We start from the raw sequence: 41,641 nt of genomic DNA, 5'->3' as shown, positions 1-41,641 counted from the left end.
GTCCCCTCCCCGAACCCGCGCGGCGACCGTCCGTCGCCGCTGCCCATCCGCCAGTCCCCGCGAGGGGGCGCATCCCGCTGCCCGCCAGGCGCCTGGCGGGCTTTGACTGGGCAGTCGACGTGCCGCTTGCCCGATCGCGGGCCTTGTTTCAACGCTTCAGCTGGTGCGGCTAGGCGCCTGGCTCGCGGTCATTGCCTGCTTGAGCGATTTTTGCAAAAATGCGCGGCAGATGTTTTATGCAATGCATATTATTTGAAATGTCAGATATATCCCTGGGGCGGAAGTCTTGAGCAAATTCAAAGGTGGCGAGTGGCTTCTGTTTGGTGCTATCTGGCTGGTTTGCGCGCTGCTGGTGCTGAGCCAGTGGGCGATGGGTGAGTACCGCAGGCTGCAGGATGGATTCGAGCTGGCTGCGCATCAGGCATACGCGGGCGTGGCGCGCAGGTTGGATCAGAACGAGTCGGTGCTGTCGGCGATAGATGCCCTGCTGTTGTCGCGCGAGCCGCTCGATGCCAAGGCTTTGAGCGCGTTTTCGCGAGAAATGTTGCCGCGCTATCAACAGCTTTATGCGATTGAATTCTTCCGCAATGTCACGGCTGAGAATCGCGGTCCGTTTTTGCGTGAAATGGAAACCCGCTTCGGCGAGACCTTTTATATCCGCGATTTCGACGTGATGGGCAAGCGCAGCTGGCAGCCGGCGCCGGTGCGCAAGCAGTCGCTGGTGGTGTCGATGATAGAACCGGATCTGCCGGCGGTTAGCCCGGTGTTTGGTTACGATGTGCTGGGCGACCCGCATTTCGCCCCGGAGTTGCGCAGGGCGCTGTCCAGCGGGCAAAAGGTGTCTTCTCGTCCCTTTGATTTATACGATGGCGGCGGCCGAGCCTACATGCTGATGCAGCCTTTGTTCCGTCCATCGGCCGAGCCGAGGAGGGCATCCGGCGCGCGCGAGCTGGCCGGCATGGTGGCGCTGGTGGTGTTCTACGACAGATTGTTGCAGTTGCCGGTGGATCAGGGGCTGCCGGGCAGCCTGGATCTGTCGCTATTGCCCAAGGGCGATGGCGTAGAACCTTTGTATCAACGTCTGCACCGCTTTGCCGAGCATGATTGGTGGCCGGTGGTGACGCGGCTGGAGGCGCGGCTTCCTCTGAGCAGCGAGGCGCAGCCTTTCGTGCTTGGCGTGGCCCAGGATGTGCGTTTGAACGACCTCGCCTTGCTGCCGTTATTGCTGCGCGAGCTGTTCATCACCTTGCTGCTGGCGGCGGTCGGCTTGATCTATTCGCAGCGGATGGCCTTGCGGCGGGAGCGCAATCAGGCCGACGAGGAGCTGTTCCTGCAGAGCGAGCGCGCGTCGGTGACGCTGAGCGCGATCCATGACGGCGTGGTGATTCTGCGGCAAGACAGAAGCATCGAGATGGCGAACCCGATGGCGCTGCGGCTGGTCGACATGCCGGCCGAGGAAGTGCTGGGCCAGCCGTGCCACGAGGTGTTCCGGTTGTTGGGCGAGTTGGCGTCGGAGTTCGCCGAAGATCCGATCAGCGAGTGCTTCCGCACAGGCCGCCCGGTGGAACTGGCGGAGCGGATGCAGCTGACCACTGCGCGCGGCAAGGTGCATTTCGTCGAGGGCGGGGTGGCGCCGCTGCTGTCGCGCGAGGGCGTGTTGATCGGCGTGGTATGCGCGCTGCGAGATATGGGGCCGTTGCGCCAGCGCACGGCGGAGGCGCTGGAGGCCAGCGAAACCCGGGTGAAGGAGCACCTGGAAAAGCTGTCGCATGTGGCCAGGCTGCATACCATGGGCGAGATGGCGTCGGGCATCGCGCATGAGCTGAACCAGCCGCTGACCGCCATTTCCAATTACTGCCAGGCGGCGATGCAGCTGCTGGATGGGGTGGAGGACGCGCCGCCGCAGGTGAATTCGGCGCTCAAGCTGGCGGTGGCGCAGGCGGGAAGGGCCGGGGAGATCATCAAGCGGCTGCGGGCGCTGGTCAGCAAGCGGGCGATAGAGACGCGGCTGATAGATGTCAACCAGGTGGTAGGCAACTGCATGTTTCTGGTGGAGTACGATCTGCGCGAGCGCGGCGTGGAGGTGGTGCAGCTGCTGTCAGGCTATTCCATTCCGGTGATGGCAGACAGCATCCAGCTGGAACAGGTGGTGCTGAACCTGCTGTCCAATGCGATGGATGCCCTGCGCGACGAGCCGGCGATGAAGCGCCATGTGATCGTGCATACCCGCCGCGAGGGGCGCAAAGGCATACTGGAGGTGCGCGATACCGGCCGCGGTATCACACCGGACCTGCTGGAGGTGCTGTTCCACCCGTTCTTTTCCACCAAGCCGCATGGCATGGGCTTGGGGCTGTCGATCTGCCAGACCATTGTGGAGCAATACGGCGGGCTGATTTCGGCGGAAAACATACCGGCCAGCGGCGCTTGCTTCCGCATCGAGCTGCCGCTGGCGCTGCAGGCGGAGCGCCAGCTGACCTAGCCGCGCTCGGTCTGGGCGGGCTGGCGCTGCAGCGCGCTGGTCTGGGTGCGCTGGGCGCGCTCTTCGCGCGGGGTGATGTTGAAGTGGTTGCGGTAGGTGCTGGAGAAGTGGGGACCGCTGGAGAAGCCGCACGCCAGGCCGATCTGCACGATGGACTTGCTGGTTTGCTGCAGCAGCTGGCGCGCGCGGCCCAGGCGCAGCTCCAGATAGTACTTGGACGGCACCGTGCCCAGGTACTGCTTGAACAGCCTTTCCAGCTGGCGTCGGGAGACGCCGACGTAGTAGGCGATGTCGTCGGTGGACAGCGGCTCTTCGATATTGGCCTCCATCAGGCTGACCGCCTCGGTCAGCTTGGGCTGGCTGCCGCCGATGCGGGTGGCCAGCGGGATGCGCTGGCGCTCGTTGCCCGGGCGGATGCGCTCCATGCTGAACAGCTCGGACAGCTGGGCGATGAATTCATGGCCCTGCTGTTTGCCCACCAAGTCCAGCATGAAATCGAAGGTGGCGGCGCCGCCGGCGCAGCTCAGATAGCGGCCTTCGCTTTCATACAGATTGGACGTGACGATCACATCCGGATACTCCTCGGTCAGCCGCGAGATTTCGCGCCAGTGTATGGTGGCGCGCTGTCCGGCCAGCAGGCCGGCGCGGGCCAGCCAGTAGCTGCCGCAGCCTATGCCGCCCAGCGTGAGCTTGTCGGTGTTGCAGGCGGCGATGCCCTTGCTCAACTCTTCCAGCGCGAATTCGTTGCCGATTTCATCGGCCAGGATCAGCAGATAGTCCAGCTTGGGCGCGTAGGACAGCGGCAGGTCCACGCCCAGCTTGACGCCGTTGGACAGCTGCACCTGGCCGCCGTCCAGCGACAGCAGCAGAGTTTCGTACAGGCGCTTTTCCGCCAGCAAGTTAGCGTGGGCGAGCACCTCGGACGCGGCGGCGAAGTCGGCCATCGAGGCGTGGGGCAGAAGCAGGAAGCCAAAGCGCAGGGCTTTGCCGGTTTGGGGCGGATGACCCATGGTGTGATTGTCTGTACTCGGTTGGCAAAAAGACCGCCATGCCGGGAGGCCTGGCATGGCGGCGTATCTTGCCGTGCATTGTACGATTTATTTCAGCCGGCAGGCAGAAGAATTGCTGCCGCTTGCTATCGTTTGCAGGCTTATGACTTGCGGGGCGCGAGAAAGGCCAGGTAGCGGCGCTCGGCCCGCTTCATCAGCCAGACCAGGATGAAAGTCAGGCCCAGGTAGATGACGGCGGCGGTGAGGAAGGGCTCGAACGGCATATAGCTTTCGCTATAGATGCGGCGCGCCACGCCGGTGAGGTCGGCCAGGGTCACCAGGCCGGCGATGGCGGTGCTCTGCAGCATCATGATCACTTCGTTGCTGTAGGCGGGCAGCGCGCGGCGCAGCGCCGAAGGCAGCACGATGCGGCGCAGCATCAGCCACTGGCTCATGCCCATCGCGCGGGCGGCTTCGATCTCGCCCCAGTGGGTGTTGCGCAGCTGGCCGGCGATGATCTCGGTGGTGTAGGCGGCGGTATTCAGCGTGAAAGCCAGGATGGCGCAGGCGTAAGCGTTTTGCAGATACTGCCAGGCCCAGCTGTCGCGGATCCAGTCGAACTGCGCGAGGCCATAGTAAATGATGAACAGCTGCACCAAGAGCGGGGTGCCGCGGAACACATAGCCGAACAGCCATACCGCGCCGGACAGAGGACGGTTTTGCGAAACCCGCGCCAGCGCCAGCGGGATGGCCAGCGCCAGGCCCAGCAGCAGCGAGACGCCCAGCAGCTGCAAGGTGAGGATCAGGCCGTCGGTGCTGGCCAGCATCGGCCCGCCGTCATGGGCGCCGAAAAATTCCGGCAGCCGCTCGATAATCAGTTTGGGATCGATCACAGTCCGCTCTCCTTGGCGCCCAGCGAATAGCGCTTCTCCATCCAGTGGAGCAGCAGATTGGACGCGCCGGTGACGATGAGGAACAGCATGCCGACGACGACGTAGACATCGAACGGCTGCTGGGTGGCCGATTTGGCGGCGTCGGCGCGGTACATCACGTCATTGAGGCCGATGACGGAAACCAGCGCGGTGGATTTCACCAGCACCAGCCAGTTGTTGGAAAAGCTGGGCAGCGCGTAGCGCACCATCTGCGGCAGCTGGATGCGGAAAAACACCCGCAGCGGCGACATGCCGTAGGCGAGGCCGGCTTCCATTTGGCCTTTGTGCACCGCCATCATCGCGCCGCGGAAGGTTTCGCTCATGTAGGCGCCGAAGATGAAGCCCAGGGTCAGCACGCCGGCGGCGAAGGGATCGATGTTCGGGCTTTGCCAGCCGAAGTAGCCGCAGACGTCGTTGAGCAGCATCTGCGCGCCGAAAAACAGCAGAAACATCCACACCAGGTCGGGAATGCCGCGCACCACGGTGGAGTAGAGCTCGGCAAGCAGCGTCAGTACGCGCGATTGGCTGGACTTGAACAGCGCGCCGACCAGGCCGAGCGCGACCGACACGATCAGCGCGGTGCCCGCCAGTTTCAGGGTCAGCACGCCGCCTTCGAGGATGCTGGGAAGATAGCCTTGAAGCATGAAGCAATCTCGGAAAAGGGGATTGCCGGAACAGGCGCGCCGGGCGCGCCCGTCCGAGGGAGGATGCCGGGGTCAGCCGCCGTAGATGTCGAAGCTGAAGTACTTGTCCTGGGCCTTCTTGTAGCTGCCGTCCTTGCGGATTTGCTCGATGGCTTTGTTCAGGCGCTCAACCAGAGCCTTGTTGCCCTTCTTGACGGCGATTCCGCAGCCGGGGCCGAAGTACTTGACGTCGGAGTAGTTGGGACCGGCGAAGCCGTAGCCCTTGCCTTGCGGCGTCTTGAGGAATTCCTGCTCGCCGACGGCGCTGTCGACGAAGACGGCGTCCACGCGGCCGGACTTCAGGTCGAGGAAGGATTCAGGCGACTTGGCGTAGGCGACTACGCTGGCGCCGCTCTTGCCCCAGAAGTCCTTGGCGAACTTTTCCTGGGTGGAGGCGCGCAGCACGCCGATCTTCTTGCCCTTCAGGCTGGCCGGGTCCACCTTGGCGCCGTTCTTGGCCACCATGCGGCTGGCGATGTTGTAGTACTTGTGGGTGAAGTCCACCGCCTTCTCGCGCTCGGGGGTGATCTGCATCGACGAGATGATGGCGTCGAACTTGTTGGCGTTCAGCGCCGGGATCAGGCCGTCCCAGTCCTGCGGCACGATCTGGCAGGTGGCCTTCATCGCCGCGCACAGCGCGTAGGCCATGTCGATGTCGAAGCCCTGCGGCTTGCCGTCGGCGCCTTGCTTGGAGAACGGCGGGTAGTTGAGGTCGATGCCGAAGCGCAGAGTTTCCGCCTGGGCGGACAGGGAGGCGAACAAGGCAAGGCTGGCGCTTGCGATCAGGGCTTTTTTCATGATGTTGCTTCTGCTTCTCTATTTGGGCGCGTGGCGCGCAGCGCGCGGGCAACCCGCTTGTAAACCCCGCACCGGAGGCAGCGTTATTGTTCCGATCCGGGCCGTCTTTTGTTTATTGGCGGCCATGGGGCGCCGCCGACTGGAACAACAAGTGGCGGAATTGGTCAATCCCCATAAGCAAGTGCGCACATTCTACCTTACTTTGGTGCAAAAATGGAAATATCATAAAAATCAAATACTTATGCACTAATTGTTGAGTTGTCTACAATGCGCTCTGCAATAGTCTTTGTGTAACAGCCCGTCGCTTTGCTGTAAGGTATCGCGAGGATTCCGCCGGGGTGGATGCCTATGGCGTATTGCCTTCGGAATAGGGCTTACCATTTTTATGTAAGACCATGTCGCATTAAGGAAATCCCGGGCGGGTAGTGCTATCTACAATGCCCCGACAACCTCCCTGCTCACAACAAGAGAAGCTAAATGTCGCTTACCAACAAGACCGAACTGGCAAGCCTGATCGCAGATATTCAGGCCGTAGCCGAGAGCAAGCTTTCTACCAAGGAGACCCAACAACTCGCCGCCTTCTTCCCGATCTACTTCGAAGAGACCGAACACGCCGACCTGCGGCAGTTCTCCTCGCTCGATCTGTTCGGCGCAGCGATGGCGCATTACGAGTTCGCCGGCAAACGCTCTGCCGGACAGGTCAAGTGCCGCATCTACAACCCCGATTTCGAACGCGACGGCTGGCAAAGCACCCACACGGTGATCGAAGTGGTGAACGACGACATGCCGTTCCTGATCGATTCGATCTCCATGCTGCTGTCGCGCTACAACCTCAACCTGCACCTGTTGGTGCACCCGGTGCTGGCGGTGGGCCGCGACAAGAGCGGCGCGCTGCAAGAAATCAAGCGCACCGAAGACCGCAGCTTGCCGCTGGAATCGCTGATCCATGTGCAGATCGACCGCATCAGCGACGCGGCGCTGCTGCAACAGCTGGAAGCCGACCTCAAGCGAGTGATGGCCGACATCCGCCTGGTGGTCAGCGATGAGCCGAAAATGCGCGAAGTGCTGGCCGGCATTGGCAAGGACCTCGCCAAGCTGAAGGGCGAGCGCGCTGTCGAAGCCAAGGAGGCCGTGGCCTTCCTGGAGTGGATGGCCGGCCGCAACTTCCTGTTCATGGGCTATTGCGACTACGACCTGGTCAAGCGCGACGGCAAGGACAGCCTGAAGATCGTCAAGAAATCCGGCCTGGGCATCCTGCAGGACCAGGGCGACAAAGAGTATTCCGCCAGCTTCGAACAGCTGCCGCAGGAGCTGCGCGAGCTCGCGCACCTGCCGCAACTGATCATCCTGAACAAATCGCAGACCCGCTCCATCATCCACCGCCCGGCCTATGTCGACTTCGTCGGCATCAAGCGCTTCAACGACAAGGGCGAAGTGATAGGCGAGCGCCGTTTCCTCGGCCTGTATACCGCCAGCGCCTACCAGATGTCGCCGAAGGACGTGCCCATCCTGCGCCAGAAAGTTGGCGCGGTGATCAAGGGCTGCGACTTCGTCGACGACAGCTACAAGGCCAAGACCTTGGGCTTCGTGCTGGAAAGCTACCCGCGCGACGAGCTGTTCGAGATTCCGGCCGAAGTGCTGGGACCGATCGCCGAAGGCATCGTCAGCCTGCAGGAGCGCCCGCGCGTGCGCCTGTTCGTGCGCGCCGACCGCTACCACCGTTATGTCAGCAGCCTGGTCTACGTGCCGCGCGACAGCTTCAGCACCGAAGTGCGGCTGAAGATCGAAAAAGTGCTGATGAACGCCTTCAACGGCAGCAGCGCCGAATTCAGCGTGCAGATCGGCGACGGCACCCTGGCCCGCGTCCACTACATCATCCGCACCGCGGCCGCCAAGCTGCCGGAATTCCACACCGCCGACATCGAGGCCGAAATCGCGCGCCTGGTGCGCGGTTGGAGCGAAGAGCTGCACCAGCAACTGGTGGAAGCTCATGGCGAAGAGCGCGGCAACGGCCTGTTCAACCGCTATAAAGACGGCTTCCCGCTGGCTTACCGCGAAGAATTCGCGGTGCGCAACGCGGTGCTGGACGTGCAGCATCTGGAGGCCATCGACGCCAGCCAGCCGTTGGCGATGAAGCTGTACCGCCCCTTCCACCGCGGCGGCGCGGCGTTCAACCTGAAGCTGTTCCGCGAGAGCGAGCCGATGGGCCTGTCCGCCAGCCTGCCCATCCTGGAAAACATGGGCGTCAAGGTGCGCGACGAGCACCCGTACTGCGTGAAGCGCGGCGACGGCTCCCAGGTATGGATCAGCGACTTCGGCCTGGATGTCGGCAGCTTCGGCGAGCAGATGGCCCAGGACCAGGTGCAGCATGACTTCCAGGAGTTGCTGGCCCAAGTCTTCGCCAGGCGTTGCGAAAACGACGGCTTCAACCGTCTGGCGCTGGTGGCGGCGCTGGATTGGCGCGAGATTTCGCTGGTGCGCGCGCTGGCCAAATACCTGCGCCAGGGCGGCCTGACCTTCAGCCAGGCCTATATCGAGCAGTGCGTGGCCAACTATCCGGCCATCACCCGCAGCCTGGTTGAGCTGTTCTATGCCCGCCTGGATCCGGCCGGCTTCGACGACGACAAGGCCGAACTGTTGCTGGCCGCCGTGCGCGGCATGCTGGACGGCGTGGCCAACCTGGACGAAGACCGCATCCTGAACGGCTTCCTGGCTGTGATTCTGGCCACCCGCCGCACCAATTTCTGGCAGAAGGGCGCCGACGGCGAGTTCAAATCCTACATTTCGTTCAAGCTGGAATCGAACCAGATTCCGTTCCTGCCGCAGCCGCGTCCGCTGTTTGAAATCTGGGTGTACAGCCCGCGCGTCGAAGGCGTGCACCTGCGCGGCTCCAAGGTGGCGCGCGGCGGCCTGCGCTGGTCCGACCGGATGGAAGACTTCCGCACCGAAGTGCTGGGTCTCGTCAAGGCGCAGATGGTGAAGAACTCGGTGATCGTGCCGATGGGCTCCAAGGGCGGCTTCGTCGGCAAGCAACTGCCGGCGCCGTCCGACCGCGAGGCCTTCCTGGCCGAGGGCATCGCCTGCTACAAGATCTTCATCTCGGCGCTGCTGGACGTCACCGACAACCTGGTGACCGGCCAGATCATTCCGCCTAAGGACGTGCGCCGCCTGGATCCGGACGATCCGTATCTGGTGGTGGCCGCCGACAAGGGCACCGCGACCTTCTCCGACATCGCCAACGGCATCTCGGAAGCCTACGGCTTCTGGCTGGGCGACGCTTTCGCCTCCGGCGGCTCCGCCGGCTACGACCACAAGGGCATGGGCATCACCGCCCGCGGCGCGTGGGAATCGGTGAAGCGCCACTTCCGCCACCTGGGCGTCAACACCCAGGAGCAGGATTTCACCGTGATCGGCATCGGCGACATGGCCGGCGACGTGTTCGGCAACGGCATGCTGCTGTCCGAGCACATCTGCCTGAAGGCGGCGTTCAACCACCTGCACATCTTCCTGGACCCGACGCCGAACGCGAAGAAGAGCTTCGCCGAGCGCGCGCGCCTGTTCAATCTGCCGCGCTCCAGCTGGTCCGACTACAACCGCGAGCTGATCTCCAAAGGCGGCGGCATTTTCGAGCGCTCGGCCAAGTCCATCCCGCTGTCGCCGGAAGTGAAGGCGTGGCTGGAAACCGACAAGGACCAGATGGCGCCGAACGAGCTGATCCATGAGATCCTCAAGGCCAAGATCGACCTGCTGTACAACGGCGGCATCGGCACCTACGTCAAGGCATCGACGCAGAGCCACGCTGACGCCCGCGACCGCGCTTGCGATCCGGTGCGCGTCAACGGCAACCAGCTGCAGGCCCGCGTGGTCGCCGAAGGCGGCAACCTGACGTGCACCCAGCTGGGCCGCGTCGAATTCGCGCTGGCCGGCGGCCGCATCGCCACCGACGCCATCGACAACTCCGCCGGCGTCGACTGCTCCGACCACGAGGTCAACATCAAGATCTTGCTGGGCGCGGTGATGCAGGCAGGCGACATGACGCTGAAGCAGCGCAACGAGCTGCTGGCCGAGATGACCGAGGAGGTGGGCCACCTGGTGCTGCGCAACAACGTGCTGCAGACCCAGATCCTGGCCATCAAGCGCCAGGAGTCGGCGGCGATGCTGACCACCCATGCGCGTATGATCGCGCACATGGAAAAGACCGGCGAGTTGAACCGCGAGATCGAGTACCTGCCGTCCGAAACCCAGATCAACGAGCGCCGCCTGGCCCGCCAGGGCCTGACCGTGCCGGAGATCGCCGTGCTGCTGGCTTACAGCAAGATCTCGCTGGACCAGGCCATCCTGGCCACCGATCTGCCGGATGACCGCGACTTCCTGCCGGTGCTGGTCAACTACTTCCCGAAACCGCTGCAACAGCGCTTCGGCAAGCAGATGGAACAGCATCAGCTGCGCCGCGAGATCATCTCCAACCAGCTGGCCAACCAGATCATCAACCGCATGGGCACCACCTTCGTGTTCCGCATGCAGGAAGAGTCGCCGTTCTCCGCGGCAGACATCTCCCGCGCATGGTGGATCGCCAGCCGCGTGTTCGACGCGGAAAGCCTGTGGGGCCAGATCGAGGCGCTGGACAACAAGGTGCCGGCCGATCAGCAGATGCAGCTGATGGTGCTGGTGCGCACGCTGGTGGAGCGCGTCACCCGCTGGGTGCTGCGCAACAAGCGTCCGTTCGGCTCGGTCAACGCCGTGATCGAACAGTACGCTGCCAAGGTGCAGGGCCTGCTGGCCCAGCTGCCCAAGCTGGTGCCGTCGGAACGCTACCCGGCGGTGGCGGCGCTGGAACAGCGCATCGCCCACGCCAATCTGCCGCAGGCGCTGACCCAGGTGCTGGCGCGCCTGGAGTTCGCCGTGCCGCTGATGGACATCATCGAAATCAGCGAGGGCAGCAAGCTGACCCTGGAACAGGTGGCCGCCAACTACTTCCAGCTGGGCAGCACGCTGCAGCTGGACTGGCTGCGCGACGCCATCACCAGCCTGCCGCGCGACAACCGCTGGCAGTCGCTGGCGCGCTCGGCGCTGCGCGACGACCTGTACCGCGTGCACCGCAACCTGGCGCGCCAGGCTCTGCTGGATGGCGCGGCGACGGAAACCTTCGCGGTGCAGTGGCTGGAGAAGCAGCACGCGGCGGTGGAAGTGTGCGGCCAGATGTTCGCCGAACTGCAATCGTTCAGCGCGCTGGACCTGGCGATGCTGTCCGCCGGCATGCGCGAGCTGAACAACCATCTGCTGGCCTGATCGGCCAAACGGATTTCCGGCCGCGAGGCCGGAGGCGCCAAACGCCGCGAGCTTGCTCGCGGCGTTTTTCATTTCGGAATTTTGTTGTGAAAAGGATATTTTTCAGAATTTAATTTCTGAATTTCATGAAAAACGTTTATTAAATTTCATTCGACTTGTGTATGTTGGCAGGCCCCGCATGCGGTCCGTGGCAGCGGCCCGCGGCGGGACGCCAACATAACAATGGAGCAAGTCAATGAAACTGATTCCGCTGAGCCTGTGCCTGAGCGTCAGCCTGGCGCTGGCCGCCTGCATGTCGGACTCTTCTTCCGTGGGAGGACGAGGCGAAAACAATAATCAGCAGCGCCAGCCCGCGGTGGCGGTCAAGCTGATCGCCTTCAACGATTTCCACGGCAATCTGGAAACGCCCGGCGCCTTGTCGGTGCCGGACCCGGCCAATCCCGGCAAAACCATCAAGGTGAGCGCCGGCGGCGCCGACTACCTGGCGGCCTGGGTGAAGTCACTGCGCGACAAGTCGCCCAATACCGTGGTGGTATCGGCCGGCGACCTGATAGGGGCGAGCCCGCTGGTGTCCGGCCTGTTCCACGACGAGCCGACGATAGAGGCGATGAACCTGCTGGGACTGGACATCAACGCGGTGGGCAACCACGAATTCGACGACGGCCAGGAGGAGCTGCTGCGGATGCAAAACGGCGGCTGCAAGCCCGGCTCCAGCACCACCTGCCGGAACGGCGGCAAGTTCGCCGGCGCCAAGTTCAAGTTTTTGGCCGCCAATGTGCGCAAATCCGATGGCGGCACGCTGTTTCCGGCCTATGAGATCAAGCGCTACGGCAATATCCCGGTGGCCTTTATCGGCATGACGCTGAAGGGGACGCCGGAAATCGTGTCGCCCACCGGCATCCAGGGCCTGAGCTTCCAGGACGAGGCCGACACCGTCAACGCGCTGGTGCCCAAGCTGAAGGCGCAGGGCGTGTCCGCTGTGGTGGTGGTGGTGCATGAAGGCGGCTATCAAAGCGGCAGCTTCAACGACTGCAACGGCATCTCCGGCCCCATCGTCGACATCGTCAAGAAGCTGGACAAGGCGGTGGGCTTGGTCGTGACCGGCCATACACACCAGGCCTACAACTGCGTGATAGACGGCCGGCGGGTTACCAGCGCCAAGAACTATGGCCAACTGTTCACCGAGATAGACTTCAAGCTGGACCCGGCGACCAAGGGCTTTGTCCCCGGCTCGATCCAGGCGGCCAACCGGGTGGTGAGCCAGGACATCGCGCCGCGCGCGGACGTCGCCAGCCTGATCCAGACCTATCAGGCCTTGGTGGCGCCTATCGCCAACAAGGTGGTGGGACAGGCGTCCGGCCCGCTGACCCGCGCCTCCAACGCCGCCGGGGAAACCACGCTGGGCGATGTGGTGGCCGACGCGCAATTGGCGGCCGGCCAGGCGCAGGGCGCGCTGGCGGCCTTTATGAACCCGGGCGGCGTGCGGGCGGACATTCTGCCGGGGGGCGACGGCAGCGTCAGCTACAAGCAGCTCTACACGGTTCAGCCCTTCGGCAACACCATGATGACGATGGACCTGACCGGCCAGCAGATCGACCAATTGCTGGAGCAGCAGTGGAGCAACCCGGCCCAGCCCAAGATGCTGCAGGTGTCGGCCGGCTTCAGCTACGCCTGGAGCCAGTCCGCGCCGGCCGGCAGCAAGGTCGACATCGCCAGCATCCGCATCAACGGGCTGGCGGTGGATCCGCGGCAGGTCTACCGGGTGCAGGTGAATAATTTCATCGCCGGCGGCGGCGATGGCTTCACCGTGCTGACCCAGGGGGCGAACCGGGTGGGCGGCGGCGTGGATGTCGATGTGCTGGTGGATTACTTCCAGGCGCGGGCGCGGGTGGATGCGCCGCCGCTGAACCGCATCGTCCAGCTGCCCTGACGGTTGACGGGGCCGGGCGCCGCGGCGTCCGGCCTTCAGAACACGTCGATTTCGCCGCCGGCCTGCGGCGCGGCCAGCGAGCCGTCCGCCACCAGCTTCTCGTAGCTGCGGATCTGATCGCGGCCGTGGCTCTTGGCGTAGTACAGCGCGCGGTCGGCTTGCTCCACCAACTGGCCCGGCAACTGGGCAGGGTTGACGCGGGTGTAGCCTATGCTGATGGTGAGATTTTTGACCTGGGGAAACACATGCAGGGCCACCCGCTGGCGAAAGCGCTCCAGCGCCGCTTCCGCCTGCTCGAGATCCGGCGCCTGCAGCAGCAGCGCGAATTCCTCGCCGCCATAGCGGAACAGGCCGTCGTCCTCGCCGAAGCTTTGCTGCATCAGCTGCGCGAGCAGCAATAGCACCTCATCGCCGACCATGTGGCCGTAAAGGTCGTTGACCCGCTTGAACAGATCGACGTCCAGCAGGGCCAGCACGCAAGGGTCAGGCGGGGCTTGCGGGTGTTGCAGCGCGGCGATCAGGCCGTAGATGCGCTGGTCGAACTTGCGGCGGTTGTGCAGCGCGGTCAGCATGTCGCGGTCGGCCTCGAACAGCACGCGCAGGAAGTTCTCGTGTATCCGCGCCATCGCCTTGAGCATGGCGCGGTTGATCTTGGCGTCGCCGGCGGCGTGGATGATCACCAGCGAGGTGATGCTGCCCATGCAGCGCAGCGGCAGGCACATGCCGCCGGGAATGCGGTGGATGCCGTCGCCGCGGTCCAGCTGGTCGAGCAGCTCGTAAAGAAAAACCGGCGGCGGCTGCCAGCTGTCGGCGCTGGTTTCGCGGATGTCCGGCTTGCCGGCGCCGGAGCGGGCCTCCAGCCGGCGGCGGATATAGGGAGCGTTGTTGACCCAGCGGCAGGAGAACAGCTCCACTCGGTCGACGCGCATGACCTCCACCAGGGTGGAGAGCAGGCTGGACTCCAGCATATCCTGTTCGCGCTGCGACGTCAGCTCGACCAGGCTGTCGAGTATCAGTTTGCTTTCGGTCTGATCCGGAAGCGGTGTCTGCGTCATCGGGAGGCTCCTGGGGCGGCGGACGGCCCATCCGGCCATGCGCCCTCGCTTTCCCGATTATAGGCAAGCGCCCGCCGGCGGGCGGGCGCGATCGGACGGACTCAGCCGCGGCCGGTGCTGCCGAAGCCGCCAGCGCCGCGGTCGGATGCCGCGAAGTCGTCGACGAGATTGAAGCCCACCTGCACCACCGGCACGATCACCATCTGGGCGATGCGCTCCATCGGCTCCAGGCGGAACGGCTCTTGGCCGCGGTTCCATACCGACACGAATATCTGGCCCTGGTAGTCGGAATCGATCAGGCCCACCAGATTGCCCAGCACGATGCCGTGCTTGTGGCCAAGGCCGGAGCGCGGCAGCAGCATGGCGGCGAGGCCGGGGTTGTCCAGGTGGATGGCGATGCCGGTCGGGATCAGCTTGGTTTCGCCCGGCTGGATGGTCATCGTCTCTTCGGTGGCGGCGCGCAGATCCAGGCCGGCCGAGCCTGGGGTGGCGTAGGCGGGCAGGTTGTCGCGCAGGCGCGCGTCCAGGATCTTGACGTCGATTTGGGCTGGCATGGTGTTTCCTTGTGATGCGGGGCGGCGCGGAGGCCGCCCGATGGTTGATTCTTCAGCGCCGGCCCAGCAGGGCGGCCAGATGGCGGACGATGGCGGCGGCCACCTCGTCCTTGGGCATATTGGGCAGCGGGTGCTCGCCGGCGTCGTCCAGCAGCACCACCTGGTTGTCGTCGGCGCCCATCGCCTGCTGGGCCAGATTGGCCACCAGCAGCGGCAGTTTCTTGCGCCGGCGCTTGGCCTCGGCGAACTCCAGCAGGTTCTGGCTTTCGGCGGCGAAGCCGACGCAGAACGGCGCGGCCGGCAAGGATGCGACGGTGGCCAGGATGTCTGGGTTTTCTTCCAGTTCTATGACGGGGACCGAAGCGCCTTTCTTGATCTTGTGCTCGCTGCGGTTTCTCACCCGGTAGTCGGCGACGGCGGCAACGCTGATGAAGATGTCGCTGCGGCCGACTTCCGTCAACACCGCCTGCTGCATTTCGGCGGCGCTTGCCACGTCGACGCGGCGCACGTTCAGCGGCGCGGCCAGGCTGGTGGGACCGGATACCAGCGTCACTTCGGCGCCGGCGTCGCGGCAGGCGCGCGCCAGCGCGTAGCCCATCTTGCCGGAGCTGATGTTGGTGATGCCGCGCACGGTGTCGATGGCTTCGTAAGTCGGGCCGGCGGTCAGCAGCACTTTTCTGCCGGCCAGCGTTTTCTCGGCGAAGACGCCTTGCAGCAGCTCGAAGATTTCGTGCGGTTCCAGCATGCGGCCGTCGCCGGTTTCGCCGCAGGCCTGCGCGCCGTTGCCGGGGCCGAACACGGCGACGCCGTCGGCGCGCAGCTGCGCGACGTTGCGCTGGTTGGGCGGATTCTGCCACATCTGTAGGTTCATCGCCGGCGCGACGACCAGCGGGCAGGCGCGGGCGGCGGCCAGCGTGGAGATCAGGTCGTCGCAGGCGCCGTGCGCCAGCTTGAACAGCAAGTTGGCGGTGGCCGGCGCGATCAGGAAGACGTCGGCGCGGCGGGACAGCTCGATATGCGCCATCGCGTTGCTGGGGCGCGGATCCCATAGATCGGTGTAGACCGTGTTGCCGGACAGCGCCTGGAAGGTGGCTGGCGTCACGAAGCGGGTGGCCGATTCGGTCATCACCACTTCCACCTGGTGGCCTGCCTTGACCAGCAGCCGGGTCAGTTCGGCCGATTTATAGGCGGCGATGCCGCCGCTGATGCCGAGAAGAATGCGTTTGGCAGTCATCGTTATGTCTTCGCAAAGCAGCCGTAAACTGGCCATTTTAGCGGATTTGGCGGCGGGATGGTTCTGGCGTCGGCAGATTGTGGCATGTTAATGTCATTGCCTGTTTCTATCTTGTTGGCCTGCAGGCACAAACAATGCTATAGCCAGAGGGAGGATGCGCAATGTCGATTGCCAGTTGGCCCGAATCCGAGCGTCCGCGCGAGAAGCTGCTGCAGCAAGGCGCCGGTTCCCTGAACGATTCCGAGTTGCTGGCGATTTTCCTGCGCACCGGCATCAAGGGCGTCAGCGCGGTGGAGCTGGCGCGGCGCCTGTTGCAGGATTTCGGCTCCTTGTCGCGGCTGTTGACCGCCTCGCTGCCGGAGTTCAAGTCCATGCCAGGCCTGGGCGAAGCCAAGTACGCGCAGCTGATGGCCTGCACCGAGCTGGCGCGGCGGGCCTTGTCGGAGTCGATGCGGATGGGCGACGCGCTGTCCAGCCCGGAGCAGGTCAGGGACTACCTGAGGCTGAGCATAGGGCGGCGCGAGGTGGAAATATTTGTCGTGATATTCTTGACGGCACAAAACCATCTGATCGAGGTCGAAGAAGTATTCAAGGGGACGCTGACCGAAACCAGGGTGTATCCGCGCGAGGTGTTGCGCCGGGCTTTGCGGCACAACGCGGCGGCGGTGATCGTCGCGCACAATCATCCGTCCGGGGTGAGCGAGCCGTCGACTGCGGACAGGGTGTTGACCGATACCCTCAAGCGCGCGCTGGCATTGGTCGATATCAAGTTGCTGGATCACTTCGTGGTGACCGGTGGACACGCGGAATCGTTTGCCGAACGCGGTTGGCTGTAGATGCGGGTTGTCGATGGGATGGCGGTCTGACAGTGCGGCCATCCGGAACGGAGCCTGTGAAGCGTAACTGTCCGTTTGACCTTGTTCCCACCGCAGCAAAAGGAGGCCATCATGAACATCCTGCGTATGCTGAATGAGTCCGACTACATTCAGGTCAACAACCAGTTCGTCAAGCCGGACTTCCATGCGGTTTCCGAAGAATTTTCCGACGACGACGACGTGGTGCTGGAAGCGAATCTGGATGGCCAGGAGCTGGTGTTGACCGTGGCCGACCTGACTGACGCCACGCCGCTGGCGGACGGCGGCTTCTGGCTGGAAGGGCTGGGCTATCTGCGCTTCCTGTCGCAGCAGAACCTGCACTGAATCCCCGCAGCCATTCCCGAAACCAGGCCCGGCCCATGCCGGGCCGTTTCATTTTGGGCGGCGATGGTTTGACCTGCCTCAAATCCGGTTCGCAAGCCTTGATCTAGAGTGACGACGGTTATACGACAGGCATAAATGGACAGGCGGGGTATATATGCAAAAATTCAGAATCGGCATGGTTGGAGTGGGAGAGACGGGCACGCCTTTGCTGAAGCAGCTGCTGGATGCGCCATTTGTGGAGATGGTGGGAGTGGCGGATCTGGATTTGCAGCTGCCCGGCGTATTGCTGGCCAAGGAGCGCGGCGTGGCGGTCACCGACAATTTCATCGAGATCGCGGAGCAGGGCGAGCGGGTCGACATCATCATCGACGTCACCGGCTCGCGCAAGGTGCGCGACGATCTGCGCCGCTACATGCAGTTTTCCGGCAACACCCACACGGTGATCGTGCATGAGCGCGTGGCTTTGTTAATGTTGTCGCTGGGCGCTGGACAGTGGGTGGAAACCCGGCATGACGAGTTAACCTATTGATGCGAAAGGTTTGAGATGTGAGGCCGAGCCGGATTGTCCGGGCGGCTGAACGAGGGGATGCGGGAGGCCTTGGCCTCCCGCTTTTTTATTAACATGTTGGCGTGGGATGTCGCGCCGGCGATCTTGTATGCTGAAAGTGTTATGTGCCCGAAAACATGCCATGGCGATGCCGAGTGGCGGTTGCCGTCGCCAGACTCCGGAGGAAAACAAGATGATGAAGGCATCTTCGAAAATTTTGTTGCTATTGCTCGCCGCGCCGCTCCTGGCCCGCGCGGAGCTGGGGCAGAAGCTAGATGCCGCGCAGGCCGCGAGCGGCGGCAAGCAGATGACCGCGCTCGCGCCGGCTGGCGGCGCCTTCAGCGTGCAGCAGAGCCAGGACGCCGCCGGGCGGCTGATCAAGCAATACGCCGCCGCCGACGGCACGGTATTCGCCGTCGCCTGGAGCGGCGGCAGCCTGCCGGATCTGCAGCAACTGCTCGGCAGCTATTTCCCCGCCTATCGGCAGGCCCAGCTGGCCAACCGCAACGGTCTCAATGTGATGCGGGGGCAGGTCGGCAGCTTCGTGGTGAGCTCGCATGGGCGGATGGGCGCGTTCAAGGGCTTCGCTTACGACAGCGCGCTGTTGCCTGCCGGCGTGACGCCGGATCAGCTCAAATAAGGGGGCGATATGAACAAGATGCTTGCGGGTTGGTTCGCGCTGGCGCTGGTGTTGGGCGGTTGCGGGGGAGGAGGCGGCGGCGGTGGGGCCATTTCGAATGGTAGCAACGGCAGCAGCACGTCCAATAGCGTCGCGATGACTGTCGATACCGGGCCAAGCGGCGCCCAGGGACAGCTGAACATCCCCTATGTGTCGGTGACTGTGTGCGCGCCCGGCAGCGCCAGCAACTGCCAGACCATAGACCATGTGCTGGTGGATACCGGTTCCAGCGGTTTGCGGGTGTTGTCCTCGGTGCTGGGCAGCGGGCTGCGCAGCGCTCTGGGCAGCCAGCAGGTGAATGGCAAGCAGGTGGTGGAGTGCGCCCAGTTCGCCGATGGCTACACTTGGGGGGCGGTCAATGTGGCCGATGTGAAGATGGCGGGCGAGGTGGCCAGTTCGGTGCCGATCCAACTGGTCTCCGATCCGGTTTACACCACGGTGCCTGCCAGCTGTTCCAGCGTGGGGAGCAATGAAGGAAACCTCGCCGGGCTGGGGGCCAACGGCATCATCGGCGTGGGCTTGAACCGGCAGGATTGCGGCAGCGATTGCGCCGGCAACGCCAACAACGGATTTTATTACCTTTGCGCCACCGCGCTGACCTGCCAGCCCGGCACCGTGCCGGTCGCGCAGCAGGTGGCGAATCCGGTGGCCAGCTTCGCCGCCGACAACAACGGCGTGCTGTTGCAGCTGCCCGCCATTCCGGTGACCGGGCAGGCGAGCGCGCAGGGGACGCTGACTTTCGGCATCGGCACCCAGTCCAACAACGCTATCGCGTCGGGGGTCAAGGCTTACCCAGTCTCCAGCGACGGTTTCACCATCACCGGCGTCTACAAGGGGCAGATTTACCCTAGCTTCCTCGACAGCGGATCCAACATTCTGTACTTCACCGACAGCAGCATCGCTACCTGCACGGTGGGCGGCGGCACTTGGTTCTGCCCGGGTTCTCAGCTCAATCTGAGCGCCACCTTGTCGAGCGGCGGCAGCAGCAGCACGGTCAATTTCAGCCTGATCAGCGCCCAAGTGCTCACTCGCAGCAACTACGCGGCTTTCCCCAGCATAGGCGCGCCAATGACCGGCAGCCTGAGCGGCGATTTCGATTGGGGTTTGCCGTTCTTCTACGGCCGCAACGTCTACATAGGCTTCGCCGGCAGCAGCAACAGCCTGGGCAGAGGGGCGATGTATATTTTCTGACATTCGATCTTGCAGCGCAGCACGAAGTTGTCTATAACGCGATTGTCATCACGATGACATCTCCTCTGTCTTTGTGCTTGAGGATAATGGCAAACTGGCCCGGCGAAAGCCCGGGCCTTTTTTTGTTATATGACCATCGTGAAGAGTTAGTTACGCGAATATGTATTCCATGCTAAATTTTTATGCCATTTTAATCATGGAATCGGCGTGAACGCAGCGAAAAAGATACGGCTGCTGCTGGCGCAGCGCGTGGACCAAGAACAAACCGAAGTCTTGCTGCAGCTGGCCGTGGACTTGCAACTGGGCGCGCCTTTCGATTTGCGCCGCCTGTGCCAGATCGATCCGCAGTATTTCGAGCTGGGGCTCGCCTTGCTGAAGGACTGGCGCGCCGGCCATCACATCGCCGCGCGCAGCCGGCTGTTCGAGGACATCCTGGCGCGGGACGCGCGCCTGCAGCGCCGGTTATGCCATTTGGAGGCGCCGGCGCTGCATTGAGCCGCAGCTGCTAGAATGGCTGTTTTGCGCAAGGGAGACCAACATGCTGGCGGACGTGGAACTGGCCAAGGCCTATCGTTTGCTGAACCATGGCCCCACCGTGCTGGTGAGCAGCGCGGCGGGAGGCAGGCGGAACGTGATGGCGGCGGCCTGGGCGATGCCGCTGGATTTCGATCCGCCCAAGGTGCTGGTGGTGGTGGACAAGTCCACCTACAGCCGTGAGCTGATCGAGGCCAGCGGCGAATTCGTGCTGAATATCCCGTGCCGAGCCCAGGCGGCGCAGGTGGTGCGAGTAGGCAGCGAGAGCGGCCATGAGCTGGACAAATTCGCCGCCAGCGGGCTGGAGCCGTTGCCGGCGCGCAAGGTCGGCGCGCCGTTGGTGGCGGGCTGCATAGGCTACCTGGAGTGCAAGGTGGTGCCGGAGCCGCGCAACCAGTCGCAATATGATCTGTTCATCGGCGAAGTCGTCGCCGCCCAGGCCGATGATGCGCTGTTCAGCGCCGGCCATTGGCATTTCGACGACGATCCGGCCAGGCGCAGCGTGCATTACATCGCTGGCGGCGCCTTCTTCGCCACCGGGGAGGCCTTCAGCGTCGCCTGAGCCTGCCGCAAACAAAAAGCCCGTCCATCCGGACGGGCTTTGGTTTTGCCGCGGCGGCTTATTGCCAGTCGGCCAGCGCGTACAGCTTCTTGCCGCGCTTGAGCAGCGTGTAGCGGCCGAACAGGCGCTGGTCCTGGCCGATTTCAAGCTCGATGCTGTCCGCCTTGGCGCCGTTGACGCTGACCGCGCCGCTCTGGATGAAGGTGCGGGCCTCGGTTTTGGACTTGGCGAGTCCGGCGGCGGCCAGCGCGTCCACCAGGCCGCTGTGGCCGGCGTCCAGCTTGACGCAGGGCAGGCCGTCCTGCGCCAGCTGGGCGAAGTCGTCGGCGGTCAGGCTGGACAGGTTGTTGCTGAACAGGCTGTGGGTGATCCGCTGCGCCGCTTCCAGCGCGGCCTGGCCGTGCACCAGCGCGGTGACCTGTTCGGCCAGGATGCGCTGGCCTTCCGGTTTGCCGTCGCGGTTCTTGTCGGCCTCTTCGATGGCGGCGATCTCGTCCACCGACAGGAAGCTGAAGTAGCGCAGGAACTTGTACACGTCGGCGTCGGCGGTGGACAGCCAGAACTGGTAGAAGGCGTAGGGCGAGGTCTTCTTCGCGTCCAGCCAGATGGTGCCGGATTCGGTCTTGCCGAACTTGGTGCCGTCGGACTTGGTCACCAGCGGCATGGTCAGGCCGAACACCTGGGCCTGGTTCAGGCGGCGGGTGAGATCGGTGCCGGCGGTGATGTTGCCCCACTGGTCGGAGCCGCCGATCTGCAGCTTGCAGTCCAGGCGGCGGTTCAGCTCGGAGAAGTCGTAGCCTTGCAGCAGGCTGTAGGAGAACTCGGTGTAGGAAATGCCCTGGTCTTCGCGGGCGATGCGCTGCTGCACCGCTTCTTTCTTGATCATGGCGTTGACCGAGAAGTGCTTGCCGATGTCGCGCAGGAACTCCAGCGCGCCCATGCCGCCAAACCAGTCGTAGTTGTTGGCCATCAGCGCGGCGTTGTCGCCTTCGAAGCTGAGGAAGGGCGCCACCTGGGCGCGGATCTTCTCCACCCAGCTCTCGATGATGTCCGGGGTGTTCAGCTTGCGCTCGGTGGCCTTGAAGCTGGGGTCGCCTATCATGCCGGTGGCGCCGCCGACCAGCGCCACCGGGCGGTGGCCGGCCTGCTGGAAGCGCTTCAGCATCAGGATGGGCACCAGGCTGCCGATGTGCAGACTGTCGGCGGTCGGGTCGAAGCCGCAATAAAGCGTAACCGTTTCCTTGTTCAGCAGTGCCTGCAGCGCGGCCATATCGGTGGTTTGCGCGATGAGGCCACGGGCCTCCAGATCCTGAAGAAGGGCGGTTTGCGTCATTTGACTGAGTCTCCAACACGGTGAAAGACGCCGCGGGCGGCGTCGGAAAAAAACGGCTCCAGCGGGACGACGGCGTCGCCAGGCTGGAGTGGGGAATTCATCTTAACCGAATTTGCGGCCACATGGCGGCGGATTGCCCATTTTATTGCTGAAATGGCGGGGCGGCATCTTGGTGTCCGGGCGGGGATGCGGCAAAATGGATGGATATCCGGGATAGGGAAAGGGTTAAGAATGTCGCAGCAGGTCAAGGTGTGGGATGCGCCGACGCGTTTGTTTCACTGGACGCTGGTTTTGTTGTTCGCGGCGATGTGGTTTTGCGCCGAGCAGGGCGGCGACTGGCTGCAATACCATATCTATTGCGGCGTGGCTTTGGCGTCGCTGCTGGTGTTCCGCTTGATCTGGGGCGTCATCGGCAGCCAGACCGCGCGTTTCTCCAGCTTCGTGCGCGGTCCGCGCGCCATCTTGCGCTATCTGCGGGGCGAATTGCCGGAGCGCGAGGCGCCCGGCCACAACCCGCTGGGCGGCTGGATGGTGGTGGCGATGCTGCTGGCGCTGGCCGCGCAGGTGCTGACCGGCCTGTTCGCCGCCGACGTGGACAGTTATCTGTACGATGGCCCGCTGGCCAAGCACGTGGACAGCGGCGTGGCGGAGGCCGCCACCGGCGTGCACAAGCTGCTGTTCAACGGCCTGCTGGGCCTGGCGGCGCTGCATATCGCCGCCATCGTCGTTTACCGGGTGGTGAAGAAGCAGAACCTGGTGAAGCCGATGCTGACCGGCTACAAGCAAATGGCCGGGGAGAAGCCCAGGCTGCGTTTCGCCCACGGCGCGCTGGCGCTGGCGGCCTTGCTGCTGTCGGCCGGCGGGCTGTATTTCGCGCTGCTGCGCTGAACGCGGCGCGCGCAAACGACAAAGCCGGCGGATGCCGGCTTTGTTTTTTGATGCGCCGGGCGCTTATTTTTCCGGGCCGCGGAAGGCGTCGTGACAGGTCTTGCAGTTTTGCGCCACTTGGCCGTAGGCCTTCTTGATCGAACCGAGGTCGCCGCCCTTGGCGGCGCCGGCCAGCGCATCGACCGATTTCAGGAAGGCGTCGCGGTCGGCCTGGAATTTGGCGGCCTGGCTCCAGACTTCCGGCTTGGCGCGGCTCTTGCCGGTGATGCTGTTCGCCGGGAAGTGCTTGAACGGCTCGGCGGCCAGCGTTTTCATCGCCTCCGCTTGCTGCGCGAACTTGGCCTGGTCGTAAGGCGCGCGCCCGCGCACCGCCATGCCCATCGGCTCGAACGACTGCAGCAGCATCTTCTTGAACGCCTGCGAGCGGATTTCGGCCGGCGTGTCGGCATGGGCGGCGGGAATGGCGATGGCTGCCAGCAGCAGCGCGGTCAGTGTTTTGTTCATGGCATCTCGAATCGGTGGCTAAGCTTGTCGGACGGCGGCGCGTGGCGCCGAACGCCGATTATATCGATGACGGCGGGAAATGGGGGGCCGGGTGGGCAGCCCCGGCCGGATCAATCCTTGCGGAAGTCCTTGTGGCAGGCTTTACAGGTTTGCTGGGTGTCGGCGAAGGCCTTGCGGACCGCGGCGAGGTCGCCGCCTTGCGCCGTCTGCTTCAGATTGGCGGTGGCGGCCTTGTGCCGCTCGATCGCCTTTTGCCAGTCGGCGGGCTTGCTCCAGATTTCCGGGCGCGCGTCGGTGCGGCCGGCGCCGCTGCCGGCCGGGAAGTATTGCCAGGGCTGCTGCGACAGCTGCTCCAGCTTGACGGCCAGCTTGGCGAACTCGTCCTTGTTGTAGGGCGTGTCGCCTTTCAGCATCTTGCCCATCTCGCCGATCACCGGCTTGTATTGCTTGAGCGCGTCCTTGCGCTGGCTGATCGGATCCGCGGCGAGCGCCTGGCCGGCCAGCAGCAGCGCCAGCGAAGCCAGCAACATCTTTTTCATCGAAATTCCCCCTGTTTTGGCATGAAAACGACGCCAGCAGCCTATCACAGCGGGCAAACCGTCAAAACCCGCATTATGTAAATGGTTGAGCAATGGTGATGTTATACAGTAACATTGCCCATTATTCAGCCGGGCCCCCACCATGGATTCCTCCGCCTATCTCGCCGCCGCCGAGCGCCATTGCGCCAGCCGCGGCAGCAAACTGACCGAATTGCGCCGCCAGGTGCTGGAGCTGGTGCTGAGCCGCCGCGGCGTGGTCAAGGCCTACCAGGTGCTGGCCGACCTGCAGCAACAGCGCGGCTCGGCCGCGCCGCCCACCGTCTACCGCGCGCTGGACTTCCTGGTGGAGCACGGCCTCTTGCACAAGGTGGATGCCTTGAACGGCTTCATCGTCTGCGACCACTTCGACTGCCAGCACGAAAGCCTGATCCTGGTGTGCGAACAATGCGGCCGCGTCAACGAGGTGGACGCCGCCGGCGGGCTGGCCAGCCTGCGCGACATGGCGCTGGCCGCCGGTTTCACGCTCAGCCCGCAAAACCTGGTGCTGGCCGGCCGTTGCCAGTCCTGTGCCATCTGAACCGTCGAAAAATCATGAACAAGACCAAAGTCAACCTGTTTACCGGCTTTCTGGGCGTGGGCAAGACCACCGCGCTGCGCCACCTGATCGCCAACCGCCCGCAGCATGAGAAGTGGGCGGTGATCGTCAACGAGTTCGGCGAAGTGGGCATAGACGGCGCCGCCTTGCTCAACGACGAGCTGGCGGTGGCCGAGATCGCCGGCGGCTGCCTGTGCTGTGTGGCCGGCCCGCAGATGACCGCCACCGTGGCGACCTTGCTGCGCCGCGAAAAGCCCGACCGCCTGCTGATCGAGGCCAGCGGCCTGGCCCATGCCGCCGGCGTCATCGACGAATTGCGCGCCAAGCCGCTGGGCGAGGCGCTGGAAGTGGCGGCGGTGCTGACGCTGGTGGACCCGCGCCAGTTCATTCAGCCGGACTATCACCGCCAGCCGCTGTACCGCGACCAGATCTCCATCGCCGACGTGCTGGTGGCCAACAAGATAGACGCCGCCGACATCCCGACCATGGAGGCCTTCCGCGCGCAGGCGGCGGCGTTGTTTCCGCCCAAGTCCCTGGTCGGCGAAGTGCGCGACGGCCAACTGGACGTGGCCTGGCTGGACGCCGAGCGCGCCGCCAAGCCGCGCTACCGTCCGGCGGCGCTGCCGGACAATAGCAGCGCGTGGCAATCGGCCGGCTGGACTTTCGATCCGGAGCTGAATTTCGACGGCGAGCGCCTGACACGCTTCTTCGACGACCTGCCGGCCAAGGTGCCGGGCCTCACGCGAGCCAAGGGGGTGTTCCGCGTGCTGGACAGCTGGGTGTGGCTGAACTGGGCCGCCGGACAGTGGGGCGCCGCCCAGGTGTCCTGGCGCCGCGACAGCCGCTTCGAGCTGATCGCGCCGGCGTTCGAGGCCGACAAGGTGGAAGCCTGGCTGAAGGAGTGCCTGGAATGAGCGGATCGCACTCGCATGGCCATGACCATGGGCACGAACATCAACACCTGACCCCGGCCACGTTGCGGCCGCCGCTCAGCCTGCTGGCGATGTCGGCCGGCCAGCGCGTCGCGCTGACCCTGCTGCCGCTGGCCGGCTTGTGGCTGCTGGTGTGGTGGGCCTTGCAGGAGCTGGCATGAGCATCATCCTCAACAATCTGACGGTGTCCTACCAGCGCCATCCGGCGGTGCACCATATCGGCGGCCGCTTCGCCGACGGCGACGCCACCGCCATCTTCGGGCCCAACGGCGCCGGCAAGAGCACGCTGCTGAAGGCCATGGTGGGCGCGCTGGCGCCGGATTCCGGCAGCGTGGACCTGAATGGCCACCGCCGCAGCGACATCGCCTACTTGCCGCAGCAGGCCGAGATAGACCGCAGCATGCCGGTGAGCGTGCTGGAGCTGGTCGGCACCGGGCTGTGGCACAAGAGCGGCCCGTTCGGCCGGGTGGGGCGCGCCGGCATGGAGCGTTCGCTGCAGGCGCTGGAGCAGGTGGGGCTGGCCGATTTCGCGTTGCGGCCGATCGCCGCGCTGTCCAGCGGCCAGTTCCAGCGCGTGCTGTTCGCCCGCATCCTGGTGCAGGACGCCAGGCTGATCCTGCTGGACGAGCCCTTCAACGCGGTGGACGCCAAAACCACCGAAGATTTGCTGCGGCTGGTGGCGCAGTGGCGCGGCGAGAAGCGCACCGTGATCGCGGTGCTGCACGACGCGATGCAGGTGCGGACGCATTTCCCGCACACGCTGCTGATGGCGCGCGAGGTGATCGCCTGGGGCGACAGCGCCGCGGTCCTGACTGACGACAATCTGCGGCGCGCGGTGGAAACCGCCGCCCACTGGCAGGCCCAGGCGCCGGTTTGCGGCCTGGATGGAGTAAGCGCCTGATGCAACATCTGTACGATCTACTGGTTTCGCCGTTTGTCGAATTCGCCTTCATGCGCCGCGCGCTGGCCGGTTGCCTGGCCTTGGCGCTGGGCTCCGGCCCCATCGGGCTGTTCTTGGTGATGCGCCGGATGAGCCTGATGGGCGACGCGATGAGCCACGCGGTGCTGCCCGGCGCGGCGGTCGGCTTCATGTTCGCCGGCCTCAGTCTGCCGGCGATGAGCCTGGGCGGCTTCGTCGCCGGCGTGCTGGTGGCGCTGCTGGCCGGGCTGGCCACCCGCTTCACCAGCATCAAGGAAGACGCCAGCTTCGCCGCCTTCTACCTGCTGTCGCTGTCCCTGGGCGTGCTGCTGGTGTCCCGGGGCGGCAGTAATGTCGACCTGATGCACATCCTGTTCGGCTCGGTGCTGGCGGTGGACAACGCCGCGCTGTATCTGGTGTCGGGCGTGGCTTCGGTGACGCTGCTGACCTTGGCTGTCATCTACCGGCCGCTGCTGCTGGAAAGCCTGGACCCGGTCTACCTGCGCGCGGTGGGCGCGCGCGGCGCCTGGTGGCATCTGTTGTTCCTGATGCTGGTGGTGCTCAACCTGGTGGCCGGCTTCCAGTCGCTGGGCACGCTGATGGCGGTGGGGCTGATGATGCTGCCGGCGATCACCTCGCGGCTGTGGACCGAGCGCATCGAGGCCATGCTGGCGCTGTCGGTCGGCATCGCCTTCCTCAGCGGCCTGGGCGGCCTGCTGTTGTCCTACCACTTCGAATTGCCGTCCGGACCCGCCATCATCCTGCTGGCCGGCGTGGTCTATCTGCTGTCTTTGCTGTTTGCCCCGGTGGGCGGCGCCTTGCCGCGCTATATCCGCGCCCGCCATCTGGAATCCTGAGGAGAGGAAAAGCATGAAGAAGCTGTTTGGCGCCCTGCTGTTGCTGGGCATGCCGGCGTTCGCGCTGGCCAAGGTGCCGGTGGTGGCGAGTTTCAGCATCATCGCCGACATGACCCGCGAAATCGGTGGCGACCGGGTGGAGGTGGTGTCGCTGGTGGGCCCGGATCAGGACGCGCACGTGTTCCAGCCGTCGCCGGCCGATATCAAGAAGGTGTCCGCTGCCAAGGTGCTGGTCGTCAACGGCCTGGGCCTGGAGGGCTGGATGTCGCGGCTGGACAAGGCGGCCAATTTCCGCGGCGTGACCGTGGTGGCGTCCAAGGGTATCCAGACCCGCCAGGCGCCTGAGGAAGAGCATGCCGAAGGCGAGCACGACCACGATCACGGCGATGTCGATCCGCATGCCTGGCATGACCCGTCGCGGGTGCAAACCTATATCAAGAACATCAGCGCCGGCCTGATCCAGGCCGACCCGGCCGGCAAGGCCGAGTACCAGCGCCGCGCCGCCGATTACGCCGCCAAGGTGCAGGCGCTGGACGACTGGGCGAAGAAGCAGTTCGCCACGGTGCCGGCGGCCAAGCGCAAGATGCTGACCTCGCACGACGCCTTCGGCTATATGGGGGAGCACTACCAGCTGAAGGTGCTGGCGATCCAGGGCGTCAGCACCGAGTCCGAGGCTTCGGCCAAGGGCGTGGCGCAGCTGACGCGCCAGGTGCGCAAGGAAAAGGTCACCGCGGTGTTCATGGAAAACATGAGCGACAAGCGCCTGCTGCAGCAATTGTCGAATGAAGCCAAGGTGAAGATAGGCGGGCAGTTGTACGCCGACGCGCTGTCCAGCCCCAAGGGCCCGGCCGCCAGCTACTTGCAGCTGGTGCGCTACAACGTCGACACCATCATGAAATCGTTCCGATAAGCAGCGCGGCCAGCCGGTACGCGCCCAGTCCCGCCACGCCCAGTCCGGCAATCAGCCGCACTGGGCGTTGTTGCATCCAGCGGCGCAGGCCGTCGGCGAACACCCCCATCAGCAATAGATTGGGCAGGGTGCCCAGGCCGAAGGCCAGCATCAGGCCGGCGCCGCGCCAGGCCGAACCGCTGGCCAGCGCCGAAATCGACGCGCTGTACACTAGGCCGCAGGGCAGCCAGCCCCACACCGCGCCCACCGCGGCGGCGCCCAGCGCGCCGCGTATCGGCAGCATGCGGCCCACCAGCGGCTGCAGCCGCCGCCATATCGGCTGGCCCAGTTTCTCCAGCGAGCCTATCGCCGCAGACCAGCCGGCCAGGTACAGCCCCATCGCCACCAGCAGCAGGTTGGCCAGCGCGTACAGGGCAAGCTGGAACGGGTGCGAGGCCGCCAGGCTGAGGCCGGCGGCGGCCAGGCCGCCCAGCAGCGCGCCGATCAGCGCGTAGCTGCTGATCCGGCCCAGGTTGTAGCCGGCGAGAACGCGCCAGCGCCGCCGGCCGGCGGGGTGGTTCAGGGTGAGCGCGGCGACGATGCCGCCGCACATCCCCACGCAGTGCCCGCCGCCGAGCAAACCGGCCAAGAACAAAATCCAGAAATTCGTTTCAATCATGCCGCAAGCTGCCGACGAAAGCTCTATGGTAACAGAGGGTCATGACGAAGTTGCAGATGGCGGCGGATGGGCTTGCCGTGGGGGTGGCGGCGGATCCGATTGATTCTTTTTGGCATTGTCGAAACAAGCATTCTACAAAAAAGGTTGGATATAATTGTTTTGCCTACTGGCTAAAAGTACAGTTTGCAAAGAGAATGTCCGTCTGGCTGCGGAACGCCGCGCGCGAGCGCCGCGGCGGAATGCGCCGGCCCCGGAACGGAAATGGGAGCGACGCCAGCCATATCAGGCTGGATCGATCCGGACCGGGAGGCTAACGAAGATAGATGGGGAATACAGTGAGGAACACAATATGGCCAGGTATCTGACACTTGAACGGCTGGGCAAATCAGCCATCATCACGCTTTCCAACCTGCCTGCCAATCTGCTGACGACGGAAAGCCTGAACGAGTTGACGTCCACGCTGCAGGCGTTGAATGCCGATGATTCTGTGCGTTCGGTGGTGATTACCGGCGCCGGCGACGCTTTCTTTTCCGCCGGAGCAGATTTGAAGCAGTTCGCCGCGGGCGACAAGGCCGCGGCGGATATCTTGTTGCAAGCCTTCGCCGACGCGTTGCAGGCGATACGCAGCTACCGCGGCGTCACCGTGGCGGCAGTGAACGGCTATGCGCTGGGCGGCGGCCTGGAATGCGCGCTGGTGTGCGACTACATCATCGCCGAGCGCGGCTCCAAGCTGGGTTTGCCGGAAGCCAAGGTCGGCCTGATTCCGGCCGCCGGCGGCACCAAGACGCTGGCCGACAAGGTGGGCGTGTCCTGGGCCAAGCGCATCATCCTGGGCGGCGAGGTGGTCAGCGCGGAAAAGGCGCTGAGCATAGGGCTGATCGAGGAAGTGGTGGACCAGGGCTTCGCCAAGATCGTGGCGGTGAGCCTGGCCAACAAGGTGGCGACGCAGGGCGCGGCCGCGGTGGCGGTGGCGCGCAAGCTGATCGAAGACAGCCCCAACCTGACGCTGGAACAGCATCTGGCGCGCGAACGCGCCGCCACGCTGGGCCTGGTGGGCGGCGCCGAGCAAGTGGAAGGCGTGGCCGCCTTCATGGCGAAACGCCCGCCCAGCTGGGCGCAGGAGGACGACGACTGATGCGACGCGCAGCCGGCGCGCCGTGATCCAACCGCCTGCCGCACGCGAAGCGGCAGGCGGTTTGTTTTTGAGCGGGCGCGCGAGCCTGTGCTAGCCTAGGCGACATTTGGCATATTCGGCCCCGCGGACGGCAAAGCGGGGCGGCCGTGATGAAACAGCAGGGGAGAGCATGGAAATCTACCAGTTGCGGACCTTTGTCACCGTGGCGCAGCAAGGCCACCTGACGCAGGCGGCCGAGCTGCTGCACCTGTCGCAACCGGCGGTGACCGCGCAGATCAAGGCGCTGGAAGAAGAAGTGGGCATGCAGTTGTTCGAGCGCAACGCCGGCGGCGTCAGCCTCACCCGCGCCGGGCAGGAGCTGCTGCCGGAGGCGCAGGGCGTGTTGGGCGCGGCGCGCGATATCATCAACCACGCGCGCAAGCTCAAGGGCCAGCTGGCTGGCCAGGCCAGAATCGGCGTCACCCTGATGCCGGACATCCTCAAGCTGGGGCCGTGGGTGGCGGCGCTGGTGGAAGCCAACCCGCTGCTGGAAGTGCAACTGAGCCACGGCGTATCGGTCGACGTGCTCAATCTGGTGCGCAAGAAGGAGCTGGACGCCGGTTTCTACCTGGGACGCAATCCCTATATGAACGTCAGCACCGTGCCGCTGCAAACCCTGTCGTTCCGCGTGGCGCTGCCGGCGGCCTGGGCCGGGCAGCTGGACGGCGGCAAGCTCAGGGAGCTGGGCAAGCTGCCCTGGGTCGGCATTTCGCAATTTTCCAGCCTGTCCAAGATCACCGCGGAATTGTGGCGGGAGCTGAATATTTCGCCTAAAAAAGTGGCGGAGAGCGATCATTTGTCGGTGATCCTGGAGCTGGTGGCCTCGGGCGTCGGCGTGGCGCTGGTGCGCGAGGAGGAGGCGCTGGCCTGGCAGGCGGCCGGCCGCGTCTGGCTGGTGCCGGAATTGCGCAAGAACGCCGAGTTGCAGTTTGTCTATCCGGCGGACCGGGCGGGCGACCCGGTGCTGGAAACCCTGTTGCGGGAGCTGCTGGCGGTGTGGCGGCTGCCGCGTCCGCAGTGTGTTGTCTGAGGCGCGTGGCGCGCCCGTTTGACGAGGAGTCCGCATGGCAAGCTGGATCGTCGGAGCGATGGAAACCTATTGCGGCGCGATGGAGCGCGGCCAGCGGCGCTGGCTGGAAGTGCAGGAGGACGCCTGTCGCACCTGGCTGTCGTCCTGGTCGCCCGGTTTTCCGCTGTCCGAGGGTGAGATGGAGAAAAGAATCGACGGCGGCCTGCTGGTGGGGGCGTCGCTGTGGCAGGCGCAGGCCGACACCCAGCGCGAACTGATGCTGGCGGCGGAAAAGCTGCTGGCGGACGTGAGCCGCTGTCTGCGGCAGCAGTTGCCCGATTACGACGCCGCGCCGGTGGCGGCGATGCGGCAGGCGCTGGAAGTGGGCTGGGCGTCCGGCGCGGCGATGTCCAAGGCGTCGCGCCAGGTCGGCTACTTCGCCACCACCAATCTGTCCGCCACGCCGCTGAAGGCGGCGCGCGACATGCGCCGGGTGCTGCAACAGCGCAAAACCTGACGCCGCCGCCGGCCGCGCATGGTGTTGCCGAATCGATGGCGCATCGCCGCGCCATTTCCCCACCTGACATGAGGCGTGAAGTTTGCGATGTTGATCCGAGGCGCCTGCCATTGCGGCAATATCTCGTTCGAACTCGACTGGCTGCCGGAGCCGGCGGCCATTCCGGCCCGGCGCTGCGGCTGCGATTTCTGCCGCAAGCACGGCGGAGTGTGGACCGCATGCCCGGGCGACAGCCTGAAGGTGCGCGTCAGCCGGCCGGAGCGGGTGTCGAAATACCGTTTCGGCACCGCCACCGCCGATTTCCACGTCTGCGCGGTCTGCGGCGCGGTGCCGCTGGTCAGCAGCCGGATAGCAGGCAGAGTATACGCGGTGGTCAGCGTCAACGCGCTGGACGATGCGCCGGTGCCGGTGCTGGAACCCGCGCCGGTGTCGTTCGACGGCGAAAGCGAGGCGGAGCGGCTGGCGAGACGCGCTAGCAGCTGGATCGCCGATGTCAGTTTCCTGTAGCACGCCCATCCTCATGCATATCATTCTGGAAACGATTCCGCCCGACGAGCTGGCCGATATCGAAAAAGCGGCGACGCCGCGCCGCCTGTCGGGCCGGGTGGCGGAGCAGGCCTTGCCGCCGCCCGAAGTGGCGGCGCGCGCGCGGGAGCGCCTGCGGGCCGGCCAGCGTCCGTATTGGTGCCTGCCCTTTTACATGCTGGATGGCGAGGGCCGGGTGGTGGGCGCTTGCGGCTTCAAGGGCGAGCCGCGCGCCGGCCGGGTGGAGATAGGCTACGCGGTGGCGCCGGCCTGCCGCCGCCAGGGCGCGGCGGCTGCGGCGGTGCGCCTTTTGCTGCAGCGGGCGCGCGACAGCGGCGAGGTGGCCGAGGTGCTGGCGCAGGTCAATCCGGAAAACCAGCCGTCGCTGGCGGTGGTGGGCAAGCTGGGGTTTCAGCGCGGCGGCGTGCTGGTGGACGAGGATGACGAGCCCTTGCTGCAGTGTGTCTGGCCAGTCCGCTTCGGCGCGATTTGAGGCCCGCGCCGACATGAAAAAACGCCGCCCGCCCGTGAGGGCGCGGCGGCGTTGCCATGCGGGCGGCAGACTGCGGGCTAGTGGGCGGACTGGGCCGACAGCGCGCGCACTTTGGCCACCTGATCGGCTTCGACCGGGCTGGCGGTGTTGCCCCAGCTCTGGCGCATATAGCTGAGCACGTCGGCGATTTCCTGGTCGGACATCTGCCGCGCGTAGCCCGGCATGCTGTATTCCCACGGCAGATGGCCGGTGCGGACGTTGACGCCGCCTTCCAGCACCACCCGGATCAGCGAGGTGGCGTCGCGCGCCATCACCGCCGAGCTGCCGGCCAGCGCCGGCACCACGTTGTCGTGGCCCTGGCCGTTGGCCTGGTGGCAGGTGGCGCAGTTCTCGAAGAACAGCGCGGAGCCGGTGCGCACCGGCCGCACGTCGGCGGCGCCGGCGCCCGGCAGGCTCTTCAGGTAGATCGCCATCGCCGCCAGGTCGCCCGCGCTGACGTGCTGGGTGCTGTAATGCACCACTTCGGCCATCGGGCCGAAGGCGGCGGTGTAGCGGTTGCGGCCCTTCTGCAGGTATTCCACCAGTTCGTCCGCCGACCAGCCGCCCAGGCCTTCGCGCGCGTCGCCGGTCAGGTTGCCTGCGTACCAGCCCGCCAGCTGCGAGCCGGTCAGGTAGCCTGCCTTCTTGTCGTTCAGCGCCACTTCCTGGAAGGCCGCGCCGCGCGGGGTGTGGCAGGTGCCGCAGTGGGCCATGCCCTGCACCAGGTAGGCGCCGCGGTTCCATTCGGCGCTCTTGCCGGCATCCGCCTGGTAGGCGCTGTCGTCGTGGAAGAACCAGCGCCACAGCGTCAGCGGCCAGCGCATCGACAAGGGCCAGGGAATGTCGCTGTCGCGGTTTTCCTGCGCCACCGGCGCCACGCCGTGCATGAAATAGGCGTAGAGGTCGCGCATGTCGGCGTCGTTGATGCGCGCGAACGAGGTGTAGGGCATCGCCGGGTACAGCGAGTGGCCTTCCTTGGCCACGCCCTGGCGCAGCGCGCGGGCGAAGTCCTCGTAGCTGTAGTCGCCGATGCCGGTTTCCTTGTCCGGCGTGATGTTGGTGGAGTAGATCTTGCCGACCGGGGTGTCCATCGCCAGGCCGCCGGCGTTGGGCTTGCCGTCCGGCGCGCTGTGGCAGGCGATGCAGTCGGACACGCGGGCGAGGTAGGCGCCGCGCCGCACGCTGTCGGTGTCGACATTGGCCTGCGCCGCTTGCGCGGCGGCGGCCAAGAGGGCCGCCAGGCCCAGGGTTTTCATCAATTTCATCGCGGGGTTCCTGTTAGCTCAGCTCGTTGACGGCGCGCCATGCCTGGTCGATGGCGGCGTGGGTGTACGGGTTCCAGTCGGAGTCGGAGTTGGCGATCGTCACATTGCCGGCCGGGCGGCGGGCGGCGGCGATGATGCGCTTGGACTCGTCTTCGTCGTCGTACATCGAGTTGAGGAAGTAGGAATAGCCGTGCGACCAGCGGTTGACGGTGATGGCGGCGATGTCGCGCTGGTGGTCGAAGCCGGTGGGGCCGAGGATGCGCTGCAGTTGCTCGCGCACCATGGTTTCCATTTCCGAGAACGGCATGGCCAGCAGCTTGGCGCGGCCCATCCGCCACTGGGTGCGCGGGTCCAGGCCGGAGCCGGCGATGGTGGGCACGTAGACCATGTGCAGGCACATCGGCTCGGACGGCTTGCGCGGATGCTGGTAGCCGCCGATGTCCACCGGGTAGTCTAGCTTGATGCGGCTGTACGGCATGGAAGGGCAGTACAGCTCGTGCACGCCCAGCTTCATGAAGCTGTCCCAGTTCTTCAGCACTACCTTGGTGTAGACCAGCGGCGCCTTGACGTTCATCGCCAGCGCCTGTTTCTGGTCGTCGGGCAGGCTGGGCATGATGTGCGGGATCATCATGTTGTAACAGGCCATCACGGTGTGGCGCGCCTGCACGCGGCGCAGCTGGCCGCCCTTGTCCAGGTAGCCGATATCCACCGCGCTCTTGCCGTTTTCCACCCGCACCACGGTGCTGTTCAGCCGCAGCCGCACCGGGTTTTCCGGCAGGTCGAGCTTGCTGTAGTCGAAGCGGGCCAGCACGATGTCGTTCATGTCCTTGCCCGGCGCCGCTTGCGGAATCATCTTGCGCACCAGCAGGCGGGCGATGGAGGCGTTGCCGTCCGGGAAGTGGTAGATGTAGGGGTCGCGCAGTTCGGCTTCCGCCTCGGCGCTGATCTTGCCCAGGCCCGCCACGCCGTGGAAGCCCGGCAGGTCCAGATTGCGCGCGTCCAGCGCCGGCAGGCCGTCGATGCCCACCGCCTGGAAGTCGTTGCTGCGCGACTGGAAGAAGCGGATCGCGGTGGCGCTCAGGCCGACGTGGCGGGACAGGTAGGTGCTGTAGCTGATCTTGGCGAGATAAGCCTCGCGCTTGGCCTTGGGCATGTCGCCCAGGTAGTCGCGCTGGCTGGTGTGCAGGGCGATCAACGCGTCGCGGTCCTTCTTCGGCATCGGAAAATCATTGATGAAGTCGCGGATCGGCCGCGCGTTCAGGCGCTTGGGGTCGATGTCGTCCGCCACCTGCAGATAGGGGTCGCCGCCCACCACCTTGTCGGCGCCGAAGTCTTCCTTATTGAAGAACACGCCGCGCGACAGCTTGAGGTCGGGGTAGAAATTGCGGTGGAAGTGGCTGGCCAGGCCATCGATGTCGACGGTCAGCTCTTTCATCAGCGCCAGCGCTTCCTTGCTGAACACGTGCTTGGGCGACTGCAGCGATTCGGTGCCGCCGTAGCCCAGCACCAGGCGATCGCCGACCTTGAACTCGTTGCGCTTGGCGTGGCCGCCGAAGTCGTCGTGGTTGTCCAGGATCAGCACCTTGGCCTGCGGGTGCTTCTTGCGGTAGTAGTGGGCGGCGGAAAGGCCGCTGATGCCGCCGCCGACCACCACCAGGTCGTAATGCTCCTCCACCTTGGCGCCGGAGAGCGAATAGGCGTGGTGGGCGCGGCCCAGCTTGTGGGCGTTTTCGAAGGAGCCGTCGTGATTGCCGCGCAGGCCGGTGAGCGAAGGCGGGTAGTAGCTGGCGCTGATCTGACGGGGCGCGGCACGGAGGATTTCCAGCGGTGTGAGCCCGGCAGCCACCGTCAGCGCGAAACCGTTGAGGAAGTCGCGGCGGGTAATGGACATGGCTTTTCCTGATTGATGTTTGCAATGAATTCGCGGCATCTGTGTGCCGTTTGTGAACGCATTATAACAAATTAACTATTCATTATTTCTAATGTAAACAGGCCTGCGATGCGTGAGCATCGCAGGCCTGTCGGCGGAAGGGAGGGAGGCGGGGTCAGCCGGCGGTTTGCGGCAGCGGCTTCTTCAGCAGGCCCAACAGCAAGGCGGTGACGGCGGTGCCGGCTGCCAGGGCGATCAGATAGCCGCCCAGATGTTCCACCGCGTTGGGAATGGGCAGCACGAACACGCCGCCGTGCGGCACTTTCAGCTGCACGCCCATGGTCATCGAGATGGCGCCGGCCAGCGCCGAGCCGGCCATCAGCGCCGGGATCACCCGCAGCGGGTCGCGCGCGGCAAACGGTATCGCGCCCTCGCTGATGAAGGCCAGGCCCAGCACGCCGGCGGCCTTGCCGGCTTCGCGCTCGTCGGCGCTGAAGCGGTTGCGGAACAAGCGGGTGGCCAGCGCCAGGCCCAGCGGCGGCGTCATGCCGGCCGCCATCACTGCCGCCATCGGCGTGTATACCTGGCTGGCGATCAGGCCGGTGGCGAAGGCGTAGGCCGCCTTGTTGACCGGGCCGCCCATGTCGAAAGCCATCATCGCGCCCAGCAGCGCGCCCAGGGCCAGCGCGCTGCTGCCTTGCATGCCCTTGAGCGCCTCGGTCAGCGCCGCCAGCACGGCGGCCACCGGCTGGCCCACCACGTAGATCATCAAGAGGCCGGTCAGCAGGGAACCCAGCACCGGCAGGATCAACACCGGCTTCAGGCCGTCCAGATGCTGGCCCAGCTTGATCCGGCGGTTCAATTCGCGGGTGCCGTAGCCGGCGATGAAGCCGGCGGCGATGCCGCCGAGAAAGCCCGAGCCCAGGCTGGCGGCCAGCATGCCGCCCACCATGCCGGGGGCGATGCCGGGACGGTCGGCGATGGAGTAGGCGATGTAGCCGGCCAGGATCGGCACCATCAGCGCGAAGGCGGATTTCGCGCCGATCTGGAACAGCGACCAGGCCAGCGTGCCCTTGTGCGCGTCGTCGAAGGCGTAGATGCCGCCCAGCGCGAAGGCGAGCGCGATCAAAATGCCGCCGGCGGTGACGAAGGGCAGCATGAAGGACACGCCGGTCATCAGGTGACGGTAGGGCCCGTCCTTGGCTTTTTCCTGATTGGCGGCTTCGGCGGCGGCCGGGCTGGCGCCTGCCCATGGCTGCGCCTCTTCGATGGCGTGGCGGATCAGCGCCTTGCCGTCGCCGATGGCGGCCTTGGTGCCGCTCTTGAACAGCCGCTTGCCGGCGAAGCGCTCCACCGCCACCTGGGTGTCGGCGGCGATGATGACCAGGTCGGCGGCGGCGATCTCGGCATCGCTCAGCGCGTCTTGCGCGCCGACCGAGCCCTGGGTTTCCACCCGAATCGCGTGGCCCAGCGCCTTGGCGCCCTGGACCAGCCCCTCGGCCGCCATGAAGGTGTGGGCGATGCCGGTGGGACAGCTGGTGACGGCGACGATGCGCAGGGCGCGGCCGGCTTCCTGCACCTGAAGCTGGCCGGCCGGGTCGGCCAGCACCGCGTCCAGCGTGGCGCGGCGCGCGGCGCGCCGGCCCAGGCGGGCGTCGTCCTCTTCGCCTATCAGCAGCACATGGCCGGCGGCGGCGATCTGGCCGGCGCTCAACGCCGGCTGGCCGTCTATCTCGATGTCTATCGGCAGCTGCCGCCGCTGGGCGGCCAGGCGCAGCGCTTCGGCGGCCAGGCGCGCCTGGGTGCTGCGCTCGCCGGAGCGGATGATGGCGACGATGCTCATTGCGTTTCCCCTGTGATCGATGATGGGCGCCGGCTTCAGGCCGCGGCCAGGTCTTGCAGGCGGACCGCGTCCGCCAGTTGGCGTATCTGTTCGGCGGCGGGTAGGTGCGGGCCGACGCTTTGCAGCTTGGCGGCGGCGAAAGCCACTGCCAGCCTGAGCGCGTCGCCGCCGGCCAGCCCTTGCTGGCGGGCGGCCATCAGTCCCGCCACCAGCGCGTCGCCGGCGCCCACCGTGCTCAGCGGCCGCTGCGGCGGCAGGCTGGCCAGCCGCGCGCAGTCGGCGTCGACCAGCATGGCGCCCTGTTCGCCGAGCGACACCACCACCTGGGCGATGCCCCGCCGCTGCAGGCCTTGCGCGCAGCGCGCCACATCCGGCAGCGCGGCCAGCTCGCGGCCGGCCCATTGCGCCAGTTCTTCCCGGTTCGGCTTGATGCAGTCGGGCAGCGCCTCGGGCGGATTGGCCAGCGCCGAGGCCAATGCCGGCCCGCTGCTGTCCAGAAGCACCCACACGCCTTGCCGTTTCAACTGGCGGCACAGCCGGGCCAGGGCGTCCGGCGGCAAGCTGGGCGGCAGGCTGCCGGCCAGCGCCGCGCTGTCGCCGGCGCGCAGCTCTGCCAGCCGGGCGGCCAGCGCCTGCAGGTCGGCCTCGGCGGCGGCCAGGCCGGGCAGGTTGATGTCGGTGGTGCGGCCGGATTTGAGGTCGGCCAGCTTGATGTTGACCCGGCTGTCGCCGGGCAGGCGCAGCATGCGGTCGTGGATGCGCTTGGCGGCGAACAGTTGCTCGAACGCCCCGCTGTTGTCGCGGCCCAGCAGGCCGTGGACGGTGGCCGGCAGGCCCCAGTCGGCCAGGCAGCTGGCCACGTTGATGCCCTTGCCGCCGGCGTTCAATTGGGCGGCGCGCGCCAGGTTGACGCCGCCGGGCAGCAGTTCATCCAGGGTGACGGTCTGGTCCAGCGCCGGGTTCAGCGTGATGGTGTGCAGGGCGGGGCTCATGCCAGTGCCTCCAGCAGCTGGCGCACTTCCTCGGCGCTGTCGCAGGACAGCGCCTGTTCCGCCAGCGCTTGCAGCCGCGCGTAGTCGTGGCGGCGCAGCATGGCTTTGACCGCCGGGATGTCGCTGGGGCTCATCGACAACTCGTCCACGCCCAGGCCGGCCAGTACCGCGGCGCCCAGCGGGTCGCCGGCGCTGCCGCCGCACACGCCCACCCAGCGCTGGTGCGCGGCCGCGCCTCGCACCGTCTGGCGGATCAGCCGCAGCACGGCGGGGTGGAGGCTGTCGGCTTCGGCGGCCAGCTCCGGGTGCTGGCGGTCCATCGCCAGCGCGTATTGGGTGAGGTCGTTGGTGCCGATGGAGAAGAAGTCGACATAGGGCGCCAGCTGGTCGGCCAGCAGCGCGGCGGCCGGCACTTCCACCATGATGCCTATCGGCACCGGCGGCGCGTCCAATTCCTTGCGCACGCCCTCGCACCAGCCCTTGAGCCGGGTGATCTCCTTCAGCGAGCTGATCATCGGAAACATGATGGACAAGGGCTTGCCGGCCTTGGCGGCGCGGTACAGCGCGCGCAGCTGCGGCTCCAGCAGCTCGCGCCGGCGCAGCAGCAGCCGCGCGCCGCGCACGCCGAGGAAGGGGTTGTCCTCGACCGGCAGGTTCAGGTAGGGCACCTGTTTGTCGCCGCCGATGTCCAGCGCGCGCACGATCAGCGGCCGGCCCTGCAGCGCCTGCTGCATGGCCAGGTAGGTCTGGTATTGCTCTTCTTCGTCCGGCGCGGCGTCGCGCTCCAGAAACAGGAATTCGGTGCGCATCAGGCCGACGCCTTCCGCGCCGTTGTTCAGCGCGCCGGCGACCTGTTCCGGCCGGTTGAGGTTGGCGGCGATTTCCACGCGGCGGCCGTCGGCGGTCTGGCCGGGCTGCAGGCAGGCCTGCTGCTGTTGTTGCTGCGCCTCGCGCTGGCGTTGTTGCCAGTCGCGGGCGGAGGCGAGATTGTGCTCGCTCGGGTTCAGGTAGAGCCGGCCGGCGTCGCCGTCCAGGATCGCCGGGCTGCCGTCGGCCACGTCGAGCAGCGCCGGACCGGCGGCCACCAGCGCCGGCAGGCCCAGCGTGCGCGCCAGGATGGCGGTGTGGGCGGTGGGGCCGCCGTGGGCGGTGGCCAGGCCCTTGACGCGGGAGAGATCCAGACTGGCGGTGTCCGACGGCGCCAGGTCGGCGGCCAGCAGGATGGTGTCGGGGCCGAACTCTCCCGGCGCGTTGCCTTGCAGCGATGGGTCCAGCTCTAGCAGCACCCGCCGGCCGACGTCGCGCAGGTCGGCGGCGCGGGCGGCCAGCAGTGGGTTGCCCAATGCCGAGATCTTTTCCGCCAGCCGCTCCACCGCCTGGTGCCAAGACCACTCCACGCCATGGCCGGCCACCATCAGTTGGCAGCTGAGGGTGATCAGGTCGGTGTCGTTCAATAGTTCGGCTTGGGCGCGGAAAATGCCGGCTTCGGCGGCGCCCAGCGTGGCCTGAGTGGCGTCGGCCAGCGCCGCCAGCCGGCGGCGGGTGGCGGCCAGCGCTTCGTGCAGGCGGTCGCCGCCTTCGGCCAGGCTGACCGGGCGGTCGACGATGCGCAGCTGTTCGCCGGCCAGCACGCGCACGGTGCCGATGGCGAGGCCGGGGCTGGCGGCGATGCCGGGCAGCGAAACCGGCTGGCCCGACGGCTGCCAGCCGGCGCGCGGCCGTTGCGCCGCGGCGCGCTGGGCGGCGATGGCGGCGGCGGTCTGCTCGGCCAGGCTGGCTTCGCGCATCGCCCGCAGCAGTTGTTTGAGCCCGTCGGCGGCTTGCGGCCCGCGCGCGGAAACCGTCAGCAGCGCGCCCTGGCGCAGGCCGAGCTGCAGCAGCGCGATCAGGTTTTTGGCGTCGGCGGCCTGGCTGCCGTGGCGCACCTGCAATTGCGCCGGGCTGCGGCGCGCCGCCTCCACCCACAGCGCGGCGGGGCGGGCGTGCAGGCCGTTGGGGTAGTCCAGCCGCCATTCCTCGCACAGATCCAGGTCGTGCGCTTCGGCGTCGGGCGGCAGCGGCGCTTCCGGCTGGGCCAGCGCTGCCAGCAGGTCGGCGCTGTCGGTGGTGGTGAACAGCGGCAGCAGCCGGGCTTCGTCCTGCAGCAGCCGGGTCAGCTGGCGCAGCATCACCAGGTGGTCGTCGGAGCGGGCGGCGATCGCGCACAGCAGGTGGATGCGCTGGCCGGGGTTCCATTCCAGCCCGTCCGGAATCTGCAGGATGGCGACGCCGGTGCGCAGCACCTGGGCGCGGTCTTCGGCCATGCCGTGCGGAATGGCGATGCCGTTGCCCAGGTAGGTGTTGGCCACCGCCTCGCGCCGCAGCAGGCTGTCTATATAGTCCGGGGCGATGCAGCCGGCTGCCTCCAGCAGCGCGCCGGCTTCGCGGATGGCGGCGTCCTTGTCGGCGGGCCGGCAGCCCAGGCGTATCAGTTGGGGATTGAGCAGGGCATCGGACACGGCGCACCTCGTAGGCGGGATCGGTATGTCAGCGATTGAAAACGATTACATTTTTTCTGTCAATTCATTCGTGCCAATAAAGTATGGATATTGCAATGCAGCATGCTGTTGCTGGATTTTCAAGCGCTTGCGCGTCACGCTAACTAGGCGCAGCATGGCGAAAATCAATTGAAAACGATTCCATATGACGACCAGTATCAAGGATGTCGCGCGGTTGGCCGGCGTGTCGGTGGCCACTGTGTCGCGGGTTTTGGGCAACGGGCCGGTGAGTCCGGCGTTGCGCGCCAAGGTGGAAGAAGCCATCGCCGGCAGCGGCTATCGGCCCAACCTGTCGGCGCGGCGCCTGCGCTCGCAATCCAGCCTGACCGTCGGCCTGATCGTGTCCGATATCTGCAACCCTTTCTTCACCGCGGTGGGGCGGGCGGTGGAGGACGCCGCCTATCGCGCCGGCATGCGGGTGATCCTGTGCAATACCGACGAAAACCCGGAGAAGGAAGCGATGTATCTGCGGCTGATGCAGGAGGAGAGGGTGAGCGGGGTGATCCTGGCCGCCACCCGCGCGACCGCGGCGCGGCTGGACATCGCGGCGCTGGGTTTCCCGGTGGTGATGGTGGACCGCGCCGGCC

At 65.8% G+C, this 41,641-nt stretch carries 40 protein-coding genes (1 of these 40 running past the window's edge); 24 read left to right on the top strand and 16 right to left on the bottom strand.

Annotation, left to right across the window (positions count from 1 at the left end; translation table 11 throughout):
* The first annotated feature begins 286 nt into the window (after positions 1–286).
* Positions 287–2,479, top strand: coding sequence for an ATP-binding protein (locus MY55_RS18060; RefSeq protein WP_230623437.1), 2,193 nt, complete (start codon positions 287–289; stop codon positions 2,477–2,479).
* On the opposite strand, the gene MY55_RS18055 is transcribed toward MY55_RS18060, so the two are convergent.
* The 4 genes from MY55_RS18055 to MY55_RS18040 form a co-directional block, all read right to left on the bottom strand.
* Positions 2,476–3,489: a GlxA family transcriptional regulator gene (locus MY55_RS18055; RefSeq protein ID WP_047244191.1), complete on the bottom strand. Its 1,014-nt coding sequence runs from the start codon at positions 3,487–3,489 to the stop codon at positions 2,476–2,478. The two genes, MY55_RS18060 and MY55_RS18055, sit on opposite strands and share 4 nt — an antisense overlap.
* 140 nt (positions 3,490–3,629) lie before the next feature.
* Positions 3,630–4,361, bottom strand: coding sequence for an ABC transporter permease (locus MY55_RS18050; protein ID WP_080962018.1), 732 nt, complete (start codon positions 4,359–4,361; stop codon positions 3,630–3,632).
* Positions 4,358–5,044 carry an ABC transporter permease gene (locus tag MY55_RS18045; protein ID WP_047244192.1) on the bottom strand — a complete coding sequence of 229 codons (687 nt, stop codon included), beginning with the start codon at positions 5,042–5,044 and terminating at the stop codon, positions 4,358–4,360. Before MY55_RS18045 ends, MY55_RS18050 begins: the two co-directional genes overlap by 4 nt.
* A 72-nt stretch (positions 5,045–5,116) precedes the next feature.
* Entirely contained in the window at positions 5,117–5,881 is a 765-nt protein-coding gene (locus MY55_RS18040; protein ID WP_043579906.1) for an ABC transporter substrate-binding protein, read from the bottom strand.
* On the opposite strand from MY55_RS18040, the gene MY55_RS23815 reads away from it, so the two are divergent.
* From MY55_RS23815 to MY55_RS18030, 3 genes are all read left to right on the top strand, one after another.
* Positions 5,880–6,131, top strand: a complete 252-nt coding sequence (locus tag MY55_RS23815; RefSeq protein ID WP_146008340.1) for a hypothetical protein — start codon at positions 5,880–5,882, stop codon at positions 6,129–6,131. The genes MY55_RS18040 and MY55_RS23815 overlap by 2 nt on opposite strands.
* 227 nt (positions 6,132–6,358) lie before the next feature.
* Positions 6,359–11,170, top strand: coding sequence for an NAD-glutamate dehydrogenase (locus MY55_RS18035; RefSeq protein WP_047257599.1), 4,812 nt, complete (start codon positions 6,359–6,361; stop codon positions 11,168–11,170).
* A gap of 235 nt (positions 11,171–11,405) precedes the next feature.
* Positions 11,406–13,100: a bifunctional metallophosphatase/5'-nucleotidase gene (locus MY55_RS18030; protein ID WP_052878082.1), complete on the top strand. Its 1,695-nt coding sequence runs from the start codon at positions 11,406–11,408 to the stop codon at positions 13,098–13,100.
* Positions 13,101–13,135: 35 nt separating this feature from the next.
* On the opposite strand, the gene MY55_RS18025 is transcribed toward MY55_RS18030, so the two are convergent.
* The 3 genes from MY55_RS18025 to coaBC form a co-directional block, all read right to left on the bottom strand.
* Positions 13,136–14,155 carry a GGDEF domain-containing protein gene (locus MY55_RS18025; protein ID WP_065202840.1) on the bottom strand — a complete coding sequence of 340 codons (1,020 nt, stop codon included), beginning with the start codon at positions 14,153–14,155 and terminating at the stop codon, positions 13,136–13,138.
* A 101-nt stretch (positions 14,156–14,256) separates the two neighbouring features.
* Entirely contained in the window at positions 14,257–14,709 is a 453-nt protein-coding gene (gene dut / locus MY55_RS18020) for a dUTP diphosphatase (protein WP_065202839.1), read from the bottom strand.
* Between the two features lie 52 nt (positions 14,710–14,761).
* Positions 14,762–15,943: a bifunctional phosphopantothenoylcysteine decarboxylase/phosphopantothenate--cysteine ligase CoaBC gene (gene coaBC / locus MY55_RS18015; protein ID WP_065202838.1), complete on the bottom strand. Its 1,182-nt coding sequence runs from the start codon at positions 15,941–15,943 to the stop codon at positions 14,762–14,764.
* A gap of 161 nt (positions 15,944–16,104) precedes the next feature.
* Between coaBC and radC the strand changes: the two genes are divergently transcribed.
* The 7 genes from radC to MY55_RS17980 all read left to right on the top strand — a co-directional run bounded on the left by radC (position 16,105) and on the right by MY55_RS17980 (position 20,655).
* Positions 16,105–16,779, top strand: coding sequence for a RadC family protein (gene radC / locus MY55_RS18010; RefSeq protein ID WP_043579895.1), 675 nt, complete (start codon positions 16,105–16,107; stop codon positions 16,777–16,779).
* A gap of 111 nt (positions 16,780–16,890) precedes the next feature.
* On the top strand, positions 16,891–17,142 hold the full coding sequence (locus MY55_RS18005) for a hypothetical protein (RefSeq protein WP_043579893.1): 252 nt from the start codon (positions 16,891–16,893) through the stop codon (positions 17,140–17,142).
* Positions 17,143–17,296: 154 nt separating this feature from the next.
* Complete coding sequence (locus tag MY55_RS18000) at positions 17,297–17,671, top strand: oxidoreductase (RefSeq protein ID WP_043579890.1); 375 nt, start codon at positions 17,297–17,299, stop codon at positions 17,669–17,671.
* Positions 17,672–17,882: 211 nt separating this feature from the next.
* Positions 17,883–18,329, top strand: a complete 447-nt coding sequence (locus MY55_RS17995) for a DUF2844 domain-containing protein (RefSeq protein WP_047237512.1) — start codon at positions 17,883–17,885, stop codon at positions 18,327–18,329.
* A gap of 9 nt (positions 18,330–18,338) precedes the next feature.
* Complete coding sequence (locus MY55_RS17990; protein ID WP_065202837.1) at positions 18,339–19,559, top strand: DUF3443 domain-containing protein; 1,221 nt, start codon at positions 18,339–18,341, stop codon at positions 19,557–19,559.
* Positions 19,560–19,766: 207 nt separating this feature from the next.
* Positions 19,767–20,054, top strand: coding sequence for a hypothetical protein (locus MY55_RS17985; RefSeq protein WP_052878083.1), 288 nt, complete (start codon positions 19,767–19,769; stop codon positions 20,052–20,054).
* Positions 20,055–20,097: 43 nt separating this feature from the next.
* Complete coding sequence (locus MY55_RS17980) at positions 20,098–20,655, top strand: flavin reductase family protein (RefSeq protein ID WP_065202836.1); 558 nt, start codon at positions 20,098–20,100, stop codon at positions 20,653–20,655.
* 58 nt (positions 20,656–20,713) lie between these two features.
* Here the strand turns inward: MY55_RS17980 and tyrS are convergent, their stop codons facing one another.
* On the bottom strand, positions 20,714–21,988 hold the full coding sequence (gene tyrS, locus MY55_RS17975) for a tyrosine--tRNA ligase (protein ID WP_047237509.1): 1,275 nt from the start codon (positions 21,986–21,988) through the stop codon (positions 20,714–20,716).
* 231 nt (positions 21,989–22,219) lie between these two features.
* On the opposite strand from tyrS, the gene MY55_RS17970 reads away from it, so the two are divergent.
* Positions 22,220–22,876 carry a cytochrome b/b6 domain-containing protein gene (locus MY55_RS17970; protein ID WP_065202835.1) on the top strand — a complete coding sequence of 219 codons (657 nt, stop codon included), beginning with the start codon at positions 22,220–22,222 and terminating at the stop codon, positions 22,874–22,876.
* A gap of 63 nt (positions 22,877–22,939) precedes the next feature.
* Here the strand turns inward: MY55_RS17970 and MY55_RS17965 are convergent, their stop codons facing one another.
* Both MY55_RS17965 and MY55_RS17960 read right to left on the bottom strand, forming a co-directional pair.
* Positions 22,940–23,380, bottom strand: coding sequence for a c-type cytochrome (locus MY55_RS17965; protein WP_065202834.1), 441 nt, complete (start codon positions 23,378–23,380; stop codon positions 22,940–22,942).
* Positions 23,381–23,490: 110 nt separating this feature from the next.
* The gene (locus tag MY55_RS17960) at positions 23,491–23,919 is read right to left on the bottom strand and encodes a c-type cytochrome (protein ID WP_043579880.1); all 429 of its coding nucleotides are present in this window, start codon (positions 23,917–23,919) and stop codon (positions 23,491–23,493) included.
* A gap of 142 nt (positions 23,920–24,061) precedes the next feature.
* On the opposite strand from MY55_RS17960, the gene MY55_RS17955 reads away from it, so the two are divergent.
* Genes MY55_RS17955 through MY55_RS17930 form a run of 6 tightly spaced genes read left to right on the top strand, consistent with a single transcriptional unit; the run spans position 24,062 to position 28,132 of the window.
* Positions 24,062–24,496, top strand: coding sequence for a Fur family transcriptional regulator (locus tag MY55_RS17955; protein ID WP_065202833.1), 435 nt, complete (start codon positions 24,062–24,064; stop codon positions 24,494–24,496).
* Positions 24,497–24,510: 14 nt separating this feature from the next.
* Entirely contained in the window at positions 24,511–25,428 is a 918-nt protein-coding gene (locus tag MY55_RS17950) for a CobW family GTP-binding protein (RefSeq protein ID WP_065202832.1), read from the top strand.
* Positions 25,425–25,607, top strand: a complete 183-nt coding sequence (locus MY55_RS17945; protein WP_047239013.1) for a hypothetical protein — start codon at positions 25,425–25,427, stop codon at positions 25,605–25,607. The genes MY55_RS17950 and MY55_RS17945 overlap by 4 nt, the downstream gene beginning before the upstream one ends.
* Positions 25,604–26,347 carry a metal ABC transporter ATP-binding protein gene (locus MY55_RS17940; protein WP_065202831.1) on the top strand — a complete coding sequence of 248 codons (744 nt, stop codon included), beginning with the start codon at positions 25,604–25,606 and terminating at the stop codon, positions 26,345–26,347. The genes MY55_RS17945 and MY55_RS17940 overlap by 4 nt, the downstream gene beginning before the upstream one ends.
* Complete coding sequence (locus MY55_RS17935) at positions 26,347–27,222, top strand: metal ABC transporter permease (protein WP_043579870.1); 876 nt, start codon at positions 26,347–26,349, stop codon at positions 27,220–27,222. The genes MY55_RS17940 and MY55_RS17935 overlap by 1 nt, the downstream gene beginning before the upstream one ends.
* 13 nt (positions 27,223–27,235) lie before the next feature.
* Positions 27,236–28,132 (top strand): metal ABC transporter substrate-binding protein, encoded by an 897-nt coding sequence (locus tag MY55_RS17930; RefSeq protein ID WP_047238623.1) that lies wholly within the window; start codon positions 27,236–27,238, stop codon positions 28,130–28,132.
* Here the strand turns inward: MY55_RS17930 and MY55_RS17925 are convergent.
* Positions 28,113–28,790 carry a sulfite exporter TauE/SafE family protein gene (locus MY55_RS17925; RefSeq protein ID WP_047238622.1) on the bottom strand — a complete coding sequence of 226 codons (678 nt, stop codon included), beginning with the start codon at positions 28,788–28,790 and terminating at the stop codon, positions 28,113–28,115. The two genes, MY55_RS17930 and MY55_RS17925, sit on opposite strands and share 20 nt — an antisense overlap.
* A 349-nt stretch (positions 28,791–29,139) precedes the next feature.
* Between MY55_RS17925 and MY55_RS17920 the strand changes: the two genes are divergently transcribed.
* The 5 genes from MY55_RS17920 to MY55_RS17900 all read left to right on the top strand — a co-directional run bounded on the left by MY55_RS17920 (position 29,140) and on the right by MY55_RS17900 (position 32,508).
* Entirely contained in the window at positions 29,140–29,925 is a 786-nt protein-coding gene (locus tag MY55_RS17920) for an enoyl-CoA hydratase (protein WP_047238621.1), read from the top strand.
* 169 nt (positions 29,926–30,094) lie between these two features.
* Entirely contained in the window at positions 30,095–30,994 is a 900-nt protein-coding gene (locus tag MY55_RS17915; RefSeq protein WP_043576206.1) for a LysR family transcriptional regulator, read from the top strand.
* 34 nt (positions 30,995–31,028) lie between these two features.
* Positions 31,029–31,490, top strand: coding sequence for a hypothetical protein (locus MY55_RS17910; protein WP_043576204.1), 462 nt, complete (start codon positions 31,029–31,031; stop codon positions 31,488–31,490).
* A gap of 87 nt (positions 31,491–31,577) precedes the next feature.
* On the top strand, positions 31,578–31,997 hold the full coding sequence (locus MY55_RS17905; protein WP_065202830.1) for a GFA family protein: 420 nt from the start codon (positions 31,578–31,580) through the stop codon (positions 31,995–31,997).
* Positions 31,998–32,010: 13 nt separating this feature from the next.
* Positions 32,011–32,508, top strand: coding sequence for a GNAT family N-acetyltransferase (locus MY55_RS17900; protein ID WP_065202829.1), 498 nt, complete (start codon positions 32,011–32,013; stop codon positions 32,506–32,508).
* 77 nt (positions 32,509–32,585) lie between these two features.
* On the opposite strand, the gene MY55_RS17895 is transcribed toward MY55_RS17900, so the two are convergent.
* The 5 genes from MY55_RS17895 to ptsP form a co-directional block, all read right to left on the bottom strand.
* A complete protein-coding gene (locus MY55_RS17895) occupies positions 32,586–33,812 on the bottom strand; it encodes a cytochrome c (protein WP_065202828.1) in 1,227 nt (408 codons plus the stop codon).
* Between the two features lie 13 nt (positions 33,813–33,825).
* Complete coding sequence (locus MY55_RS17890) at positions 33,826–35,703, bottom strand: NAD(P)/FAD-dependent oxidoreductase (RefSeq protein WP_065202827.1); 1,878 nt, start codon at positions 35,701–35,703, stop codon at positions 33,826–33,828.
* A gap of 154 nt (positions 35,704–35,857) precedes the next feature.
* Complete coding sequence (locus MY55_RS17885; RefSeq protein WP_065202826.1) at positions 35,858–37,525, bottom strand: PTS fructose transporter subunit IIC; 1,668 nt, start codon at positions 37,523–37,525, stop codon at positions 35,858–35,860.
* Between the two features lie 35 nt (positions 37,526–37,560).
* Entirely contained in the window at positions 37,561–38,517 is a 957-nt protein-coding gene (pfkB, locus tag MY55_RS17880) for a 1-phosphofructokinase (protein WP_047238616.1), read from the bottom strand.
* Positions 38,514–41,015 carry a phosphoenolpyruvate--protein phosphotransferase gene (gene ptsP / locus MY55_RS17875; RefSeq protein WP_047238615.1) on the bottom strand — a complete coding sequence of 834 codons (2,502 nt, stop codon included), beginning with the start codon at positions 41,013–41,015 and terminating at the stop codon, positions 38,514–38,516. Before ptsP ends, pfkB begins: the two co-directional genes overlap by 4 nt.
* Positions 41,016–41,199: 184 nt before the next feature.
* Between ptsP and MY55_RS17870 the strand changes: the two genes are divergently transcribed.
* Positions 41,200–41,641, top strand: partial view of a LacI family DNA-binding transcriptional regulator gene (locus MY55_RS17870; protein WP_043576190.1) — the beginning only. The gene runs 548 nt beyond the window's last position; the window shows 442 of its 990 coding nt (coding positions 1–442); the start codon lies at positions 41,200–41,202; its stop codon lies off the right edge, out of view.

It is taken from the genome of Chromobacterium subtsugae (assembly GCF_001676875.1).
In the GTDB taxonomy this organism is placed as follows: Bacteria; Pseudomonadota; Gammaproteobacteria; order Burkholderiales; family Chromobacteriaceae; genus Chromobacterium; species Chromobacterium subtsugae.
The sequence above is the reverse complement of the archived record's forward strand: the minus strand, read 5'-3'. Positions and strand labels throughout refer to the sequence as shown.

Bases quoted from the DNA above. Each gene is read 5' to 3' on its own strand.
- MY55_RS18055 (WP_047244191.1), bottom strand. From the start codon at position 3,489: ATGGGTCATCCGCCCCAAACCGGCAAAGCCCTGCGCTTTGGCTTCCTG.
- MY55_RS18045 (WP_047244192.1), bottom strand. From the start codon at position 5,044: ATGCTTCAAGGCTATCTTCCCAGCATCCTCGAAGGCGGCGTGCTGACC.
- MY55_RS23815 (WP_146008340.1), top strand. From the start codon at position 5,880: ATGATGTTGCTTCTGCTTCTCTATTTGGGCGCGTGGCGCGCAGCGCGC.
- MY55_RS18040 (WP_043579906.1), bottom strand. From the start codon at position 5,881: ATGAAAAAAGCCCTGATCGCAAGCGCCAGCCTTGCCTTGTTCGCCTCC.
- MY55_RS18035 (WP_047257599.1), top strand. From the start codon at position 6,359: ATGTCGCTTACCAACAAGACCGAACTGGCAAGCCTGATCGCAGATATT.
- MY55_RS18030 (WP_052878082.1), top strand. From the start codon at position 11,406: ATGAAACTGATTCCGCTGAGCCTGTGCCTGAGCGTCAGCCTGGCGCTG.
- MY55_RS18025 (WP_065202840.1), bottom strand. From the start codon at position 14,155: ATGACGCAGACACCGCTTCCGGATCAGACCGAAAGCAAACTGATACTC.
- dut (WP_065202839.1), bottom strand. From the start codon at position 14,709: ATGCCAGCCCAAATCGACGTCAAGATCCTGGACGCGCGCCTGCGCGAC.
- coaBC (WP_065202838.1), bottom strand. From the start codon at position 15,943: ATGACTGCCAAACGCATTCTTCTCGGCATCAGCGGCGGCATCGCCGCC.
- radC (WP_043579895.1), top strand. From the start codon at position 16,105: ATGTCGATTGCCAGTTGGCCCGAATCCGAGCGTCCGCGCGAGAAGCTG.
- MY55_RS18005 (WP_043579893.1), top strand. From the start codon at position 16,891: ATGAACATCCTGCGTATGCTGAATGAGTCCGACTACATTCAGGTCAAC.
- MY55_RS18000 (WP_043579890.1), top strand. From the start codon at position 17,297: ATGCAAAAATTCAGAATCGGCATGGTTGGAGTGGGAGAGACGGGCACG.
- MY55_RS17995 (WP_047237512.1), top strand. From the start codon at position 17,883: ATGATGAAGGCATCTTCGAAAATTTTGTTGCTATTGCTCGCCGCGCCG.
- MY55_RS17990 (WP_065202837.1), top strand. From the start codon at position 18,339: ATGAACAAGATGCTTGCGGGTTGGTTCGCGCTGGCGCTGGTGTTGGGC.
- MY55_RS17980 (WP_065202836.1), top strand. From the start codon at position 20,098: ATGCTGGCGGACGTGGAACTGGCCAAGGCCTATCGTTTGCTGAACCAT.
- tyrS (WP_047237509.1), bottom strand. From the start codon at position 21,988: ATGACGCAAACCGCCCTTCTTCAGGATCTGGAGGCCCGTGGCCTCATC.
- MY55_RS17970 (WP_065202835.1), top strand. From the start codon at position 22,220: ATGTCGCAGCAGGTCAAGGTGTGGGATGCGCCGACGCGTTTGTTTCAC.
- MY55_RS17965 (WP_065202834.1), bottom strand. From the start codon at position 23,380: ATGAACAAAACACTGACCGCGCTGCTGCTGGCAGCCATCGCCATTCCC.
- MY55_RS17960 (WP_043579880.1), bottom strand. From the start codon at position 23,919: ATGAAAAAGATGTTGCTGGCTTCGCTGGCGCTGCTGCTGGCCGGCCAG.
- MY55_RS17955 (WP_065202833.1), top strand. From the start codon at position 24,062: ATGGATTCCTCCGCCTATCTCGCCGCCGCCGAGCGCCATTGCGCCAGC.
- MY55_RS17950 (WP_065202832.1), top strand. From the start codon at position 24,511: ATGAACAAGACCAAAGTCAACCTGTTTACCGGCTTTCTGGGCGTGGGC.
- MY55_RS17945 (WP_047239013.1), top strand. From the start codon at position 25,425: ATGAGCGGATCGCACTCGCATGGCCATGACCATGGGCACGAACATCAA.
- MY55_RS17940 (WP_065202831.1), top strand. From the start codon at position 25,604: ATGAGCATCATCCTCAACAATCTGACGGTGTCCTACCAGCGCCATCCG.
- MY55_RS17935 (WP_043579870.1), top strand. From the start codon at position 26,347: ATGCAACATCTGTACGATCTACTGGTTTCGCCGTTTGTCGAATTCGCC.
- MY55_RS17930 (WP_047238623.1), top strand. From the start codon at position 27,236: ATGAAGAAGCTGTTTGGCGCCCTGCTGTTGCTGGGCATGCCGGCGTTC.
- MY55_RS17925 (WP_047238622.1), bottom strand. From the start codon at position 28,790: ATGATTGAAACGAATTTCTGGATTTTGTTCTTGGCCGGTTTGCTCGGC.
- MY55_RS17920 (WP_047238621.1), top strand. From the start codon at position 29,140: ATGGCCAGGTATCTGACACTTGAACGGCTGGGCAAATCAGCCATCATC.
- MY55_RS17915 (WP_043576206.1), top strand. From the start codon at position 30,095: ATGGAAATCTACCAGTTGCGGACCTTTGTCACCGTGGCGCAGCAAGGC.
- MY55_RS17910 (WP_043576204.1), top strand. From the start codon at position 31,029: ATGGCAAGCTGGATCGTCGGAGCGATGGAAACCTATTGCGGCGCGATG.
- MY55_RS17905 (WP_065202830.1), top strand. From the start codon at position 31,578: ATGTTGATCCGAGGCGCCTGCCATTGCGGCAATATCTCGTTCGAACTC.
- MY55_RS17900 (WP_065202829.1), top strand. From the start codon at position 32,011: ATGCATATCATTCTGGAAACGATTCCGCCCGACGAGCTGGCCGATATC.
- MY55_RS17895 (WP_065202828.1), bottom strand. From the start codon at position 33,812: ATGAAATTGATGAAAACCCTGGGCCTGGCGGCCCTCTTGGCCGCCGCC.
- MY55_RS17890 (WP_065202827.1), bottom strand. From the start codon at position 35,703: ATGTCCATTACCCGCCGCGACTTCCTCAACGGTTTCGCGCTGACGGTG.
- MY55_RS17885 (WP_065202826.1), bottom strand. From the start codon at position 37,525: ATGAGCATCGTCGCCATCATCCGCTCCGGCGAGCGCAGCACCCAGGCG.
- pfkB (WP_047238616.1), bottom strand. From the start codon at position 38,517: ATGAGCCCCGCCCTGCACACCATCACGCTGAACCCGGCGCTGGACCAG.